This window comes from Legionella navarrensis (genome assembly GCF_052527415.1).
In genome coordinates this window covers 57,672-107,076 of record NZ_JBNVZR010000010.1, presented here as the reverse complement: position 1 = coordinate 107,076, position 49,405 = coordinate 57,672, and the positions used below count along the sequence as shown (strand labels likewise).

Below are 49,405 nucleotides of genomic sequence, written 5' to 3'. Positions count from 1 at the left end.
AAGTAAATGCTGCAATATGGCAGCAAGACAGAAATCTGTCGATTTAAAAAGTGAAAGCTATTGCTGGCGTAGCTCAGTTGGTAGAGCAACTGACTTGTAATCAGTAGGTCCTGGGTTCGATTCCTAGTGCCAGCACCATTAAATTAAGTCCTCGTAGTATATCGTACTTGACATTAGTCTTTTCCTGAAAGAAAATGACGTTCTTTTTGGAGGGGTTCCCGAGCGGTCAAAGGGATCAGACTGTAAATCTGACGGCTCTGCCTTCGAAGGTTCGAATCCTTCCCCCTCCACCAGATAGAAAAGAAGTAATACAAGCGGGTGTAGTTCAATGGTAGAACTTCAGCCTTCCAAGCTGATAGCGTGGGTTCGATTCCCACCACCCGCTCCAAATATGCTTTTAGTGATGATTGCACATTTAGTTTGTAGCTTAAGGCCCACATAGCTCAGGTGGTAGAGCACTTCCTTGGTAAGGAAGAGGTCGTTGGTTCGAGTCCAGTTGTGGGCACCATAACATTATCAACTTTTTAAGGGGAGATTTTTCGATGGCTAAGGAAAAATTTGAACGGAAAAAACCACATATCAATGTGGGCACCATCGGTCACGTAGACCATGGCAAAACAACATTAACAGCTGCCATTACCACAATTATGGCTAAACTGCATGGTGGTACAGCGAAGGCATACGACCAGATTGACGCGGCTCCAGAAGAGCGTGAGCGTGGTATTACTATTTCAACAGCACACGTAGAGTATGAGTCTCAGAACCGTCACTACGCACACGTTGACTGCCCAGGCCATGCTGACTACGTCAAGAACATGATTACCGGTGCTGCACAGATGGACGGCGCTATTCTGGTAGTATCTGCAGCGGATGGCCCAATGCCACAGACTCGCGAGCACATTCTGCTGTCACGTCAGGTCGGTGTACCTTACATCGTTGTATTCCTGAACAAAGCGGACATGGTAGACGATGCCGAGCTGCTGGAACTGGTTGAGATGGAAGTTCGTGACCTGCTGAGTTCATATGATTTTCCTGGCGATGACATTCCTATCGTTGTTGGTTCAGCACTGAAAGCGCTTGAGGGTGACACCAGTGATATAGGTGTACCAGCCATTGAGAAGCTCGTTGCTACTATGGACAGTTACTTCCCAGAGCCTGTCCGTAACATTGACAAGCCATTCCTGCTGCCGATTGAAGACGTATTCTCAATCTCTGGACGCGGAACTGTGGTAACCGGTCGTGTTGAATCAGGTATTGTTAAAGTTGGTGAAGAAGTTGAAATCGTTGGTATACGTGATACTGTCAAGACAACCTGCACGGGTGTTGAGATGTTCCGTAAACTGCTTGACGAAGGTCGTGCTGGAGATAACGTAGGTGTTCTGCTGCGTGGAACCAAGCGTGACGAAGTTGAGCGTGGTCAGGTACTTGCAAAACCAGGTACGATCAAGCCACATACCAAGTTTGAAGCAGAAGTATACGTTCTGTCCAAAGACGAAGGTGGCCGTCATACACCGTTCTTTAATGGTTATCGCCCACAGTTTTACTTCAGAACAACAGACGTAACCGGTTCCTGTGATTTACCGGAAGGTATTGAAATGGTTATGCCTGGTGATAACGTACAGCTTATTGTCAATCTGCATTCGCCTATTGCGATGGATGAAGGTTTGCGATTCGCGATTCGTGAAGGTGGTCGCACCGTAGGTGCTGGTGTTGTTGCCAAGATCATCGAGTAATAAAAAATTGTTATGAGGCAAAAGCCTCATAACAATATGTGTTAAGTCAAGGCCAGTAGCTCAATTGGCAGAGCGGCGGTCTCCAAAACCGCAGGTTGGGGGTTCGATTCCCTCCTGGCCTGCCAACAACCAGAACGATATGAAAAATTCAATAAATAAGGCTCTAAATTTAAAGGATGTTAGTTTGTGGTTTGGCATTATATGTGTCACAGCCGCTGCTTTTCTATTTACCTATGGGTTTAATTTTTCATCGCCAGTAAAGGTGATAATCTGGATTGTATGGCTGGTATTAAGTGGCTTGCTCGGATTTTTTACTAATCAGGGGCAGCAAGTATTCGCTTTTGGTAATGAAGCAAAAATTGAACTGCAAAAAGTAGTTTGGCCTACGCGGCAGGAAACAATTCAAACAACATCGATTGTTATGATCATGGTTACTGTTACAGGTTTCATTCTTTGGGCTATTGATTCCGGAATGATGTGGGTGATCGCTAAAATAACACATTTGGGTTGATACGACGTGGAAGAGCAAAAAGTTAAGCAATGGTACGTAGTTCATGCCTACTCAGGCTATGAAAATTTTGTCATGCGCGAAATTACAGCTCGTGCAAAACACCACGACATGGAAGATAAAATTGGTGAAGTAGTGGTTCCCTCAGAAGAAGTTGTTGAAATGAGAGCGGGACAAAAAAGAAAGAGCACACGTAAATTTTTCCCTGGATACGTTCTGGTCAATATGATCATGGACGACAAAACATGGCATATGATCCGCAAGATCCCGAGAGTACTGGGATTTATTGGTGGTACAAGCCAGACACCTACCCCTATTTCCGATAAAGAAGCACGAGCTATCCTCCAACGCGTTGAAGATGGTGTAACCAAACCAAGACCAAAAATATTGTTTGAGCCTGGTGAAGTTGTGCGCGTTAAGGAAGGCCCCTTTGTCGACTTCAATGGTGTGGTCGAAGAAGTTAATTATGAAAAGAGTCGACTACGGGTTGCTGTCCTGATATTTGGACGCTCTACTCCTGTCGAGCTCGAATTCAGTCAAGTAGAAAAATCGTAGTTTTGTTTAAACGGGGAGCTGTCAAAAATATGTGGATAACAAATCGCATATTATTTGAGGCGCTATACCCATAAGGAGTCAAAATGGCTAAGAAAATAGAAGCATATATCAAATTGCAAATCCCTGCAAAAAAGGCGAATCCCAGTCCTCCAGTTGGTCCTGCCTTAGGTCAGCGTGGCGTAAATATCATGGAGTTCTGCAAGGCATTTAACGCAGCAACGCAAAATATGGAAGAAGGCCTGCCAACCCCCGTTGTAATTACTGTGTACAGTGATAAGAGCTTTACCTTTATCACCAAAACCCCACCAGCTTCAGTACTGCTGAAAAAAGCCGCTGGTCTGCAAAGCGGTAGCAGCAATCCCAATACTAAAATTGTTGCTACTCTGGATCGCTCTAAGCTCGAAGAAATTGCGAAATTAAAAGAGCCAGATCTTACAGCAGCAGATTTAGATGCAGCTGTGCGTACGATTGCTGGAACAGCACGTAGCATGGGTATTAAAGTTGAAGGTTTGGTCGAAGCGCAATAAGGGGTTATCATGGCTATTAGCAAAAAACAAAAGAAAATACGTGAAATCGTTAAGCCCAACACATTTTACAATGTGCTGGAAGCAGTAGAACTGCTGAAACAGTTTGCCAGCAAAAAATTCATTGAAAGTATCGACATCAGCGTAAATCTTGGTGTGGATCCACGAAAATCAGATCAGGTTGTCCGTACTTCCACCAACCTGCCTAAAGGTACCGGTAAAACTGTTCGAGTTGCCGTATTTGCACAAGGCGACAACGCGGTTAAGGCTAAAAATGCCGGCGCTGATATTGTTGGTTTTGAAGATCTTGCGGAACAGATTAAAAAGGGCGAGATGGATTTCGACGTTGTCATTGCAACACCAGATGCCATGAGAATCGTTGGACAGTTAGGCCAGGTTCTTGGTCCAAGAGGTTTGATGCCTAATCCTAAGGTTGGAACAGTTACAACAAACGTTGAAGCGGCTGTTAATGATGCTAAATCAGGCCAGGTTCGCTACCGTACAGATAAAAACGGTATCATTCACTGTACTGTTGGTAAAATCAATTTTTCTGCAGAAGATATTCTTGAGAACGTTGCGGCGTTGATGGTAGATCTTCGTAAAGCGAAACCACAATCATCTAAAGGCGTATATTTCAAGAAAGTCACTTTGTCATCTACAATGGGTGCTGGTTTGACTATTGATATTGCATCAATACCTGTGTAAGATATATGACCTTTTATTAACGCTTTCACGGCATAGACATGGTTCGATGCTGTCGAAGACCGCAGGTGCTGAAAAGCTTAATTTCCTGCGCAGACGGTGAACCGGCTCCGATGTCAAGATCTGAGACGGCCACCAAAACTGTCAAATCAGTATCGCTGATTTGAACAACCCAGGAGGTCATTAACGTGACGGTAACTTTAGCTGCAAAAAAAGCCGTAGTGGAAGAAGTAACAGCCGTTGCTTCCAAAGCAATATCGGCAGTAGTTGCTGATTATCGTGGTTTGACTGTAAATCAAATGACTCAATTACGCAGTCAGGCGAGAAAATCCGGTGTTTATTTACGAGTTGTGCGTAATACGCTCACACGTAGAGCATTCGAAAACACCCAGTTTTCAGGTCTGAGTGATAAATTGGTAGGTCCATTATTTGTTGCACTATCCTTAGATGCACCAAGTGATGCAGCTCGTCTGCTTAAGGACTTTGTCAAGTCATTTGATAAGCTTGAAATCAAAGCATTATCTGTTGGTGGACAGGTGTATGGTGCTGAACAACTTGATATGGTTGCCAGCCTGCCGACACGTGATGAAGCCATCGCGAAATTGATGTACGTGATGAAAGCGCCAGTTGAGAAATTTGTTCGAACACTTGCAGAGCCACATGCCAAACTGGTACGTACTATTGCTGCTGTTAAAGATCAAAAACAACAAACCGCATAATCAAACCATATATATATAACTTAGGAGCTAGTAATGGCTGTTTCAAAAAATGAGATCCTCGATACAATTTCTAACATGAGTGTTATGGAAGTTGTTGAGCTGATCGAAGCAATGGAAGAAAAATTCAACGTATCTGCTGCCGCTGCCGCGGTTGCTGTAGCTGCACCTGCTGCCGCTGCTGCCGTTGAAGAAAAGACAGAGTTTGATGTTGTAATGACAAGCTTTGGCGCTAACAAAGTTGGCGTAATTAAAGTCATTCGCACAATCACAGGCCTTGGCTTGAAAGAAGCGAAAGACCTCGTTGAAGGCGCTCCTTCTACTGTTAAAGAAGGTGTTTCCAAAGACGAAGCTGCCAGCATCAAGAAAGAGCTGGAAGAAGCAGGCGCTGCTGTCGAAGTTAAGTAATACTGAAGTAAACGTTTCAAGATACCCGGCCATGGCTACATGGCTGGGTTTATGTGTTTGATATCACCAATAATTTACAGAGGAACTACCATGGCCATTGCAGAAGCTAACCCTCAACACTATTCACATGCTGAGAAAAAACGATTTCGCAAAAGCTTCGGTAGGCAGGTCGATAAAATGGCCATTCCCAATCTGCTGGATATTCAGATAAAATCCTATGCAGATTTTTTAACACCCGATTCAAAAGCTAACGTAAACCAGAATACAGGGCTGCATGCTGCCTTTTCATCTGTATTCCCCATTCACAGTTTTTCAGGTAACGCCTACCTTGAGTATGTCAGCTACAAGCTTGGCGAGCCGGCCTTTGACGTGCGTGAGTGTAAACTACGGGGCTTAACCTACTCAGCTCCATTACGCGTAAAAATTAGACTTGTAATTCTTGATAAAGATGCAGCAGGTGAACCCAAACCCATAAAAGACATCAGGGAGCAAGACGTATTTATGGGTGAACTGCCCTTGATGACCGATGTAGGAACATTTGTTGTAAACGGTACTGAGCGTGTTGTTGTATCACAGCTCCACCGTTCGCCTGGTGTTATTTTCGAACATGACCGCGGTAAAACGCATTCATCAGGTAAATTGCTTTATTCCGCACGAATTATACCCTACCGTGGATCCTGGCTGGATTTTGAATTCGATCCCAAGGATTGCGTATTTGTTCGTATCGACAGACGCCGTAAGCTTCCTGTCAGTATTTTACTCCGATCACTTGGTTATGAAACCGAAGACATTCTTTCAGAGTTTTTTGAATCAACTCATTGTACCCTTAAGAACGGTGAGTTTCATATTAACCTGATACCAGCGCGTCTTCGTGGTGAAATTGCCTCATTTGATATTGCATCTCCTGAGACAGGCGAGCTGATTGTAGAGCAGGGCCGACGTATCACAGCACGTCATATCAAGGTCATGGAAAAAAACAACATGCAGGATCTTGTGGTACCACGTGACTACCTGATTGGCAAAACCCTGGCAAAACACGTGATTGACACGTCAACCGGTGAGATGCTGGCACAGGCCAACGAAGAAGTATCTGCCGATTTGCTTGATAAAATGTCTGAAAATGGCGTTTTGTCCTTTGAACTCATTTATACCAACGATCTGGATCACGGTTCTTATATATCCGATACATTAAAAATCGACCCAACTGCCAGCCAGCTGGAGGCGCTTGTAGAAATATATCGTATGATGCGCCCTGGTGAGCCACCTACGCGTGAAGCAGCAGAAGCTCTGTTTAAGAACCTGTTTTTTGCAGATGATCGCTATGATCTGTCAGCTGTAGGTCGTATGAAATTCAACCGACGTGTTGGGCGTAAAGAAGACACAGGTTCGGGAACGCTGACAAAAGACGATATTTTAGCTGTCATTAAAACCTTAATTGATATCCGTAATGGTATTGGCATCGTCGATGATATCGACCACCTCGGTAACCGACGTGTTCGAAGTGTTGGCGAGATGACAGAGAACCAGTTCCGTGTAGGACTTGTTCGCGTCGAACGCGCCGTGAAAGAGCGTCTGAGCCTTGTTGAATCGGAAAATCTGATGCCGCAGGATCTGATTAACGCTAAGCCTGTTTCAGCAGCAATCAAGGAATTTTTTGGTTCCAGCCAGCTGTCTCAGTTTATGGATCAGGTTAACCCCCTGTCCGGCGTTACACACAAACGACGCGTTTCAGCACTCGGCCCAGGTGGTCTGACCCGTGAGAGAGCAGGCTTTGAAGTTCGCGACGTTCATACAACCCACTATGGGCGAGTATGTCCAATTGAAACGCCTGAGGGACCAAACATTGGTCTGATCAACTCCTTATCCGTATACGCAAGAACTAACGAATATGGCTTCATTGAAACACCCTGTCGCAAAGTAATAAACGGACGTGTAACAGATGAGATTGAATATCTGTCTGCTATTGAGGAAGTTGATCAATACATTGCACAGTCAAGTGTGGCTGTAGATGAGCAGGGTAATATTACTGCTGATTTGGTTCCCTGCCGCCATCAAAATGAATTTTCGCTGACTACACCAGACAAAATTAATTACATGGATGTTTCGCCAAAACAGATCGTGTCGGTAGCGGCTTCATTGATTCCGTTCCTTGAGCATGACGATGCTAACCGCGCCTTGATGGGATCGAACATGCAACGTCAGGCAGTACCTACGCTGCGCTCTGAGAAACCTCTCGTTGGAACAGGTATGGAGCGAACTGTTGCCTCTGATTCGGGTGTGTCAGTTGTTGCGAAACGTGGTGGTATTATTGATCTCGTGGATGCATCACGTATTGTTGTTCGTGTGAATGATGATGAAACAACGGCGGGCGAGGCTGGTGTTGATATTTACAACCTCACCAAGTATTTCCGTTCGAATCAGGATACCTGTATCAATCAGCGGCCGATTGTATCCACAGGGGATAGAATTCAGCGTGGCGATGTTCTCGCTGACGGTCCATGCACCGATATGGGTGAGCTGGCTCTCGGTCAAAACCTTCTCGTCGCATTTATGCCCTGGAATGGATATAACTTTGAAGATTCGATCCTTATATCCGAGCGAATCGTTCAGGAAGATCGTTTTACCACGATCCATATCGAAGAGCTGACCTGTATAGCCCGTGATACGAAACTGGGTACAGAAGAAATTACATCGGATATTCCCAATGTTGGGGAGTCGGCACTCGCTAGTCTCGATCAGTCCGGTGTTGTATACATTGGTGCCGAAGTCAATGCGGGTGATATTCTGGTCGGAAAGGTTACACCTAAAGGTGAAACACAGTTAACACCGGAAGAAAAACTTCTCAGAGCTATCTTTGGCGAGAAGGCATCCGACGTTAAAGATTCCTCTCTGCGTGTTCCATCAGGAATGAACGGTACTGTTATTGACGTTCAGGTCTTCACTCGAGACGGTCTTGATAAAGACGAGCGTGCCAAAAGTATTGAAGAAGAGCATTTGGCCCGCGTACGCAAGGACTTAATTGACGAGCGACGAATTCGCGAAGAAGATATTTACCACCGTGTCAGCAATCTGGTTCTTGGAAAAATTGCTAATGGCGGACCATCTGGTTTGAAATCAGGTACAAAGATTACTCAGGAGTACCTCGATTCTGTTGGACGTGAAAAATGGTTTGAAATTCGCATTGAAGACGACAGCGTCAGTCAGCATGTAGAGCAGCTTGCGAGACAGCTGGAACTGCTTGGCAAGGAAATGGAAAAGCGTTTCAACGATAACCGTAAGAAAATAATCCAGGGCGACGATCTGGCTCCTGGCGTGTTGAAGATAGTAAAAGTCTACCTTGCTGTTAAACGTCGCATACAGCCAGGTGATAAAATGGCAGGACGTCACGGTAACAAAGGGGTTATCTCTATTGTAGTTCCAGTTGAAGACATGCCCTACATGGAAGATGGCACGGCAGTTGATATCGTATTGAATCCATTGGGCGTACCATCGCGTATGAACATTGGACAGGTTCTTGAGACCCACCTTGGTCTCGCTGCGAAAGGCCTGGGTCATCGTATTGCTAACCTGCTTGACAGTAAGAGCTCTACTGCTGAGCTACGCGGATTCCTGGATAAGGTTTATAACCATGATGGTGCTAAACGTGTCGAGCTTGACCAGCTGGATGACAACGAAATCGCTTTACTGGCTGACAATCTTCGTGCCGGTGTCCCAATGGCAACCCCGGTATTTGACGGCGCCTCTGAGTCTGAGATCAAATCAATGCTTGAACTGGCTGGACTGAGACGTGATGGTAAAACCATGCTGACAGACGGTCGCACAGGTCGCGGCTTTGATAACCCTGTGACTGTTGGTTATATGTACATGTTAAAACTTAACCATTTGGTTGATGACAAAATGCATGCCCGTTCTACCGGCTCCTACAGCCTGGTTACACAACAGCCACTGGGTGGTAAAGCTCAGTTTGGTGGGCAGCGTTTTGGTGAGATGGAAGTGTGGGCTCTGGAAGCATACGGAGCTGCCTATACATTACAGGAAATGTTAACAGTCAAATCAGATGATGTCGGGGGAAGAACGAAAATATATAAAAACATAGTCGATGGTGATCATCGTATGGATCCGGGGATGCCGGAATCATTCAATGTTCTGCTGAAAGAAATCAGGGCATTGGGTATCGATATCGAACTGGATCACGACTAAAAACATGACGATGTATTCTGACTATAATTTTTTGGAGGCATAGACTTGACTACTCCCATACGCAAACCACCGGTAATGAGTGATTTACTTGGCATGCTTAAACAACAAGGTCAGACAGAAGAATTTGACCGAATTAAAATTGCATTGGCCTCACCGGATTTAATTAGATCATGGTCTTATGGTGAAGTTAAAAAGCCTGAGACAATTAACTATCGAACGTTCAAACCTGAACGTGATGGTTTGTTCTGCGCTAAAACATTCGGTCCTGTTAAAGACTACGAATGCCTTTGCGGAAAATACAAACGATTGAAACATCGTGGCGTTATTTGCGAAAAGTGCGGTGTTGAGCTGGCGCTCGCCAAAGTTCGACGTGAGCGTATGGGGCACATTGAGCTTGCCAGTCCAGTTGCTCACATATGGTTCCTCAAATCACTGCCATCCCGTATTGGTCTGTTGCTGGATATGACACTGCGTGATATTGAGCGTGTTCTGTATTTTGAAGCATTTGTCGTTGTTGATCCTGGTATGACCGAGCTTGAGCGTGGACAATTGCTCAATGATGAAGTCTATCTGGAAGCGATGGAGCAGTATGGTGATGAATTCGATGCCCGTATGGGTGCCGAAGCCATTCGTGATCTGTTGCGACAAATTGATCTCGAAGATGAGATCCGCTCATTAAGAGAAGAGTTGCCAACGACCAACTCAGAAACAAAGATTAAGAAAATTACAAAACGATTGAAACTGATCGAGGCTTTTTACGAATCTGGAAACAAGCCAGAGTGGATGATCATGGACGTATTGCCCGTTCTTCCACCCGACCTCCGTCCTCTGGTTCCTCTCGATGGCGGCCGATTCGCTACCTCCGATCTAAACGATTTGTATCGTCGTGTGATCAATCGAAACAACCGACTGAAACGACTGTTGGATCTTAACGCGCCAGACATCATTGTCCGAAACGAAAAACGCATGTTGCAGGAATCGGTTGATGCCTTATTGGATAATGGTCGACGTGGTCGTGCTATTACCGGTACCAATAAACGCCCTCTGAAATCCCTGGCTGATATGATTAAGGGTAAGCAGGGTCGTTTCCGTCAAAACCTGCTCGGAAAGCGTGTGGATTATTCAGGTCGTTCGGTTATCGTAGTTGGCCCTACGTTGAAACTGCATCAGTGCGGTCTGCCGAAAAAGATGGCGCTTGAATTATTCAAACCCTTCATTTTCAGCAAACTGGAATTCCGTGGTCTCGCTACTACCATCAAAGCAGCCAAAAAAATGGTCGAGCGTGAAGAGCCTGTGGTCTGGGATATACTTGAAGACGTAATTCGCGAGCATCCCATTCTTCTTAACCGGGCGCCCACGCTGCATAGATTAGGTATTCAGGCATTTGAGCCGGTTCTGATTGAAGGCAAGGCAATTCAGCTTCATCCGCTGGTATGTACAGCATATAACGCGGACTTCGACGGTGACCAGATGGCTGTGCATATTCCACTGACGCTTGAAGCTCAGCTGGAAGCGCGCTCATTAATGATGTCTACCAACAATATACTCTCACCAGCCAGTGGTGAGCCTATTATTGTTCCCAGCCAGGACGTTGTACTCGGTCTGTATTATCTGACGCGTGAACGCATAAACGCACCTGGTGAGGGCAAATGCTTTGCAAGCCCACAGGAAGCTCAGAACTTCTACGAAGCAGATTTGATTGATATTCATGCGAAAGTCAAAATTCGTATGCAGACGTATGACGAGAACGGCGAAGCTGGTAAAAAAGAACTGATAGAAACAACGGTTGGTCGAGCCATTATGTCCGAGATACTTCCCAAAGGAATGCCTTTCTCGCAAATCAACCGTCCTATGACTAAAAAGGCCATCTCAAAGGTACTTGATACCTGTTACCGAAAATTTGGCCTCAAGGAAACGGTAATTTTCGCTGACCAGCTGATGTATATGGGCTTTAAATATGCGTCGCGCGGTGGTGCTTCAATTGGTATTGAAGACATGGAAATACCAGAAGATAAAGCACTAATCATTGAGCAGGCTGATAATGAAGTTCGCGAAATAGAATCGCAGTTCCGCTCAGGTCTGGTTACCAATGGCGAACGCTACAATAAAGTAATCGATATCTGGTCGCGCACAAACGAAATGGTCGCCAAATCGATGATGACAAGAATCGCTACCGAAGAAGTAGTCGATCGTGATGGTAAAACAGTAAGACAACCGTCGTTCAACCCAATCTTCATGATGGCTGACTCCGGCGCGCGGGGCTCCGCTGCCCAGATTCGTCAGCTGGCAGGTATGCGTGGATTGATGGCTGCTCCAGACGGTTCCATTATTGAGACGCCCATTACAGCGAACTTCCGTGAAGGACTGAACGTATTCCAGTACTTTATTTCTACTCACGGAGCTCGTAAAGGTCTGGCCGATACCGCGTTGAAAACAGCGAACTCAGGGTACCTGACACGACGTCTGGTGGATGTTGCTCAGGACGTAGTTATTACTGAAGACGATTGTGGAACAGATAAAGGTATCCTCATGCAGCCTCTTATTGAGGGTGGTGATATCGTTGAGCCTTTGCATGAGCGTGTACTGGGTCGTGTTGTTGCAACCGATGTATTCATACCTAATCAGGACGAGCCGCTGGTCAAGGCAGGAACTCTGCTTGATGAGGCATTGGTTGAAACACTCGAGAAGCACAGCGTAGATCAAGTACTGGTACGTTCACCTATTGAATGTAAGACACGTTTTGGTCTGTGCGCTAAATGCTATGGTCGTGATCTGGCGAGAGGTCATCTGGTTAATACGGGTGAAGCTGTTGGAATCATCGCTGCTCAGTCTATTGGTGAGCCTGGTACTCAGCTGACGATGAGAACCTTCCATATCGGTGGTGCGGCATCGCGGGCAACAGCTGCCAACAACATTCAGATTAAAAACAAGGGTGTTATTCGTCTGCATAATATTAAGACGGTAAAACATGAAAACGGAAACCTTGTAGCAGTATCCCGTTCCGGTGAAGTGTGCATTATCGATGATTTCGGACGCGAGCGCGAACGCTATAAGCTTCCTTATGGTGCTGTTCTGACGGTACAGGACAACGTGGTTGCGGAAGCAGGCCAGGTTATCGCAAGCTGGGATCCGCATACGCACCCCGTTATCTCGGAAGTGACCGGTAAACTGAAGTTTATCGATTTAATTGAAGGTTTGACCATGAATCGTCAGACCGATGAGCTAACAGGTCTGAGTAATATTGTGGTGATCGACGCCAAACAGCGCAGTGCTATTGGACGAGATATGCGCCCGATGGTTAAGCTGATATCCGATGACGGGGAAGACATATTCCTCGCAGGAACCAACGTACCAGCTCAATACTACCTGCCAGTGGACGCTATTATTAACTTTGAAGATGGCAATCTGGTTGGAATTGGTGACGTTATTGCGCGTATACCACAAGAGCGTTCAAAAACAAGAGACATCACCGGGGGTCTGCCTCGTGTGGCTGACCTGTTCGAGGCGCGAAAGCCAAAAGATGCTGCGGTTATGGCCGAAGTGTCTGGTATTGTTAATTTTGGCAAGGAAACAAAGGGTAAACGACGACTGATCATTACCGAATCCGAGAATCAGGCGCATGAAGAGCTTATACCTAAATGGCGACATATTTCTGTATTCGAAGGCGAGCATGTTGAGCGTGGTGAGTTAATTGCTGAAGGCCCACTGAACCCGCATGATATACTGCGACTGCTGGGTGTGGGTGCCCTGGCGAACTATATTGTTAACGAAGTACAGGACGTATACCGTTTACAAGGTGTAAAGATTAACGATAAACACATCGAAACAATCGTACGTCAGATGCTCAGAAAACGTGTTATTACCTACGCAGGAGATTCTAAGTTCCTCGTCGGTGAGCAGGTTGAGGAAAGCATGATGCTGCAGGAAAACGATAAGCTGGCAGCGGAAAATAAAGAGCTTGCCCGAGGCACGCCCATTCTCCTTGGTATTACCAAGGCGTCCCTGGCAACAGAGTCCTTTATTTCAGCGGCATCCTTCCAGGAAACAACACGCGTGTTGACGGAAGCTGCAGTCAGCGGGAAGGTAGATGATTTACGTGGACTGAAAGAAAACGTAATGGTGGGAAGACTGATTCCAGCTGGAACTGGCTATACCTACCATCAAAAGAGAAAAGCCAGACGTGCAAAGGCTCTTGCAGCTGGTGAACAAAGTACGCATACGGTAACAGCTCTGGACGTTGAGCATGCATTAAGTGAAGCACTTAATGCTGACAATCAGGAGCAATAGCCAGGATCTGAATAGGGCAGGGCAGATTTGAACTTGACAAGTCTGCTCTACCTATAATAGAATCCGGCCTCCTTATGCATTCGAAATTAATATAAAAGTAAAGTTCGGAGTTAAGAATAAATGGCTACGATTAACCAGCTAGTAAGAAAGCCCAGAGTGGACGCTAAGAAAAAAAGTAACGTCCCGGCGCTTGAGTCTTGTCCGCAACGACGAGGCGTGTGTACCCGTGTGTATACAACAACACCTAAAAAGCCTAACTCAGCTATGCGTAAGGTCGCGCGTGTTCGCCTGACAAATGGTTTTGAAGTGTCTTCCTATATTGGTGGGGAAGGGCATAATCTTCAGGAGCACTCCGTGGTTTTGATTCGTGGTGGTCGTGTAAAAGACTTGCCAGGGGTTCGATATCATACGGTTCGTGGTAGTTTGGATACCTCAGGTGTCAGTGATCGTAAACAAGGTCGCTCCAAGTACGGTACCAAAAAGCCGAAAGACAAGAAATAATCTGAATTGTAGGAAGCTGACATGCCAAGAAGAAGAGAAGTACCCAAACGCGAAATATTACCTGATCCAAAACATCACAGTGAACTGTTAGCTAAGTTCATTAACGTGTTGATGGTAAGCGGTAAGAAATCAACTGCCGAAAAAATTATTTACGGCGCGCTTTCCGTAATGGCTGAGCGAATCAAAAAAAATCGCAAGGCTGAAGATGAGGAAGGCGAGTCTGGCTCGACATCAGGTTCAAGTGCTCTGCGTCAATTTGAACAGGCTCTTGATAACGTTCGACCAACTCTTGAAGTTCGCTCACGTCGTGTAGGCGGCGCAACTTACCAGGTACCCGTCGAAGTCAGAACTGATCGCAGTATTGCCCTCGGCATGCGCTGGATCGTTCAGGCAGCACGTTCGCGTGGCGAAAAGGGTATGATGCTGCGTTTAGCGGGTGAATTGATGGATGCTTTTGAAAACAAAGGCGCTGCGACTAAAAAACGTGAAGATACCCATAAAATGGCCAAAGCCAACCAGGCGTTTGCTCATTTTAGATGGAATTAACGGAGAGATAAGTCGTGTCGGCCACTGCTTTGGAACAATACAGAAATATTGGAATCGCTGCACATGTGGATGCTGGGAAAACCACCACCACAGAGCGCGTCCTCTATTATACTGGTATGTCGCATAAGATTGGTGAAGTACACGACGGTGCTGCAACAATGGACTGGATGGTTCAGGAACAGGAACGCGGAATAACAATTACTTCAGCGGCTACCACCTGTTACTGGGAAGGGATGAATAAACAGTATTCCCGTCATCGTATTAACATTATCGACACACCTGGGCACGTAGACTTCATGATTGAAGTTGAGCGCTCCCTTCGCGTACTTGATGGCGCGGTTGTTGTTTTCGATGCTGTTTCTGGTGTTGAGCCCCAATCTGAAACCGTCTGGAGACAGGCAGACAAATACGGTGTTCCAAGGATCGTTTTTGTAAATAAAATGGATCGTATGGGTGCCAACTTCATACGTGTTGTTGAACAGATACAAAAACGTCTTGGCTCAAATCCGGTTGTGATGCAGCTGCCCATCGGCTCAGAGGACGATTTTAAGGGTGTCGTAGACCTCATTAAAATGAAAGCTATCCACTGGGATGAAGATGACAAGGGTATGACTTTTGAGTACCGCGATATACCAGCCGACATGCTGGCAGACTGCGAAAAATACCTGGCAAAAATTAACGAGGCCGCTGCAGAAGCTTCTGAAGAGTTGATGGAAAAATATCTGGAAGGTGAAGCTCTCACAGAGTCTGAGATCAAAACTGCTTTGCGAGCTCTTTCGGTAACAAATAAAGTTGTTCCCGTCTTTTGTGGCTCTGCCTTTAAGAACAAAGGTGTTCAGGCAGTTCTTGACGGTGTTATCGATTATCTGCCCTCACCACTGGATATTCCAGCCATCAGAGGAACAGATGAGCAGGGAAATGAAATATTCCGCTCTACCTCCTACGATGAACCATTTGCAGCACTTGCATTTAAAATTGCAACGGATCCTTTTGTAGGAACACTGAATTATTTCCGTGTTTACTCCGGAGTATTGAAGTGCGGAGATTCTGTCTATAACTCCGTAAAAGGTAAAAAAGAGCGTATTGGTCGACTGCTGCAAATGCATGCGAACTCACGCGAAGAGATTAAGGAAGTTCGCGCTGGCGACATCGCTGCCGCGGTTGGTTTAAAAACGGTAACAACCGGTGATACCCTGTGTGACATGAATAACATTGTTATTCTCGAACGTATGGATTTTCCAGACCCGGTTATTGCTGTCGCAGTAGAGCCCAGAACCCTTGCTGACCAGGAAAAAATGGGTATAGCACTGGGTAAACTGGCTCAGGAAGATCCTTCTTTCCGCGTACATACAGACGAGGAAACAGGACAGACAATCATCCAGGGTATGGGTGAGTTGCATCTGGAAATCATTGTTGACCGCATGAAACGCGAATTCAGCGTGGAAGCCAACGTAGGTAAGCCACAGGTTGCTTATCGCGAGACGCTTAAAAAAGCGGTTGAACAGGAAGGCAAATTCGTCCGTCAGTCAGGTGGTCGTGGTCAGTATGGTCATGTATGGCTGAAAATCGAGCCTCAAGAGCCCGGTAAAGGCTACGAATTTGTCAATGCGATTGTTGGTGGTGTGATTCCCAAGGAATACATTCCAGCAGTCGATAAAGGTGTTCAGGAACAACTTCAAAACGGTGTTATTGCCGGTTTCCCGGTAGTAGATGTTAAAGTGACGTTGTTTGATGGTTCCTTCCACGAAGTGGATTCAAGTGAAATGGCATTTAAAATTGCCGGCTCACAGTGCTTTAAGCAAGGCGCGTTGAAAGCTAAGCCCGTTTTGCTGGAGCCGATTATGAATGTGGAAGTTGTCACCCCAGAGGATTATATGGGTGATGTAATGGGTGACTTGAACCGCCGAAGAGGAATGGTTCAAGGTATGGAAGACACTCCAGCTGGGAAAATTATACGTGCTGAAGTACCACTTGCTGAAATGTTTGGCTATGCTACCGACGTTCGTTCAGCAACACAGGGAAGGGCAACTTATACTATGGAGTTTTCCAGGTATGCTGAGGCTCCAACCAATATTGCTGAAGCAATTATCAAGAAACAATAAAAGTTAATGAGGTATTGAAAATGGCTAAGGAAAAATTTGAACGTAAAAAGCCACATATCAACGTGGGAACAATTGGACACGTGGATCATGGTAAAACGACACTGACTGCTGCAATAACCACAATTATGGCTAAACTGCATGGTGGTACAGCGAAGGCATACGACCAGATTGACGCGGCTCCAGAAGAGCGTGAGCGTGGTATTACTATTTCAACAGCACACGTAGAGTATGAGTCTCAGAACCGTCACTACGCACACGTTGACTGCCCAGGCCATGCTGACTACGTCAAGAACATGATTACCGGTGCTGCACAGATGGACGGCGCTATTCTGGTAGTATCTGCAGCGGATGGCCCAATGCCACAGACTCGCGAGCACATTCTGCTGTCACGTCAGGTCGGTGTACCTTACATCGTTGTATTCCTGAACAAAGCGGACATGGTAGACGATGCCGAGCTGCTGGAACTGGTTGAGATGGAAGTTCGTGACCTGCTGAGTTCATATGATTTTCCTGGCGATGACATTCCTATCGTTGTTGGTTCAGCACTGAAAGCGCTTGAGGGTGACACCAGTGATATAGGTGTACCAGCCATTGAGAAGCTCGTTGCTACTATGGACAGTTACTTCCCAGAGCCTGTCCGTAACATTGACAAGCCATTCCTGCTGCCGATTGAAGACGTATTCTCAATCTCTGGACGCGGAACTGTGGTAACCGGTCGTGTTGAATCAGGTATTGTTAAAGTTGGTGAAGAAGTTGAAATCGTTGGTATACGTGATACTGTCAAGACAACCTGCACGGGTGTTGAGATGTTCCGTAAACTGCTTGACGAAGGTCGTGCTGGAGATAACGTAGGTGTTCTGCTGCGTGGAACCAAGCGTGACGAAGTTGAGCGTGGTCAGGTACTTGCAAAACCAGGTACGATCAAGCCACATACCAAGTTTGAAGCAGAAGTATACGTTCTGTCCAAAGACGAAGGTGGCCGTCATACACCGTTCTTTAATGGTTATCGCCCACAGTTTTACTTCAGAACAACAGACGTAACCGGTTCCTGTGATTTACCGGAAGGTATTGAAATGGTTATGCCTGGTGATAACGTACAGCTTATTGTCAATCTGCATTCGCCTATTGCGATGGATGAAGGTTTGCGATTCGCGATTCGTGAAGGTGGTCGCACCGTAGGTGCTGGTGTTGTTGCAAAAATTATTGAGTGAGTAAAATGAGTAACAATCAAAATATTAAAATTCGTCTTAAATCCTTTGATCATCGTCTGATTGATACATCAACACGTGAGATCGTTGAAACGGCGAAGAGAACGGGCGCCCAGATACGTGGGCCCATACCACTTCCGATTAAAAAGGAAAAATTCACTGTATTGACATCACCGCATGTTAACAAAGATGCGAGAGATCAGTATGAATTGCGGACTCACAAGCGCCTGGTTGTCATTGTGCATCCAACTGAAAAAACAGTGGATGCCTTAATGAAACTGGATCTGGCTGCAGGGGTTGATGTTCAGATTAGTCTTGACGATGAATAGTCGATTCAAGACAAAGGATACTAACGAGGTATTACAATGACAATAGGGTTGATTGGCAGAAAAGTAGGTATGACGCGCGTCTTTACAGAGGAAGGCGCTTCCGTACCAGTATCTGTAGTTGAAGTAATCCCCAATCGGATTTCTCAACTGAAATCTATCGAGACTGATGGGTATGTGGCGGTTCAATTGACTGGCGGTGAAAAGAAATCCAGTCATGTTAACAAGCCTCTCGCAGGCCATTTTGCTAAAGCTCAAATTGAAGCTGGTGACATGATTCAAGAGTTCACCGTTCCTTCAATTGATGGTTACTCTAATGGACAGGTACTGTCTGTCAGTGATGTTTTTCAGAATGGACAGTTTGTTGACGTAGTCGGCACATCAAAGGGTAAGGGGTTTGCTGGTACAGTAAAACGTCACAACTTTAGAACACAGGATGCTACACACGGTAACTCACGTTCACACCGTGTTCCTGGTTCTATCGGACAAAATCAGACTCCAGGCCGAGTATTTAAAGGCAAGAAAATGGCTGGTCATCTGGGTAATGTGCGTTGTACAACCCAAAGTCTTGAGCTGGTCAGAGTAGATGCTGAGCGTAATTTGTTGTTGATCAAAGGTGCTATTCCCGGACATCCTGGTGCAAGGGTAACAATTTTACCTGCGGTCAAGATTAAGGTGAGGGGAGAATAATGGAACTTGTAACAAAAGATACCAACACTTCCTTAAATGTTAGTGAACATGTATTTGATTATAATTATAATGAAGGACTTATTCATCAGGCTGTTGTAACCTTTATGAATAATGCCCGATCTGGTAACAGTGCACAGAAAACCCGCTCTGAAGTTCGTGGTGGTGGAAAGAAGCCATGGAATCAAAAAGGTACAGGTCGAGCTCGTGCAGGTACCATCAGAAGCCCAATCTGGCGTTCGGGTGGTGTCACATTTGCTTCTAAGAAACGTGACTATAGCCAAAAAATTAATAAAAAAATGTACAAACGCGCTTTGCGTAGTATAATCTCCGAACTCATACGAAATGACAACCTCGTTGTGGTCAATGATTTTCAATGTGCATCGCACAAAACGAAAGATTTCATTGCTAAAATGAACGAGTTAAACATAAGTAACGCGCTTATCGTCATGAATGAAATTGGTGAACAGGAATATCTGGGTTCAAGAAATTTAATTGACTTTGATATTTGTGATGTTGCATCACTTGATCCTGTTGGATTACTTCGTTTTGAAAAAGTTCTTATGACCAGCGAAGCAGTTAAAAGTCTTGAGGAGTTGTTACAATGAATGCCGAACGTTTATTAATGGTTCTTCGTGAGCCACACACTTCCGAGAAATCAACGGTTTTAGCTGAAAAGTTTAAGCAGTTTACCTTTAAGGTTTTGTGTACAGCTACTAAGCCTGAAATAAAACAGGCAGTTGAACAGATGTTTAACGTCAAAGTGAAAAATGTGTCCGTGGTAAACGTCATGGGTAAAAGAAAGCGTTTCAAGCAATTGAATGGAAAACGTAATGACTGGAAAAAAGCGTTCGTTTCGTTGCATGAAGGTTATGACATTGACTTCACCGTGGCAGAATAAGGCAGAATCAAGATGGCACTATTAAAATCAAAACCAACCTCACCTGGTAAACGAGGTGAGTTGAAGGTTGTTCATCATAATATTCATAAAGGACAACCTCATGCACCACTGGTAGAGAAGCTGAAGAAAACTGGTGGACGAAATAATCAGGGTAGAATTACCGTACGTCACATAGGTGGTGGCGTCCGTTGTAAGTACCGGATTATTGACTTTAAAAGAAACAAAGATGGTATTGAGGCACGTGTTGAACGGATTGAATACGATCCAAATCGTTCAGCCCTGATTGCATTAATCGTTTACAAAGACGGTGAACGGCGTTACATTATCGCTCCATCTGGTTTGGAAGTTGGTCACGTAGTAGTAAGTGGTGAAGAATCGAGCATCAGTGTAGGAAATTGTCTGCCTTTGCGAAACATACCGGTAGGTACAACCATTCACTGTGTTGAGATGAAAGCTGGTAAAGGTGCGCAAATGCTGCGTAGCGCTGGATGCAGTGGTCAGCTCGTAGCTAAAGAAGGTGCATATGCAACCTTAAAATTACGCTCAGGCGAAATGCGCAAAATTCTTGCCAGTTGCCGTGCCGTAATTGGTGAAGTCAGTAACAGCGAACATAGTTTACGTTCCCTGGGTAAAGCTGGTGCTACACGCTGGCGCGGTGTTAGACCTACAGTTCGTGGTGTTGCGATGAACCCCGTTGATCACCCTCATGGTGGTGGTGAAGGTAGAACGTCTGGTGGACGTCATCCAGTTACACCTTGGGGCGTTCCTACTAAGGGATACAAAACTCGTAACAACAAGCGCACTGACAAATTTATTGTCAGAGGACGTAAGAAGAAATAATCAGTTAAGAGGATATTAAGGTGGCACGTTCCATAAGAAAAGGTCCATTTATTGATCTGCATTTACTTAACAAAGTAACTGATGCGGTAAAAGCCAAGTCAAAAAAACCAATTAAAACCTGGTCCCGACGCTCGACAATTATTCCTGAAATGATTGAGCTGACTATTGCAGTTCACAATGGCAAAGATCATGTTCCAGTATTTATTACTGATAACATGGTTGGTCATAAGTTGGGTGAGTTTGCGATGACTCGAACATTTAAAGGCCATTCTGGCGACAGAAAAGCCAAAGGTAAGTAAGAGGCGATGATGGAAGTTACAGCAAAATTAAAAAATGCTCCCCTGTCGGCACAAAAAGGTCGGCTGGTTGCAGATATGATTCGTCGTATGCCGGTTTCACGAGCACTTGACGTTTTACGTTACACACCTAAAAAAGGTGCTGGTCTGATGCTGAAACTGTTGGAATCTGCGGTAGCTAATGCCGAGAACAACAACGGTGCTGATATTGACGAGCTGAAAGTCGGTGTGGTTTTTGTGGATGAGGCAGCTACTCTGAAGCGAGTCAGCCCAAGAGCCAAGGGTCGTGCAAATCGTATTTGTAAACGAACCTGCCACATGACAATCATTGTTTCTGACGGGGAATAATTATGGGACAGAAAGTACACCCAATTGGTATTCGTTTGGGCATCACTAAAGACTGGAATTCTAAATGGTACGCCAGTAAAAATTATGCCAAATTATTGAACGAAGATATTAACTTAAGAAAAGATCTTAAGAAAAAATTAATGTCCTCTGCTGTAAGCCGCATCCAGATCGAAAGACCTGCGAATAATGCTGTTGTTACAATTCATACAGCACGTCCTGGCGTTCTGATTGGTAAAAAAGGTGGCGGTATTGAAGGTTTGCGTAGCGAAATTGCAGCAAAACTTGGTGTTCCTGTTCACTTGAACATTGAAGAAGTCAAAAAGCCAGAATTGGATGCAACTCTCGTTGGTGAAAGCATCGCTCAGCAGTTAGAGCAACGCGTTATGTTCCGACGTGCTATGAAGCGCGCTGTTCAGACAGCGCTTAAAGCAGGCGCCAAAGGTATTAAAATATGCGTTAGTGGTCGTTTGGGTGGTGCTGAAATCGCCCGAAGTGAATGGTACCGTGAAGGCCGTGTTCCCTTACACACGTTCCGGGCTGACGTTGATTATGGAACCGCTGAAGCTAAGACAACCTATGGTATTATTGGTGTCAAGGTATGGATTTTTAAAGGGGAAATTCTCCCGCAAAAAAACCGTAACGCTGAAAGCAGTAAATGAGTGAGGATTTTTGATCATGTTACAGCCTAATCGTACTAAGTACAGAAAACAAATGAAAGGCCGAAACCGAGGCCTTGCTCAAAGAGGAAGCAATATCAGCTTTGGTGAATTCGGTTTGAAAGCAGTAGAGCGCGGACGTTTGACAGCTCGTCAAATTGAAGCAGCACGTAGAGCCATGACCCGTCACATTAAGCGTGGCGGAAAGATCTGGATTCGTGTGTTTCCTGACAAGCCTATTACACAAAAACCTTTAGAAGTCAGACAGGGTAAAGGTAAGGGAAGTGTAGAATATTGGGTAGCTCAAATTCAGCCTGGTAAGGTATTGTTTGAGATGGAAGGAGTTACAAGAGAGTTGGCCATTGAAGCCTTTGATCTTGCAAAAGCCAAGCTGCCTTTCAAAGTGATGTTTGAAGAAAGGAAGATAATGTAATGAAAAAGATTAGTGAACTACGAAAATTAAGTGCCGAAGAACTCAATACTGAACTCTTATCACTTAGAAAGTTACAGTTCAAATTGAGAATGAAAAAGGCCAATGGCACGCTTGATAAGCATCACGAAGTTACACAGATTAGAAGAGCCGTTGCCAGAGTTAAAACAATTATGACTGAAAAGGTTGGAACGACTCATGTTGAATAGTGAAACGAACGCCAGAACCATGGTGGGCAAAATTGTAAGTGATAAAATGAACAAAACAATTGTTGTTCTCGTTGAACGAACCGTAAAACATCCTAAATACGGCAAGATTATGAAACGCAGAACAAAATTACATGCCCATGATGAAAAAGAGATTGGTCAGATTGGCAATACAGTCAAAATCCGTGAAACTCGTCCAATATCCAAAACAAAATGTTGGGTGCTGGAAGAAGTTATTTCCTAAATCACTGCGATAGACTTTTAAAATACCATAAGGGCTGATATAATCAGCAACCTTTTTCTGGTCGTATTTAGAGCTGGAGATTAAAATGATACAAATGCAGACGGTGCTCGAAGTTGCCGATAACAGCGGAGCACGCAAAGTGATGTGTATCAAAGTGCTTGGTGGATCCCATAGACGTTACGCGCGTGTTGGTGATGTTATAAAAGTCAGCATTAAAGATGCAATACCACGTAGTAAAGTTAAAAAAGGTGCCGTGATGAAGGCAGTCGTTGTGCGAACCGCGCAGGGTGTGCGACGTGACGATGGCTCACTGATTCGTTTTGATGGTAATGCGGCTGTTCTGTTAAATAATCAGAATGAGCCTATTGGTACCCGTATATTTGGGCCTGTAACACGTGAGCTTAGAGAGCGATTCATGAAAATCATCTCTCTTGCTGCTGAAGTTCTGTAAGAGGTAATTATTATGAAGCGCATTCGTAAAGGCGATACGGTTATCGTGACTGCAGGTAAAAGTAAGGGACACATGGGCAAGGTATTGCGCGTATTCCCTGATTCGGTAATCGTTGAAGGTGCCAACCTGATAAAGAAGCACGTTAAACCTAACCCACAGTTAGATCAAAAGGGTGGCATTTTAACCCTTGAGGCCCCTCTGAATGTCTCAAACGTAGCAATGTACAACCCAACATCCAGGAAAGCGGATAAAGTAGGGTTCAGATTCATTGAGAAGGATGGTAACAAGCATAAAGTCAGATATTTCAAATCTAACAATGAAGTTATTGACTTAGTATAATTAGGTGACTGTAATGGCTAGATTGAAAAAATATTATCACGACGAAGTTGTAGCAATGATGATGAAAAAATTCGGCTACAAAAGCGTGATGGAAGTACCAAGAGTCCTTAAAATCACCTTGAATATGGGTGTTGGCGAAGCTGTTGGTGATAAAAAAGTAATGAACCATGCCCTTGAAGATATGACTTTAATCGCTGGCCAAAAACCAGTTGTTACCAAAGCCAAAAAATCTCTTGCTGGTTTCAAAATCCGCGAAGGTTGGCCAATTGGCTGCAAAGTTACATTACGAAAACAACGGATGTATGAATTTCTGGACCGTCTGATTACAATTACACTACCTCGTGTACGTGATTTTCGTGGGCTGAACCCCAAGTCATTTGATGGTACTGGCAACTACAGCATGGGTCTGCATGAGCAAATCGTGTTTCCAGAAATTGATTATGATAAAACGGATGGTATTCGTGGCTTAGATATCTGTATTACCACGAGTGCTAAAACCAATGAAGAGGCAAAAGCGTTGCTTGAAGCATTTAATTTGCCTTTGAAAGATAGAGAAAAACATTAAAGAAGGGTGCAATTGTGGCTAAAAGATCAATGCTCGAACGACATAATAAACGTTCCCGGCTAGTTGAGAAATATAGACAAAGACGAGAAGAATTAAAAGTTGTTATCAAGTCATCCAATGATTTTGATACCATTATGGAAGCTCAGGCAAAATTAGCTAAGCTGCCACTTAATTCAAACCCTGTTCGAAACAGCACACGATGTCAGCAATGCGGACGTCCACATGCTGTTTATCGTAAATTTGGACTGTGCCGAATTTGTTTGCGGCAACAATTAATGACTGGCAATGTTACCGGTGGACGTAAATCCAGTTGGTAATCAATTATTCTATGGAGAAAACGCGTGAGTATGCATGATCCTGTAGCTGATATGTTGACTAGAATTCGAAATGGTCAGCAGGCTAAACATCAGAGCGTTACACTCAACTCATCCAGGTTGAAAGAAGATATCGCTCGAGTACTGAAAGAAGAAGGTTATATCCTCGATTACAGTATTGAATCATTGGAAAATAATCTGAAAAAAATGACAATAGCATTAAAATACTACCACGGTAGACCCGTTATTGATCGCATTGCGCGCATCAGCCGTCCAGGTTTACGAGTATATAAATCTTCTAAGGATCTTCCTTCAATACCTGGTTTCGGTGTGGCAATTATGTCTACATCCAAAGGGGTAATGACACATGTTGCGGCTAAAAACAACAGTGTTGGCGGCGAAGTTCTTTGTGAAGTTGCTTAATTGTAGCGAGGTTTAATATGTCAAGAGTAGCAAAGGCACCTGTTTTATTGCCCGCTGGCGTTGAGCTGACTTTATCTGACGAATGTATGGTTGTTAAGGGCCCTAAAGGTCAATTAAGCCAGGCGTTCAGCAAGTTGGTGAGCATTTCCCGAGACACCGATGCCGACAATAAAATTATTTTCGCACCCGCGTCGAATGATCCTGCAGGCTGGGCTCAGGCTGGAACAGCAAGAGCACTTCTCAGCAACATGGTAAAAGGTGTAACCGAAGGTTTCGCCGTTACGCTGGAATTGGTTGGTGTAGGTTACCGTGCCCAGTCTTCTGGGAATGTTGTTAACCTTTCTTTGGGTTTTTCACACCCCGTTGAATACACTTTACCCCAAGGTGTGGCAGTAGAGACACCCAATAACACAACAATTATTGTTCGTGGTATTGATAAACAGCTACTGGGTCAAGTTGCTTCCGAGATTCGTGCATTCAGGCCGCCAGAGCCCTATAAAGGCAAAGGTGTTAAATATGCCGGTGAACAGATTGCTCGTAAAGAAGCTAAAAAGAAATAGGGTCTAATTATGATTAATAAAGAGCTGAAACGGAAAAGACGTGGTTTAAAAGCCAAGGCTATTCAACGTCGATTATCCGATCCACGTCCGCGTCTGGTTGTGAGCAGAAGTTGCAATCATATTTACGGACAGGTTATTGTTCGCAGCGAGATGGGTGATGTCGTTCTGGTATCCTCATCTACCGTAGATAAAGAATTAAGATCTACTTTAAGCGGCTCAAAAGTCGAGCAGGCACGTCAGGTGGGCAAGCTTTTAGGTGAGCGAGCCAAAGTGAAACAAATCACTGATATAGCATTTGACCGTGCTGGTTATAAATTTCACGGCCGTGTCAAAGCCCTGGCAGATGGTGCTCGCGAAGCTGGTTTGAATTTTTAAGGAACGGTAATGGCATTTGAAGACACAAAAGTGAGTGACGGTTACCAGGAAAAACTGGTTTCAGTTACAAGAACAGCAAAAGTTGTTAAGGGCGGTCGTGTATTCGGTTTTGCAGTTTTAGTCGTCGTTGGTGACGGTAAAGGTAAAGTCGGTTATGGTCGCGGTAAAGCCCGTGAAGTTCCAGTAGCTATCCAAAAGGCAATGGAACAGGCTAAAAAGAATATGACGTACATCCCTCTGGCGGGTACTACCATTCATCACGAAATTACGTGGAACTACGGTGCTTCAAAAGTCTTTATGAAACCCGCTAGTGAAGGTACCGGAATTATTGCCGGTGGTGCAATGCGTGCCGTACTGGAAGTTTTAGGCGTACATAATATTCTGGCTAAGAGTATTGGTTCAACCAATCCAAGCAATATTGTCCGTGCAACCATTGGTGCACTCACCAACATTGGTACGCCCGATTATGTTGCTGCAAAGCGTGGTAAAACCGTTGAACAGATTATGGCGGATCAATCATGAGTAAAAACGTTAAAATTACCCTGGTTAAAAGTCCAATTGGAAGAAAACCCAAACACGTTATGATTGTTAAGCAATTAGGCTTGGGTAAAATGAACAGTTCTGTAGTTCATGTTGATAATGCATCAATTCGTGGACTGATTAACATGGTGGGATACATGTTGCAAGTTGAGGAGTGTGCCTGATGAATTTAAATACGCTGTCTCCGGATCCTGGTTCACGCCCTTCGCGACGAAGAGTTGGACGTGGAATTGGTTCTGGCCTGGGTAAAACCAGTGGTAAAGGACATAAAGGTCAGAAAGCTCGTGCTGGTGGCTTCCACAAAATTAACTTCGAAGGCGGACAAATGCCTATTCAGCGAAGACTGCCTAAAATGGGCTTTAAGTCTCGCGTGAATAAATTTGTTGACGAAGTTAATTTGTCTGAACTGGCTAAATTGAATGTTGATGTGATTGATTTGGAAGTGTTGCGCGCTAAGGGCGTAATTAACAAATTTATCCGTGACGTCAAAATTATTCTTTCTGGCGAAATCACCACAGCAATTAAAGTAAAGGGATTGCGTGTAACCAAAGGTGCTCGCGCAGCGATTGAACAATCTGGTGGAAGCATAGAAGAATAATATGACTAACCGAAAAGTATCTGGTGGCCAATCCAAAGGTGGATTGGCTGAGTTGAAAGCAAGAATTATCTTTGTGATTATTGGTATTCTTGTTTACAGACTCGGAGCTCACATTCCAGTCCCCGGTCTGGATCCCCAAAAATTAGCTAATTTTTTTGGCGAGCAGCAAAATACCATTTTTGGCTTGTTTAATATGTTCTCGGGTGGCGCGTTATCCCGTGTTACCGTGTTTGCTATCGGAATCATGCCTTATATTTCGGCCTCAATTATCATACAGCTTTTTTCGGTAGTTTCACCTAAACTTGAACAGTTGAAAAAAGAGGGTGAATCGGGCAGAAGAAAAATAAATCAATATACCCGTTACCTTACCCTGGTTCTTGGTATATTTCAGTCTTTAGGTATGGCCAGATGGCTTGCCGGACAGCATATCGCTCTCAACCCGGATTTCTTTTTCTACTTTACCTGTGTTGTTACTCTGGTGACAGGCACTATGTTCCTGATGTGGCTGGGTGAGCAAATCACTGAGAAGGGCGTTGGCAATGGTATTTCACTGATCATCTTCTCTGGGATTGTATCCAGTATGCCTACAGCGCTGGCATCCGTTTTCCAGCAGGTGAAAGAAGGGCAGATGCAGGCTTTGACCTTGATTCTGGTCGCTGTAATTGTGGTTTTAGTAACAGGTTTTGTGGTTTTCATGGAGCGAGGCCAACGGCGTATTCGTGTTAACTATGCCCAGCGTACCCACGGACGAAAAGTTTATGCAGCTCAAACCAGTCATTTACCACTGAAGATCAATATGTCGGGTGTTATTCCCCCCATATTTGCTTCAAGCATTATTTTACTGCCCGCAACACTTGCACAGTTCTTTGCAAAGGGTAAAGGCATGGAATGGTTATCTGATATAGGAATGGCACTGTCTCCTGGTCAACCTTTATATTTGATTGTGTATGCAGCTGCGATCCTGTTCTTTGCTTTCTTCTATGCTGCACTTGTCTTTAATCCTAAAGACACTGCCGAGAATCTGAAGAAATCAGGAGCATACATTCCTGGTATCAGGCCTGGTGAACAAACAACCCGTTATATCGATTCTGTAATGACCAGATTGACATTAATTGGTGCTCTTTATCTTGTGCTTGTGTGTTTGTTACCACAAATTTTAATGTATACCTGGCATGTGCCTTTTTATTTTGGCGGAACTTCACTTTTGATTATTGTTGTTGTGATTATGGACTTTGTAGCACAGGTTCAGGCGCATCTTATGACACAACAATATGACTCACTGATGAAAAAGGCCAATTTTAAAGGGACCAAATTACCTGGTCTTTTATGATTATTATCGGAGTTACGAATGAAAGTTAGAGCATCAGTAAAACGCCTTTGCAGAAACTGCAAGATTATTAAACGTAATGGTACCATTCGTGTAATCTGCAAAGAAGCAAGGCATAAACAGCGTCAAGGGTAATCCTTGCTTGATTTTGTTTCAATTAAATAGTATTCTTCTGTCCCTTTCTGGCAGAGCAAAAAATAACGTACGGAGAGATTAATGGCTCGTATTGCAGGTGTAAATATACCGGATAATAAACATATCGTAATTGCATTGACATCAATTTACGGAATCGGAAGAACGACATCAATCAAATTATGTAATGCTATCGGCGTTGATACAGCAACTAAAGTTTCTCAGGTTTCTGAAGAAAAACTGGAAGCATTACGTACCGAAATAGCCAAAATGACGGTAGAAGGTGATTTGCGTCGTGTCGTTACGATGAATATTAAACGCCTGATGGACTTGGGTTGCTATCGCGGTCTACGCCATAGACGCGGACTTCCTTTGCGTGGTCAACGGACCAAAACAAATGCTCGTACACGTAAAGGTCGTCGTAAGGGCGTTTCTAAATAATAAATGTAGGATAGAGAGATGGCTATAGCTAAAGCAAAACAGCAAAAAACGAGAAAAAAGATCAAACGTGTTGTATCGGATGGTATTGTTCACGTTCATGCTTCTTTCAATAATACGATTGTAACCTTTACTGATCGTCAAGGTAACGCCCTGTGCTGGGCTACATCTGGCGGATCCGGCTTCAGAGGATCACGTAAAAGTACACCTTATGCTGCTCAGATAGCAACCGAACGTGCGGCTGTTGTAGCAAAAGAATATGGTATGAAATCCGTTGCGGTATTTGTCCATGGTCCTGGACCCGGACGTGAATCCACAATTCGTGAACTTATTTCACAGGATTTCAAAATTGTAGAAATTACCGATGTGACAGGCATACCCCATAATGGTTGTAAGCCACCTAAAAAACGTCGCGTTTAAGATTCAGGAGTAATTAATGGCTAGGTACCTTGGTCCCAAATGTAAATTGTCGCGTAGAGAAGGCTTTGACCTTGATCTGAAAAGTGGTGTGCGTGATCATAAATCAAAATGCAAGTCTGAAAAACAACCTGGACAGCATGGTGATAAAAAGCCAAGATTGAATGATTACGGTGTTCAGTTACGTGAGAAACAAAAAATCAGACGTTATTATGGCGTGCTTGAAAAGCAATTCCGTAACTACTACAAAAAAGCAGCAAGCCAAAAAGGTTCTACAGGTGAAAACCTTTTGATTCTGCTCGAGCGCCGTCTTGACAACGTAGTTTACAGAATGGGATTCGCCAGCACGCGTGCTGAAGCCAGACAATTGGTTACTCACAAAGGTATCGTTGTTAACGACGAAGTTGTAAACATTCCATCTTATCTTGTAAGCCCTGGTGATGTTGTATCGGTAAGACAAAAGGCAAAAGAACAAGGCCGCGTTAAAGCCGCTGTTGCCCTGTCTGAGCAACGTAGCTCCTGCGACTGGTTAACTGTAGACACTAACATGTTAAAAGGTTCGTTTGCGTCAGCTCCAACTTTAAGTGACCTGCCATCTGTCTTTAACGTGAATTTGGTTGTTGAACATTACTCTAAGTAAGCTCGGAGACTTGCCAAATGTATATGCATACAGAAATAAATGAAATGCTGACTCCATCTGTACTGAAGGTACAAAGTGAATCAAACAATCACTCCAGAATCGTTCTGGAGCCGTTGGAGCGTGGGTATGGACATACGCTCGGAAATGCACTCAGGCGTATCCTGTTATCTTCCATGCCAGGATGGGCTATTACCGAAGTTACGATTGATGGCGTGCTGCATGAATACAGCACCATTGAAGGTATGCATGAAGACGTTGTCGATCTGCTTTTGAATTTAAAGCAGGTCGCTATTCGTATCGCGTCTGGTACTGAAGCTATGCTCTCTTTGAACGTTACTGGCCCCTGTGTTGTAACAGCTGGTGATATTCAACTTGCAATGGGACAGGAAATTGTCAACCCGGATCTGGTTATTGCTACGCTGAACGAAAACGGCAAGCTGAACATGACTATGAAGGTTGAGAAAGGTGTCGGTTTCCACTCAACAGATACTTACACATCTGTTTTTGAAGAAGAACAGACCAGCAAATCTGTTGGAAAGCTTAAACTCGATAACAGCTTCTCTCCTGTTGTTAAAGTGGCCTATTTTGTTGACAGTGCGCGTGTTGAAAACCGTACTGACCTTGACAAGCTGACCATCGATCTGCAAACCAATGGTACGCTGGATCCTGAGGAAGCTATTCGTATATCTGCAACTATTCTGCAACGCCAATTGCACGCTTTTGTTGATATGAAATTCGAAGAGTCAAGAATTGATAATAAAGAGCGTAACGATTTTGATCCTGTACTGCTACGCCCAGTTGACGATCTGGAGCTTACCGTACGTTCTGCAAATTGTTTGAAAGCAGAAAATATTTATTATATTGGTGATCTGGTTCAGAAATCTGAAAATGAATTGTTAAAAACACCCAATCTTGGAAAAAAATCCCTGACTGAAATTAAAGACGTTTTAGCGTCTCGTTCTTTGTCTTTGGGAATGAAACTTGAGAATTGGCCGCCAGCAAATCTTGGCGATTAATATTAGGAGTCTTAAAAATGCGTCATCGTAATTCTGGTCGTAGCTTCAGCCGTACCAGCAGTCACCGAAAAGCTATGTTCTCTAACATGTGTTGTTCGCTTATTGAACACGAGCAAATCAAGACTACGTTAGCTAAAGCTAAAGAGCTGAGAGGTTACATTGAGCCTTTGATTACTGTCAGCAAAAAAGATTCAGTCGCATCACGCCGTCATGTGTTTGATCGTCTGCGTTCTAAAACTGCTGTTGGTAAATTATTCACTATCCTGGGTCCAAGATTCGTAGAAAGACCTGGCGGCTATGTCCGTGTTCTGAAATGTGGTTTCAGAGCTGGCGATAACGCCCCTATGGCAATTGTTCAGCTGATGGATCGTCCTGAAGTTGACAGTTCTGATGACGAATAGCTCCCCCTTTTCAAATCAAACCTGGTTTCCGGGTTTGATTTGAAACCCTCTGCTACTTACTACCTCTTCTATTATTATCATCTGAAACCTTTTTTTCTTGCTTATTACTTACCTTTATCATCTGATAGTAAGGTATTGTGAATATACGTATTGAATATTAATGCGGCAGTTGAGCGCCGATCGATTTAACGACGCACATAAATTTAAGCAATAATTGAGAAATCAGAATTTCTTTAACGCAGCAGTATAGTCCCTCCATCTTTTTTTAATTTCCCTCGTATCAATCTGTTAGATAAATTTTTCGTGTGTAACTCTCAGGGTCACGCCGCGGTGCGACGCCGTATCGGGAATGGTCGAGTCCATTTCATTTGTTGACAATTGCTCTCCATCAGCCTACGTACCGCGCTAAAGCGCGGTACGTAGGGGTTTATATTTCGTGTGGATCTCTCAGGAACGAGTCGCGGGGCGTAGGGATCTGAATTGTCAACACGCTCCAGGATTATTGTGGTTAAGATTGATTCATAGTCTAGCCCGTCAACATTTTTTTAAAAACTCATTTTGCCTCTGCTATAAAGTTCATAGCTCTAGGCTTGTGAACCTCTTTTTTATTGTAGTGATGACCATGGCGTCCCGGATTTCGGATGCACCTAATCCGGGTTATGTTTCCGTCTTATTAAATTCTCCTGGCCGACTTAACAATGTTGTTAAGTTCGGAGTGGCTTAAATTACTTTGCAAATAGTGGCTGCGTGCCTGCATGCGGTTTTCGTGAATAATCTCCTGTCTGACTGCTTCCATATTCCCGGAAAAAACCTGCGCTATCGTTTGGTACTCAAGCCTGTGCAGTAACCTTTGAGCCAGCCTGTAATTGATCTCTCGATTAATTGCTCTTGATTTTGAGAAAAATATAAAACCATGCGCAAAATTAATCCTGTCAGGTTGCCCATGCTTTTTATGTGTTGCAATACGGTTAATGTAACTTTGCAGAAGCAGCCTATAGTACCCCTTTGCATGTTCTTCATGGGACTGAACTGGCAAGGCTGGAGGAGGGTGCTGCCTGTTTTCGCCAGCCTGCCCCCGGACGTTATTTTGCGGAACTGCAGGCATGATGGCTGTTTGCATGGTCTGAATTTGCTGAATTCTCAGCGATAGTAACTGAATATCGTTCCTGGTTTCCTGCGCATGAGCTTCTGCGCTGATTTCTCTGTTGACTCTGTCATGAGCGTCCTGCACAAGCCTCAGGCGGGCAGAAATCATATCACTGGAAACAGGGAATGATTCAATAACTTCAAGGAGTTTTGAGCGTTGATTCTTTTACCGTGGGTGGGCATAGCGGATTATCAAGTGCGCTTTTCACTTGAGTGATAACACTATCCTGATGTTCAAGCTCAACTATTATACTTCGTGTTTCGTTGTAATATTCTTCCTGAAACTTCTCATTATCGAATTCACCTTGCGGCGAAAAGGTGTATAAGCAAAGACTCAGGTATTTTATCCTATTGTCAATAAGTTGTTTTGCACGTTCAGATATTGGCGGCGTATTTTTAAGATTCTCAAGCAGTTCAACGGTGTTATCGACTATTGCCTTAAACAGCCGGCACTGCTCCCTTTCCTTGAAGTAGCTGAAATATTTTTCCTGAAGTATCTGGAATTTTTCTTTAAATTCGCGATTGGCATGTTGATAACCGTATCGGCGCGCATCGTTATGCAGTGCTATAAGTGTCGAGATGATTTCATCCATTAAAACCGTATGCTGCGCACTCTCATAGTAAGTGCCAGAGCTGGTTGAAAGCTTGATACATGCCTGCATATTATGCAATTTATTCACGTTATCAGCATACTCCTCCTTGATTTCCGGAAGCGTATCCAATTCGGATTGTATTTTTTTAGTTGAGGTGTGGATGTCCTCTTCATGGCTGCCCCATATACCCAGCCAAATTTTCCACTCCGCTTTGATATCCTCTAGGGCCTTGGCAAGGGCTTGTTCTTCATCAATGTCTTGTAACATGGCGATGCGTTCTCTATATTGTTTGAAGATCTGTCCAATGTTCTGTGAAAACATTGCTATTCTGTTGCGTCTACAGGTCAGTTAATACTCATCCATGCTATAATTTACTCAGTATACTTTGTCTGAGGATTTCAGGAATACCGTAAAAAATACGGTATTGCCAACTACCCCAGTACCCTGTGTTATAGTCGTAACAAACACCGTGTTAAGGATTTTAACAATATGCCTTATCTTATTTATGCGCGTGACTTTGATGGCATGGACTCACAAAGAGAGCAAATACGTGAAGCTCACCGTGAGCATTTACGAAGTATAGGAGAAAAGCTTCTTGCTTCGGGGGCTTTACTTGATGATGATGGTATAACCGTCATTGGTGGTATCAGTTTAATTGATACGGAAGATCGCGCCGAAGCTGAGAAGTTCGCGTATGAAGATCCCTACGGAAAAGCGGGTATACGTAAGGAAACATTGATTTTAAAATGGCGACAAAGATGGTGGAACGGCAATTTTATGAACTGTTGACTCTCAAAAAGTCAAACATCGCGTTTTATGAGAATTAAATAAAGCCGATCCATAATAACATGCTGCTATTATTTAGACTGCCTGCTCATAATTCATGACAGACGAGCAGTTCGTGATATAACATGCCCTCTGAGGGTGTTATTATGCATCTGTAAACGACTACTTTATCAAGGAGCCTGTCAATAATGGATACAATTTTTAATTGGCTTCCCACCTTACTGGGAATGGAAATGACTCAAGCTGAATACATCATTGATTGCCGCAGACATGGATGCCCCGATCAGTCACGTTGGGGTGGATATCTCGATGCCTGCGAAATATCCGGTGATGTCTACGGTCCAATCCGCGCAGCCATGGTGGTGGCTGGGGTGACTCTGCATGTGATAGGGGGATATATAGCCATAGCTTATGCCAAAAGCGAGATTTTAGATAATATTTTAGATAAAATTTTAGCGCGCCATACGGCCGCTGATGTTAATCAACCCGCATGTGCTGGTTAGAGCACCGAAGGATTTAAAACAATAGATGCATTTCCAGTGATGGCTATATTGAATCAATATTCATCACAATTATCCTGATATTTGGTAGGTTGGGCCTTGGCCCAACATGGAATCCAGGCTAATTGTTATGCCAAGGCCCAGCCTGCTCCAATTATTGCTTAAATTTACGTGTACTGTTAAATCATTCGGCTTTCTAGTGCGCCATCAATTTTGTCTCCTGGTGTCGGAACATGGAAGCCACCTGCAGTTATGCAGGTCAAAATCTCAATTTCAGGCGACAAGATACCATATGCCTGATACTGCTGTTTTGGAGGGGGATGAGTTTTATTTTTAATTCGACATCGAGGATAAACACCAGTGTATCGCCTATATTGGCGAGTGTTCCCTGCCGGGCGCCCTTTCCATCATAAAAAAAAATCACAGTTCATATTTTCTTCAAATAAAGTCACAGATTGATCGTTTTATTATCAATGCCGGGGATAAGGTCTATAATTGAATAAACAGTAAAAAAATAAACGGTACATTATGGTTAACCCCTATGAAGTTGCCCTCGAAGACTTTCCAAAAAGTGAAATATGGCGTTTGCAGACCGATGGATGGCAATCGACGCTGGGTCCTCGCAACTTTCGTCCCGCATTCTATCAGGGCATGGATGAGGGTTTCCGGTTTATCTCGGAACATTATAGCGCTGAAATAACGCCTGAATTATTAGAGGCGATTTATCATAAAGTTAATGGAAGCGAACGTGATTACCAGCAAGATACTATTTTACAAAAAGGCTATTGCGAACGCGCTAACAGTTTCGAGCTGGTATTGCCTTTGCCAGGACTCGAGCACCACGCCAGCGTTTCCGAGTTGGGAATGGATGAGCTCGCCAGGGTGCTGCAGGAATGTGAAATGAATAAAGGCGCGCGTAATTTTCCCCAATTGGAAATTGAGGTTATCCGAGCCATTGGTGGTTTCTCGTATTATCATCCATCCGACTTCGAAAATATTGATGCCTTCAAAAATGAAATGCTCAGGCTATTGCGGCTGGCGGGTGCCTGCAAGGCTAAATATGAAGGTGAAAAAACGCCCTTACGCGAGATGGTTAAAATTCAGCTGCTGTCCAATACCGCAACCCGGGCTGAGATACTGGGTTTTGTGGCTAATGACATTAGCCGATATTATCATGATCTGGCATTGGCCAATGCTGTAGACAATCCTGAGCAGCGAAAGGCCTTCGTCGTTATGGCCATTAATGGCCTCGTGAGAAAATTACTGCAATCGCATTATTTTCCTGACGCGAATGGACGCACATTTGTATTTGTTTTAGCGAATCTGCTTCTTTTGCAAAATGGGCTTGGTTTAAAAATTACTGAAAATCCGGTTCGCTTTGCTGCCTACTCATCTTATGAGCTGCTGGTTGAAACGATGGCTGATATGGAGCATTTCAATAGTTACAAAATAACCATTGCAAAAAACTATATATGCCAGTTAACGGCTGATGTAATAAATTCCAGGCCAGATGACGTTTCCGGGCAAATTCTTTTCCACCTTAACCCCCGACCTCTGATAGCCCTTGCTCAACTGGATGAGTTGTATTCGCAGATAAAGACCGGGCATATCAGGGTGCCGAAAGGGTACGGCAGCGGTTCCTATCTGTCAGGTATTTTTAGTCGTCACGGAGAAAACAGTAAGGCCAGACATATTGTGAAAAACATCATTAAAGAGCTGTATTTTCAGACACTTCGAAGAACCATTCTGAATGAGACCTCGCTGTCAGAATCAGAGCGTATCGGTTATGGCTCACTCAAAGAAAAGCCGGAAGATATTTTGAAACAGATAGCTGACAGACATTTTATTGCAGGATATATTGACTTGGCAGCAAGAAATGAAATGATTGAAACATGTTTTGCTGAGCAAAGCACTCATGAACCTGCTGGGGTTGGCCCTGCCAGCAGTTCGTCATGAGCGTGTACAACATAAACATATAGTGCGTCATCAGTTCCTCGAGCAGGTACATGAGGGATGTTGGCAGCCCCAATGCCGTGCGTCTGCCTCGATCAGGACATCTGGCTCAGGGCAAAAAGAGGCGTTTACTTTCTGGTGCTGCACATGGCGTTGCGCTTTATTATTTGACGTTGCAAACGCTCCTTACCATTGCTTTGTCAACTTTAAATTATTTTCCTTGCAAATGAGAATGATTATCATTTATATTTGATTTGTGTTAACAATGAAACAGAGGTGTGTGATGGCATTGGCCTACAGCGGCTTTGACGAGATGAGTCATCAACTGCGTTTTATGCTGTTTGAAATAGGGCTTGGATTATCTCAGGCATCCGTGGAGCGTTATATAAACCAGGCTCATCGCTCTAGTCTGCAACGTCTGCAGCAGGCTGCTCTCGATGAAAATTTAATAGACAGACCGATTGCCAGTCATCATGTGCACGACTATATCGATCAGTTGCAGCAACGGCTCAAACTGGCTTCAAAGCATATTTTTTCCCGCTGGGAGCGTTTGCAGGACGAGCTGAATGAGTCTATTGCGAACGAGGCCATGGCTCTGGCATGGCGAGAGCGCTGGCAATCCGATTTAGCGGGCCAGGCGCGTGGTGCTTTTCGTTTTTGGGACTGGTTATTGCATCATCATTCGACGGCCGAATTACTCCTGTTTCTTGAACAGTGGGGCTCCGCAGGGCATCCTACTCACCCTAATTTTCGTGCCAAAATGGGTTTTAATCGACGTGAAGTACTACAGTATTCACCCGAGTTTCAGGCACGGGTAAGCGTTCACTGGTGTGCATTACGAAAGAGCTGCGCGCAGGCCACAGGCGCTTACAGCGAGGTCATGAGCTCGCATTTTCCCGAGCACCATGCAAAATGGAAGAATACGCTCCTGTTTCAGCATTTGAATCCAGATGAGTATATCCCTGTGCCGATTCATCCCTGGCAGTGGCGTAATCAATTGCAAAAAAACCTGTCGGACTTGATAGGACAGAAGGATGCGGTGCTGGCTCCTCATCACCAGACGCTGCGGCCCAGTATGTCCTTCCGAACCATGATCCCGGAAGACTCTCTTGCCTGTCACATTAAGCTGGCTACGGCTATCCACACAACATCGGCAACGCGCACGGTGTCTCCCGCATCCGTTCACAATGGTCCAAGCCTGAGTCAATGGGTGCAGAGCCTGCTCAAGGAAAATAATCACTTTGATGGCCGGTTTTTTCTGGCTGCTGATTTAGCTGGCGCTCATTTGGCTGATTCGTCCAGCCCCTTGGCCAGGCAAAAACAGATGGCCGTTATTCTAAGGGAAAATCCATTACGATTCCTTGGCCCCAGGCAAAGCCTGGTTCCACTGGCGGCCTTGTTTGTGGCACCACCCTTATCAGGCAAACCCTTGCTGTTTGATATTATCAATGCCAGCCAGCATGATCCGGTGTGGTATTTCAGTCGATACTGTCACATTGTGATCAACGCGCAGCTTGAGCTGATGCTGCAATATGGGCTGGCGTTCGAAGCGCATCAGCAAAATACCCTGGTTGTGTTTGAAGATCATCTGCCACATGCCTTGGTTATACGTGATTTAGGAGGTATCTGTCTGAGTCAGCATGCTGCCTGGCAGAACCGAAATCGGCCCGTGCTGCACCCTGATTCCACGATAGGCTCTGATCGTCTTATGGATCTTGGCAATACGTTTGTTCATGGCAATCTGGCCAGTAATATTGAGTACTGGATAACAGCCATGAGCCTGTATTATCCATTGCCGGCGCGCGATCTATGGCTGATTGTATACCAGAGTCTGGACCATGCGTTTCAAAGGCTGAAATCCCGGGTCGACCCATTGGCGTGGGCCCGTTTGCGGGAACAGATATTAGCGCAGCCCTGGCAGCGGAAATGTTTATTATCCATGCGATTAAGTGCGCATGGTAAAATGGACGAGCGCATGGCCCGTGTAAATCCCTTGAGTGTCTTTCATGACTAAATCGCTGCAAAATCTTATTTTGTGCAGTCAGTTTTTCATGATGCTGGCTCTGGAAATGGGTAATCCCTACCTGCCCCTGTTGATTGCCGGGCAGGGGGATATTCCTTCGTCTTCCGTTGCCTGGTACAGTGCTCTGGCCTTTGTTTTGCCTATGATAGCCAACATCGTCATGACGCCCCTGTGGGGAAAGCTTGCGGATTCACTGGGCTATAAAGCCATGCTGATGCGGGCGACCTGGGCTTTGGTGCTGACTCAGTTTCTGATGCTGTTGATTCACGGAACCATGGAGATTTTGCTGGTGCGCGTTATACAGGGAGGATTTGCCGGTTTTTTGGCCGCCATGCAGACCTATTGTCTGGCGCTGGACAGCTGGGACAACAAAGGACGCCAGCTGGCGCGACTGCAGACCGCAAAGGCCATGGCCAGCAGTCTGGCTGGCCTGGCTGGTGGTTTGCTGCTGATGTTGGCGCAATTTCAGCTACTATACGCAGTGGCAGCCGGTATCAGTCTGCTTACGGCGCTGATTATGCAGCGCTGTCTGCCTGCTGTTCAGACGGTTCAGTCTGGTACGGGAAAATACAAAGGTAGCCTGGATCGGATGGTTTACCTGCTCGGCAGCCTGATTGCGCTGACTCAGTTAATAAAATTTTTTACCGAGCCCGTATATTCTCTGGCTATGAGTCAGATAGCGCCCGGTCAGCCTTTACTGGTGGGCGTTCTCTACTCCAGCCCGGCTCTGGGACTGCTGCTTGCTTCCGGCTGGTGCGGACGACAGTTTGACCGTTGCCGTCAGGAGCCGCTGCGCATCCGATATTATTTAGCAGGTTACTCTGTATTGGGTCTGTTATTGATGTTGATTCAGGCATCAAGCACCCAGTTGCCCCTCTTATTCGTAACGAGACTGGTTTGGGGCATGGTGCTGGCGGCCTTGCTCCCGGCATTCATTTGTTTAATCAGTGATCGCTGCGCACGTCAGGGGTATGCGATAGCCGTCGCTAATTCCTTTGCCAAAACCGGCAACGTATCCGGTCTGGTTTTAGGAGGGTGGATGGGTGTGTGGATGCCAATGCACCAAATGTTTCTGTTATTGGCCGGGGCCTATACGTTGATGATGTTGATGGGCTGGTGCTGTGATTTTATCCAGACGCGGACTTTGCCGAAATCCTCTGCGATGTCGGTGTAAAGGATGAATAAACGCTCCTGGCTTCTTATCATACTCACCTGGTTTCTCGGAAACGCAGGGATATATTTTATCTCTCCGGCCTTGCCCGCGCTCTCAGCCCATTTTCACTGCTCTCCCCGGGTGGCGCAACTGACGATCAGTCTGTTTCTGGTGGGTAAGGCATTCAGTATGCTGTTGTGGGGTGGCCTGGCCGATCGTCTGGGACGACGTCGGATTTTTATCTTTGGGATTATGTTGTTCACCGTCAGCAGTGTCATTGCTGCCGTGAGCGTCAATATAATCCTGTTACTGACAGCCCGTGTGCTGCAGGGAATTGCAGTGGGTGCCACGCTGTTGACAGGGCGGGTGATGGTTAATGACACTCAGGATGAACAACAGGCCATTCGTCAGTTTGGATTTTTGTTTTCTCTGGCCGGGGCGCTGATTTGCTTTTTACCCTTGCTGGGTAGTGGTATTAACAGGCAGGGTGGCTGGGTTATGGCATTCTGGGTGATGGCAGCCTATGGATTTTTTTTGTTGCTGCTTTGCCGTCCTCTGGTGGAAACTGGGAAAATCGGCCGTGACAACCTGAATATGCTTGCCAGTGCAGGTCGGGTTTTCGCGAATGCGCTGTATGTGCGTTATCTGCTGATCTCGGCATTAATGATGGCCGGTGAGTCGGCATTTAATACCAGCTCATCGTTCATCTTAATGAGTAATGCTCACTTGGGGCTGACCGCCTACGGGGGTATTAAAACCGCCATGGCAATTGCTCATGTGCTGGGTACGTTGACCTGTGCTCTGTTGACCCGTTTTTTGTGCAGTACCAGGCTGGTGGAGCTGGGCCTTTATTTTTTTGCCGCCGCCGCCGCGGGTATGTGTCTGAGTCATGAGTTGCATTTAAGTATCGGCCCTGGCTTTATTCTACCCATGATGCTGTATTATTTTGGTACCGGTTTTATCGTAGCGTCTGCCACAGCGGCCGCAGTACGTCCTTTTCCAAAACACATGGCCATGGCCTTGGCCGTTTCTCTGTTTTGCCAGTTTGCTGTGTCGGCTCTGGCCAGTTTTATTACCAGCCTGCTGGCGATTGAGCGCGCAGAACATTTTATGATTATAATTTCCATAATCAGCGCCATGGCGATTGTTATCTGGTTTCGTGTCCGATACGAGGGTTTGCTGCTTGCAGAGTAGTGAGCATTCAAAGGTAAAAAATGACATCCAAAACAGCCTTATGCGCCCGGACGCGCTTGCCCTGGCCATCTCAGGGCTGATTGACAGCCGGCTGGTGCTTTCAGGTATGATGGCGAAGCTTATTTGTCTTGTGGGTCAGAAGGGTACAAAAACTGTTGCCTGACAGACAGGCCAACCGATGTCACGCAGAGGTTTTAATATTTCGCCACGATGGGAGAAACATGATGCATTGCCCCGATTTTATTGTTCTTTATGTCTGCGATGTGGCGGTAAGCACGGAATTCTACCGGAATCTGCTCGGCAGACAGGAGGATGAGTTGTTCGCTGATTTTGCCATGTTCAGGCTGGATACCGGGATTAAGCTCGCACTGTGGGCAAAACAGGAGGTTGAACCGCGCGCCGATGTTACCGGCGGTGGGGCGGAGTTGTGCTTTGCGGCCACCGATGCGATGGAGGTGCAGGCTATGTACGAAGACTGGGCAAAACGTGGGCTGGTGATGGCTCAAAAACCGGTAAACACGCATTTTGGCTATACGTTTGTTGCGCTCGATCCGGATCAGCATAGACTCCGGGTTTATTCTCCCAAAGCGGATAGATGTTCCTGAGATCGATTGCCCGAGAGAGGAAAAATTGCAGCAGTTGATGGTGTCGGTTCTTTGAGCAAAGAGCCATGGTTATCTATCTGGGCTGTCAATTGAGCAGTTAAGACTCTTGCCAACAGACCTGATATCAAGTGGACTTCTTTTTATGATGAGGCAACATTAGCCAGTTAATCTAATGATTTCATTCGTATGAAAACTGCGCTCAGGCTGCCCATAGAGCAATGCCAGCACGCTCTGTCGTGCTTTAGAGAAAAGTACATTATAATGATCTATGGGCATTTGCAATTAATACGTATAAAAGTAAAAAACCCGCTTGTCAGCGGGTTATAACAACATCATTAACAATATTTATAACGGCGACATTTTAAAACGGGATATCATCATCCAGTTCGTCAAAGGCGTCCTGAGCCGATTGTGCGGCCGCAGGTGCTGAGGGCGCCTTGCGGGGAGCCTGCTGCTGGGGAGGCATCTGCATGCTGTCGTCGTAGGAGCCTGAGCTGCCGCCTTTGCTGTCGAGCATTTGAATGTCATTGGCTACGATTTCTGTTGTGTAGCGATCCTGGCCCTGCTGGTCCTGCCATTTGCGTGTGCGCAGACTGCCTTCCACGTACAGCTTGGAGCCTTTGCGGACGTATTCGCCAGCAATTTCACCGAGGCGGTTAAAGCAGACAACGCGGTGCCATTCGGTGCGTTCCTGTTTGTCGCCGGTCTGTTTGTCTTTCCAGGTTTCGCTGGTTGCGATAGATAAGGTGGTTACGGCGTTACCATTGGGCAGGTAGCGTACATCGGGATCGACGCCTACGTTACCAACCAGGATAACCTTGTTAATTCCACGAGCCATTATTTTCTCCTGAGTGCGATAGTTAGAGCGGATATTATACACCGCTCATGCTGAATATTTGAAGGCTTATGCTTTCTTTGTCACCTTCATGCGACGGGCAATCATAAACCACAGAGCGCCGAGCAGGGCATTTACCAGAAATAAGCCTGTAATTGCGGCGTATTGAAACAGCAGTCCGGCGAGCAGGCCACCTGTAAAAATGCCCAGAAACTGAAAGCTGGAATACACGCCCATGGCTGTACCTTTATTACCCGGATTGGCCTGCTTGGAAATAAGGGATGGCAGATTGGCTTCCAGGATGTTGAATGCAACAAAATATAACAGCAGCAGGGCGCAGAGAGCGTACCAGCTGGGATAAAAGAAGGCGAGCAGACCCTGTGCCAGGCAGGTCGTCAGTACCGCCGTCAGAAAAACCGGTTTCACTTTCTGTTTTTTCTCGGCCAGAATAATAGCCGGAACCATCAGTAAAAAAGCCACGATCATGAGAGGCAGGTAAAAATGCCACTGCTGCATCAGTCGTCCCTGCTCCTGTTGCTGCAGCAGGAGCAGGGGAACGACAAAAAATGTGGACGTAAGAATGGCGTGTTGCAGGAAAATTCCAATGTTCAGGCGTTGTAGATGGGGATTAAAAAAGACGGATTTTAATAATTCGGTTTTGGTTTCGCTGTCGGCATAGCGCAGCGACACGCTGGGTGTTGGTATGATCACGTGTAACAGCAACAGGCCGCATAAAGCCAGAGCTGCGGTAAAGAAAAAGATGCCGGGCAGGCCGAACTGATGTGTAATGGCCGGGCTTAATACCATGGCCAGACTGAACGATACGCCAATGGTTACGCCAATCACGGCCATTGCCTTGGTACGTTCTGCTTCAGTGGTGAGATCGGCAAGCAGGGCAATCAACACGCTGCCGACAGCTCCGGTTCCCTGAAGGATGCGTGCGAAAATCATCCCATAGATGGAATGAGTGACGGCACCCAGCAGACTGCCGGCAGCGAAGAGCAGCAGACCAAGCGTGATCATGGCTTTTCGCCCGTAGCGATCTGACAGCAGGCCGAAAGGCATTTGCAGAATACCCTGACTCAGGCCATAGCTGCCAAGTGCTATGCCCATTAATGTTGGCGTTGCTCCGTCAAGATGGCGGGCAAAGGCTGTAAAAACCGGGATGAGCATAAATAATCCCAGCATGCGGAAAGAAAAAATGGCAGCGATTGGAAAAACGCTTTTTGACCAGGGATATTTCATATGGAATGGATGCTACAGTGACATGAATGTCTCGAATAGTACAAAGTTGAACGTGACTAAACAAGTCGTTATTGAAATTGACCGCAATTTTAATTGATTGACAGTTTCGCCTATTCGCTGTAATTTAGTGCAATTTTTATACTTAAGACAGGCGATGAGCATGATTTTCCGTGACAAAGTAGCATTAATTACCGGTGGCGCGCGTGGCATTGGTCGCGCAACCGCTTTGAAACTGGCCCAGTCTGGCTGTGACATTGCCATTGTGTATTATAACAGTTCGGATGAGGCGCAGGTTCTGGTGAAGGAAATAGAGCAGCTGGGGCGCAGAGCGGTCGCGTTTCAGGCGAATGTTGCCGACCATGCCTCTGTGAAAGATATGTTTGTTCAGTTCCGCGATTCTTTTGACCACCTTGATTTTCTGATCAGCAACGCGGCCAGCGGGGTGTTGAAGCCGGCTCTGAAGATGTCCACCAAGCACTGGCGCTGGTGTCTTGAAACCAATGCTCTGGCCTTGAATCATCTGGTCAGCGAAGCCTGTGACATGATGCCACGTGGTGGACGCGTGATTGCCCTGTCCAGCCTGGGCGCTGAACGCGCTATTCCCAATTACGCCTTTATCGGCGCGTCAAAAGCCGCTCTTGAAGCGCTGGTGCGCTCACTCAGCCTGGAAATGGCACCCAGAGGTGTTACCGTCAATACGGTTTCAGCCGGCGTGGTTGATACTGACGCGCTCAAACACTTCCCTAATCGCGAGCATCTGCTGGAAGAATATCAGGCACATGCACTGGCTGATCGCCCATTGGTACCAGACGACGTGGCCAATGCTGTTTATCTTCTGTGTCGCCCGGAGGCAGACATGATCAACGCACACACGCTGTTTGTGGATGCGGGATACAGTCGGGTTGGTTAAGGAGCCGGGCCTGATAAAAAAGCCTGGCCGTAGCTCAGTCTTGAAAAGTTGTGATATAATCCCGCACTTTGTGGCGTATTATCTGAATTAGTTTTGAGGATGGAACATGAATGTAGAGAATGTTTACCCTAAAGTGAGGGAAATTATTGCGGATGTTTTGGTGATTGATGAAGAGGAAATCTCTCAGGACAGCCGTCTGATCGCCGATCTGGGTGCCGAGTCCATTGATTTTCTCGACCTGGTTTTCCAGCTGGAAAAAGAATTCAGCATCAAAATTCCACGCGGACAGCTGGAAAAAAACGCACGTGGCGACCTCGCAGAAGATGAGTTTGAAAAAGGCGGCGTATTGACTCCCAAAGGTATGCAGGCGCTGAAAAACTACCTCAGCGAAGTGCCGGAAAGCCATTTCAAGGCGAATCTGAAAGTGAACGAAATCCCCATGCTGTTTACCGTTGAAACCTTCTGCAAACTGATCGTGAATGCTGTAAACGAAAAAAACGCTGCTGAAACTGTTGGCTGATGCGTTTTTTATTCGTTGACCGAATTCTTCAGCTCGAGCCCGGCGAACGGGTTCGGGGCCTGAAGCATGTAACCCTCGACGATCCGTTCCTCTACCCAGACGAACAGGGTCGCCTCGTTTTTGCGCCCTCACTTATTGGTGAGTCGCTGGGGCAGCTGGCAGCCTGGAATGTGATGGCCGTTAATGATTTCAGCCAGAGACCGGTAGCCGGTGTGGTGGCCAGTGCGTCTCTGCATCGCCCGGTGTATGCCGGCGATACGCTCTTGCTGGAATCGTTCATCGATAATCTGGACGACAGCGCCGTTCAATACCACAGCGTAGCACGTGTGGGCGAGGACGTGGTGTTTACTGTTGACGGGGCCCTGGGGCCACTGCTGCCCATGTCGCAGTTTATTTCAGATGACGAGGTTCGCCGCCAGTTCGCAGAAATCAATCGTCCCGGTGACTGGGAGCAGGCCTGTCAGCTCGTGGCAAACCAGAGTATTCCTAAGTGGAACGAAACGAGAGTTCTGGTTCCGATGCAGTTTGATCGCATTCTGGAATCCGAGCCAGGCGTATCTCTGGTTGCTGAAAAGCGGGTCACGCGCAGCGCCCCCTGGTTTCCCGATCATTTTCCGTACAATCCCGTCCTGCCCATGACGGTGCTGCTGGAATGCAAAATGAATCTGGCCCGGGTTTTTCTGGCGCGCTCCTCTTTTGCCGGTACTTACGAGGTAAGCGAGCTGCGCAAAATGAAAATGAACGTGTTTGTTCACCCCGGCGATGTGATTCGCACGTACCTTACTCTGCACAGACAGGATGAGCAGGAACTGATTTTACGATATCGCAGCGAAGTTGAAGGCAAACGGGTTTGTGTGTTAGACGTTGTGATGACCGCGAAAGGTAGATAATTATGAGTAAAAGACGAGTTGCCATTACTGGATTGGGTGCTGTCTCTCCCATTGGTAATGATGTGCAGTCCACCTGGAACAATTTACTGGCAGGTCAATCCGGAATTGCTGATATCCAGCAGTTTGACGCTCACGCTTTTCCCACCCGGATTGCGGCTGAAGTCAAGAATTTTCGCCCCACCGTAAAAGCCAACGGACGACATGGGCGCTTTGCGCTGTCGTTTACCGAATACGCTCTTGAAGCTGCGCATCAGGCTTTTCAGGATGCCGGTATTCTACCTGAGCGTCATAACGCCGATCGCTGGGGGGTGGTGGCTGGCAGCGGTATGATGACTGCTGAATTTGAGTATCTGCGCCGTTTTCAGAAAGCCGCGGCACCCGGGGGGGAGATAGACTGGAATCGCCTGCAGACCCAGGCTTCGGAATTCTGCTCGCTGACCGACTTTGGCAAAACCACCTCTAACTCAGGCCTTTCTCTGCTCATCCAGCAGTTTGGCATCCAGGGCTATGCTACGTCAGTACACACCGCCTGTGCTTCGGGTGGGCAGGCCCTCGGTCTGGCCTTGCAGGTGATTCGCCGTGGCGAAGCCGATTATATGCTGGCGGGTGGTTTCGACTCCATGATTAACCCACTTGGCTTATCCAGTTTTTGTCTGCTGGGCGCCTTGTCTACCTATAACGATACACCGGAATCGGCCAGCCGGCCGTTCGATAAAACCCGTAACGGTTTTGTCCTTGGTGAAGGGGCGGCTTTTTTGATTTTAGAAGAATGGGAAAAAGCGCACGCCCGCGGCGCGCGAATTTACGCCGAGCTGGCTGGTGAAGGCAATTCACTCAGCTCTTACCGTATTACCGATTCGCATCCCAACGGCGATGGTGCCATGCAGGCCATCGAACGAGCCCTGAAAGACGCAGGCGTGCAGGCACGCGATGTTGACTACATCAACGCGCACGGCACCTCAACCAAAATGAATGACCTGAGTGAAACCAATGCCATCAAAGCGGTGTTTGGGGAGCAGGCCAGACATCTGCCTGCCAGTTCGACGAAAAGCCAGACCGGTCATTTGATTGCTGCGGCTGGTGCTCTGGAGGCCGTGTTGTCGGTGTTATCGATTGAACATGCGCGGATTCCTCCGACCGCTAACTTAACGACAGCGGATCCGGATTGCGATCTGGATTATGTGGTCGATGGGCCACGAGAAAAGTCGCTGGGTCTGGTGTTATCGAATTCGTTTGGTTTTGGTGGTTCCAACAGTTGCCTGTTGTTCAAGCACCCTGAGTTTGGAGAGTCACACAAATGAGTGCTAATCATCGCGTTTTTATTACCGGCCTGAGTGCACTGACATCCTGCGGAAAAACCGCTGATGACACCTGGCAGGCTTTGCTCAACGGCGAAAGCGGTATCGAAGAAATCCGTCAATGGGATCTGTCCGCCTGGCCTGCGCGGCTCGGGGGGGAGCTTAAAGATTTCCAGCCGGCCAGAATGCTGCCAGATCGCAAACTGTTAAAAGTCATTTCACGTCAGGATGTGATGGGAATAAACGCATCGGTCCAGGCTGTAGAGCACAGCGGCATGATTGCATGGCGTGATGGCCTGTCCTGCCATAAGGATTTTAATGAAAATACCGCCATTTACGTGGGCTCTCCCGGCAATAAATATTATCAGCAATACGATTTTCTTCCCCTTGTTGCCAAAACTGATGGGGACATGACTCAGTTTGCCGGTCAGTTGTTTGACGAGGTACACCCCATGTGGCTGCTGCGTATTTTGCCTAATAACGTACTGGCTTATACGGGTATGACTTATGGCTTCAAGGGGCCTAACCATAACGTGGCCAATCATGCGGTTGGTGGTGCTCAGGCCATTCTGGAAGCCTGGCACGCCATAAAAAGCGGGCAGGCCGAGCGTGCGGTTGTGGTTGCCTATGACGTGGGCGTCGAGCCACAGGCGCTGTTTTACTACGATCGACTGGGTGTTATCAGCCCGCGTCATCTGAAGCCCTTTGACAAGGAGCATGACGGGACCCTGCTGGCCGAAGGTGCGGCAGCTCTGGTGCTGGAAAGTGAAGCCAGCGCCCGCGCCCGCGATGCGGTCTGTTACGCTGAAGTAGTGGGTGGCCTGTCAGCCAGCGAAGCATCGGGTCTGTTTTCACTGGATGCGGAAGGTGGTCCACTGGCCCGTCTGATTCAGCGAACCCTGGATGAGGCGCAATTACAGCCGGCTGATATTGCCATGATTACGGCACACGGCAATGGCAATAAAAAATCAGATGACAGCGAAGCCCGGGCTATTAGCAGCGTGTTTTCTGCGAATTCGGTTCCTGTGACAGCGTTTAAGTGGTCGATGGGCCATACCTTATGTGCTTCCGGCGTCTTGGATACGGTGCTGACAACCTGCGCGCTGCGTGAGAAGACGGTGCCGGGTATCGCCGCGCTGGATCAGCAGGCATCGGCCTGCCAGGATCTGAATCTGTCTCGCGAGCATCGCCCCATGACAGAAAAAGGCCAGTATGCCATGGTCATTAACCGCGGATTTGCCAGTATGAATGCCTGCCTTGTGATCAAATCCTGTGACTGAGCTGACTGACCAGATTGAGGCGTTGCCGGTTTCCATGGCCGGTCGTTTTATACATCGTTTTATGCCATGGCGCCGCAAGGTGATTATGAGTAATATCAATCAGGTGTTTGGTGACAGACTGAGTCTGCGTCAAAAAACACACCTGGCCAAATCCTTTTATTCCCATTTGGCCACCTCAATTAAGGAAGCGTTTCAGCTGCGCTTTTTGAGCGAAAAAGCCTTGTGCAGGCGGGTAGAGGTTCGAGGGCATCAGCGAATGCTGGATGTGGTCGCTGAGAACAAAGGCGTGTTGGTTTTGACCGGACATGTTGGCAATTGGGAGTTTGCACCCATTGGCGGTATTCTGAATTTCCGGCAGTTCAAAGGGCAATTCCATTTTATCCGCCGCACCCTTGGCAGCAAAACCATAGAGCGCATCCTCTTTAACCGATATTATCAGGCCGGCCTGAATGTGATTCCTAAAAAAAACTCATTGCAACAGGTATGCGATGCGCTTGATCAAAATCATGCAGTGGTTTTTGTGCTGGATCAACATGCGTCCCTGGCGAATCGTGATGGCATTGCGGTGGAGTTTTTTGGCAGAAAAGCTGGAACTTATCGCAGCCTGGCCAGCTTTGCCCGTCATACTCAGGTTCCCGTTGTCCCGGCCTCGGGTTATCGGCTTCCGGATGGTCGTCATGTCCTTGAGTTTCATGAACCGATTCTCTGGCAGGAAGCAGACACAACTCAGGACGCGATCTACCGAAACACCCTCGCATACAATCAGGCGCTGGAAAAAATTATCCTTGCTCATCCTGAGCAGTGGATGTGGTTGCACAAGCGCTGGAAACTTAAAGATTTATGATATCGAGCAGCCGCCAGCTTCGGGCTCATCCAGCAGCCAGTCTGCTGTGTACTCCGAAAGCGGGTCATCGCTGCGACCGGGTTCAGGCTGGCTCCGTGTGGCAGATGCCTGAATCTGGGTGGGCTGATAGATGACCACAGGGTAACTCTGAGCGGGCTGCTCATCAAAAA

The 49,405-nt window shown here is 46.1% G+C and carries 59 protein-coding genes and 5 tRNA genes (1 of these 64 running past the window's edge); 59 read left to right on the top strand and 5 right to left on the bottom strand.

Features of this window, described 5'->3' with window-relative positions:
* Positions 1–62: 62 nt before the first annotated feature.
* The 46 genes from ACQUTA_RS07800 to rplQ all read left to right on the top strand — a co-directional run bounded on the left by ACQUTA_RS07800 (position 63) and on the right by rplQ (position 31,460).
* A tRNA-Thr gene (locus tag ACQUTA_RS07800) sits at positions 63–138 on the top strand.
* Between the two features lie 70 nt (positions 139–208).
* A tRNA-Tyr gene (locus ACQUTA_RS07795) sits at positions 209–293 on the top strand.
* A gap of 21 nt (positions 294–314) precedes the next feature.
* Positions 315–388, top strand: a tRNA-Gly gene (locus ACQUTA_RS07790).
* A 44-nt stretch (positions 389–432) separates the two neighbouring features.
* Positions 433–508: transfer RNA gene (locus tag ACQUTA_RS07785), tRNA-Thr, on the top strand.
* Between the two features lie 34 nt (positions 509–542).
* Positions 543–1,733: an elongation factor Tu gene (gene tuf / locus ACQUTA_RS07780; RefSeq protein ID WP_444987652.1), complete on the top strand. Its 1,191-nt coding sequence runs from the start codon at positions 543–545 to the stop codon at positions 1,731–1,733.
* 49 nt (positions 1,734–1,782) lie between these two features.
* Positions 1,783–1,858, top strand: a tRNA-Trp gene (locus tag ACQUTA_RS07775).
* Positions 1,859–1,872: 14 nt separating this feature from the next.
* Positions 1,873–2,244, top strand: a complete 372-nt coding sequence (secE, locus tag ACQUTA_RS07770; RefSeq protein WP_444987663.1) for a preprotein translocase subunit SecE — start codon at positions 1,873–1,875, stop codon at positions 2,242–2,244.
* A 6-nt stretch (positions 2,245–2,250) separates the two neighbouring features.
* Positions 2,251–2,796 (top strand): transcription termination/antitermination protein NusG, encoded by a 546-nt coding sequence (gene nusG / locus ACQUTA_RS07765; RefSeq protein WP_444987662.1) that lies wholly within the window; start codon positions 2,251–2,253, stop codon positions 2,794–2,796.
* Positions 2,797–2,879: 83 nt separating this feature from the next.
* Positions 2,880–3,323 carry a 50S ribosomal protein L11 gene (gene rplK, locus ACQUTA_RS07760; RefSeq protein ID WP_444987660.1) on the top strand — a complete coding sequence of 148 codons (444 nt, stop codon included), beginning with the start codon at positions 2,880–2,882 and terminating at the stop codon, positions 3,321–3,323.
* Positions 3,324–3,332: 9 nt separating this feature from the next.
* Positions 3,333–4,025 (top strand): 50S ribosomal protein L1, encoded by a 693-nt coding sequence (gene rplA, locus ACQUTA_RS07755; protein WP_444987659.1) that lies wholly within the window; start codon positions 3,333–3,335, stop codon positions 4,023–4,025.
* Positions 4,026–4,210: 185 nt separating this feature from the next.
* The gene (gene rplJ / locus ACQUTA_RS07750) at positions 4,211–4,741 is read left to right on the top strand and encodes a 50S ribosomal protein L10 (protein WP_444987658.1); all 531 of its coding nucleotides are present in this window, start codon (positions 4,211–4,213) and stop codon (positions 4,739–4,741) included.
* A gap of 33 nt (positions 4,742–4,774) precedes the next feature.
* Positions 4,775–5,146 (top strand): 50S ribosomal protein L7/L12, encoded by a 372-nt coding sequence (gene rplL, locus ACQUTA_RS07745; RefSeq protein WP_444987657.1) that lies wholly within the window; start codon positions 4,775–4,777, stop codon positions 5,144–5,146.
* Positions 5,147–5,236: 90 nt separating this feature from the next.
* On the top strand, positions 5,237–9,346 hold the full coding sequence (gene rpoB, locus ACQUTA_RS07740) for a DNA-directed RNA polymerase subunit beta (RefSeq protein WP_444987656.1): 4,110 nt from the start codon (positions 5,237–5,239) through the stop codon (positions 9,344–9,346).
* 75 nt (positions 9,347–9,421) lie between these two features.
* Positions 9,422–13,633 (top strand): DNA-directed RNA polymerase subunit beta', encoded by a 4,212-nt coding sequence (gene rpoC / locus ACQUTA_RS07735; RefSeq protein ID WP_444987671.1) that lies wholly within the window; start codon positions 9,422–9,424, stop codon positions 13,631–13,633.
* Between the two features lie 120 nt (positions 13,634–13,753).
* A complete protein-coding gene (rpsL, locus tag ACQUTA_RS07730) occupies positions 13,754–14,134 on the top strand; it encodes a 30S ribosomal protein S12 (RefSeq protein ID WP_444987655.1) in 381 nt (126 codons plus the stop codon).
* Positions 14,135–14,155: 21 nt separating this feature from the next.
* A complete protein-coding gene (gene rpsG / locus ACQUTA_RS07725; RefSeq protein WP_444987654.1) occupies positions 14,156–14,680 on the top strand; it encodes a 30S ribosomal protein S7 in 525 nt (174 codons plus the stop codon).
* 14 nt (positions 14,681–14,694) lie between these two features.
* Positions 14,695–16,782: an elongation factor G gene (fusA, locus tag ACQUTA_RS07720; RefSeq protein WP_444987653.1), complete on the top strand. Its 2,088-nt coding sequence runs from the start codon at positions 14,695–14,697 to the stop codon at positions 16,780–16,782.
* 20 nt (positions 16,783–16,802) lie between these two features.
* Positions 16,803–17,993, top strand: a complete 1,191-nt coding sequence (gene tuf / locus ACQUTA_RS07715; protein ID WP_444987652.1) for an elongation factor Tu — start codon at positions 16,803–16,805, stop codon at positions 17,991–17,993.
* 5 nt (positions 17,994–17,998) lie between these two features.
* A complete protein-coding gene (gene rpsJ, locus ACQUTA_RS07710; RefSeq protein ID WP_444987651.1) occupies positions 17,999–18,319 on the top strand; it encodes a 30S ribosomal protein S10 in 321 nt (106 codons plus the stop codon).
* A 36-nt stretch (positions 18,320–18,355) separates the two neighbouring features.
* Positions 18,356–19,006 carry a 50S ribosomal protein L3 gene (gene rplC / locus ACQUTA_RS07705; protein ID WP_444987650.1) on the top strand — a complete coding sequence of 217 codons (651 nt, stop codon included), beginning with the start codon at positions 18,356–18,358 and terminating at the stop codon, positions 19,004–19,006.
* A complete protein-coding gene (rplD, locus tag ACQUTA_RS07700) occupies positions 19,006–19,611 on the top strand; it encodes a 50S ribosomal protein L4 (RefSeq protein WP_444987649.1) in 606 nt (201 codons plus the stop codon). The genes rplC and rplD overlap by 1 nt, the downstream gene beginning before the upstream one ends.
* Entirely contained in the window at positions 19,608–19,904 is a 297-nt protein-coding gene (gene rplW / locus ACQUTA_RS07695; RefSeq protein WP_444987648.1) for a 50S ribosomal protein L23, read from the top strand. Before rplD ends, rplW begins: the two co-directional genes overlap by 4 nt.
* A gap of 12 nt (positions 19,905–19,916) precedes the next feature.
* Positions 19,917–20,744 carry a 50S ribosomal protein L2 gene (gene rplB / locus ACQUTA_RS07690; protein WP_444987647.1) on the top strand — a complete coding sequence of 276 codons (828 nt, stop codon included), beginning with the start codon at positions 19,917–19,919 and terminating at the stop codon, positions 20,742–20,744.
* Positions 20,745–20,764: 20 nt separating this feature from the next.
* Entirely contained in the window at positions 20,765–21,043 is a 279-nt protein-coding gene (gene rpsS / locus ACQUTA_RS07685) for a 30S ribosomal protein S19 (protein ID WP_444987646.1), read from the top strand.
* Between the two features lie 9 nt (positions 21,044–21,052).
* Positions 21,053–21,388 (top strand): 50S ribosomal protein L22, encoded by a 336-nt coding sequence (rplV, locus tag ACQUTA_RS07680; RefSeq protein ID WP_444987670.1) that lies wholly within the window; start codon positions 21,053–21,055, stop codon positions 21,386–21,388.
* Positions 21,389–21,390: 2 nt separating this feature from the next.
* The gene (rpsC, locus tag ACQUTA_RS07675; RefSeq protein ID WP_444987645.1) at positions 21,391–22,047 is read left to right on the top strand and encodes a 30S ribosomal protein S3; all 657 of its coding nucleotides are present in this window, start codon (positions 21,391–21,393) and stop codon (positions 22,045–22,047) included.
* Between the two features lie 16 nt (positions 22,048–22,063).
* Positions 22,064–22,477 carry a 50S ribosomal protein L16 gene (rplP, locus tag ACQUTA_RS07670; RefSeq protein ID WP_444987644.1) on the top strand — a complete coding sequence of 138 codons (414 nt, stop codon included), beginning with the start codon at positions 22,064–22,066 and terminating at the stop codon, positions 22,475–22,477.
* Complete coding sequence (rpmC, locus tag ACQUTA_RS07665) at positions 22,477–22,683, top strand: 50S ribosomal protein L29 (RefSeq protein WP_444987643.1); 207 nt, start codon at positions 22,477–22,479, stop codon at positions 22,681–22,683. The genes rplP and rpmC overlap by 1 nt, the downstream gene beginning before the upstream one ends.
* Complete coding sequence (gene rpsQ, locus ACQUTA_RS07660) at positions 22,673–22,924, top strand: 30S ribosomal protein S17 (protein WP_444987642.1); 252 nt, start codon at positions 22,673–22,675, stop codon at positions 22,922–22,924. The genes rpmC and rpsQ overlap by 11 nt, the downstream gene beginning before the upstream one ends.
* 85 nt (positions 22,925–23,009) lie before the next feature.
* Positions 23,010–23,375, top strand: coding sequence for a 50S ribosomal protein L14 (gene rplN / locus ACQUTA_RS07655; RefSeq protein ID WP_006872243.1), 366 nt, complete (start codon positions 23,010–23,012; stop codon positions 23,373–23,375).
* Between the two features lie 12 nt (positions 23,376–23,387).
* Positions 23,388–23,714 (top strand): 50S ribosomal protein L24, encoded by a 327-nt coding sequence (rplX, locus tag ACQUTA_RS07650; protein WP_444987641.1) that lies wholly within the window; start codon positions 23,388–23,390, stop codon positions 23,712–23,714.
* Positions 23,715–23,727: 13 nt separating this feature from the next.
* Positions 23,728–24,279 carry a 50S ribosomal protein L5 gene (rplE, locus tag ACQUTA_RS07645; protein ID WP_444987640.1) on the top strand — a complete coding sequence of 184 codons (552 nt, stop codon included), beginning with the start codon at positions 23,728–23,730 and terminating at the stop codon, positions 24,277–24,279.
* 14 nt (positions 24,280–24,293) lie between these two features.
* Entirely contained in the window at positions 24,294–24,596 is a 303-nt protein-coding gene (gene rpsN / locus ACQUTA_RS07640) for a 30S ribosomal protein S14 (RefSeq protein ID WP_444987639.1), read from the top strand.
* Positions 24,597–24,626: 30 nt separating this feature from the next.
* Complete coding sequence (rpsH, locus tag ACQUTA_RS07635; protein WP_444987669.1) at positions 24,627–25,016, top strand: 30S ribosomal protein S8; 390 nt, start codon at positions 24,627–24,629, stop codon at positions 25,014–25,016.
* Between the two features lie 17 nt (positions 25,017–25,033).
* Positions 25,034–25,576 carry a 50S ribosomal protein L6 gene (gene rplF / locus ACQUTA_RS07630; RefSeq protein ID WP_444987638.1) on the top strand — a complete coding sequence of 181 codons (543 nt, stop codon included), beginning with the start codon at positions 25,034–25,036 and terminating at the stop codon, positions 25,574–25,576.
* A 12-nt stretch (positions 25,577–25,588) separates the two neighbouring features.
* Entirely contained in the window at positions 25,589–25,951 is a 363-nt protein-coding gene (rplR, locus tag ACQUTA_RS07625; protein ID WP_444987668.1) for a 50S ribosomal protein L18, read from the top strand.
* Between the two features lie 9 nt (positions 25,952–25,960).
* Positions 25,961–26,473, top strand: a complete 513-nt coding sequence (gene rpsE, locus ACQUTA_RS07620) for a 30S ribosomal protein S5 (protein WP_444987637.1) — start codon at positions 25,961–25,963, stop codon at positions 26,471–26,473.
* Positions 26,470–26,655: a 50S ribosomal protein L30 gene (gene rpmD, locus ACQUTA_RS07615; RefSeq protein WP_444987636.1), complete on the top strand. Its 186-nt coding sequence runs from the start codon at positions 26,470–26,472 to the stop codon at positions 26,653–26,655. Before rpsE ends, rpmD begins: the two co-directional genes overlap by 4 nt.
* A complete protein-coding gene (gene rplO, locus ACQUTA_RS07610) occupies positions 26,655–27,089 on the top strand; it encodes a 50S ribosomal protein L15 (protein ID WP_444987635.1) in 435 nt (144 codons plus the stop codon). The genes rpmD and rplO overlap by 1 nt, the downstream gene beginning before the upstream one ends.
* A gap of 1 nt (position 27,090) precedes the next feature.
* Entirely contained in the window at positions 27,091–28,419 is a 1,329-nt protein-coding gene (secY, locus tag ACQUTA_RS07605) for a preprotein translocase subunit SecY (RefSeq protein WP_444987634.1), read from the top strand.
* 18 nt (positions 28,420–28,437) lie between these two features.
* A complete protein-coding gene (gene rpmJ, locus ACQUTA_RS07600) occupies positions 28,438–28,551 on the top strand; it encodes a 50S ribosomal protein L36 (RefSeq protein WP_444987633.1) in 114 nt (37 codons plus the stop codon).
* An 81-nt stretch (positions 28,552–28,632) separates the two neighbouring features.
* The gene (rpsM, locus tag ACQUTA_RS07595) at positions 28,633–28,989 is read left to right on the top strand and encodes a 30S ribosomal protein S13 (RefSeq protein ID WP_444987632.1); all 357 of its coding nucleotides are present in this window, start codon (positions 28,633–28,635) and stop codon (positions 28,987–28,989) included.
* An 18-nt stretch (positions 28,990–29,007) separates the two neighbouring features.
* Positions 29,008–29,406 (top strand): 30S ribosomal protein S11, encoded by a 399-nt coding sequence (rpsK, locus tag ACQUTA_RS07590; protein WP_444987631.1) that lies wholly within the window; start codon positions 29,008–29,010, stop codon positions 29,404–29,406.
* Between the two features lie 16 nt (positions 29,407–29,422).
* Positions 29,423–30,043: a 30S ribosomal protein S4 gene (gene rpsD / locus ACQUTA_RS07585; RefSeq protein WP_444987630.1), complete on the top strand. Its 621-nt coding sequence runs from the start codon at positions 29,423–29,425 to the stop codon at positions 30,041–30,043.
* A gap of 23 nt (positions 30,044–30,066) precedes the next feature.
* Complete coding sequence (locus ACQUTA_RS07580) at positions 30,067–31,059, top strand: DNA-directed RNA polymerase subunit alpha (protein ID WP_444987666.1); 993 nt, start codon at positions 30,067–30,069, stop codon at positions 31,057–31,059.
* 17 nt (positions 31,060–31,076) lie between these two features.
* Entirely contained in the window at positions 31,077–31,460 is a 384-nt protein-coding gene (rplQ, locus tag ACQUTA_RS07575) for a 50S ribosomal protein L17 (protein ID WP_444987629.1), read from the top strand.
* A 673-nt stretch (positions 31,461–32,133) separates the two neighbouring features.
* Here rplQ and ACQUTA_RS07570 read toward each other — a convergent pair.
* Together ACQUTA_RS07570 and ACQUTA_RS07565 are read right to left on the bottom strand one after the other, a co-directional pair.
* The gene (locus ACQUTA_RS07570) at positions 32,134–32,715 is read right to left on the bottom strand and encodes a hypothetical protein (protein WP_444987628.1); all 582 of its coding nucleotides are present in this window, start codon (positions 32,713–32,715) and stop codon (positions 32,134–32,136) included.
* 31 nt (positions 32,716–32,746) lie between these two features.
* On the bottom strand, positions 32,747–33,520 hold the full coding sequence (locus tag ACQUTA_RS07565; RefSeq protein ID WP_444987627.1) for a hypothetical protein: 774 nt from the start codon (positions 33,518–33,520) through the stop codon (positions 32,747–32,749).
* A gap of 168 nt (positions 33,521–33,688) precedes the next feature.
* Here ACQUTA_RS07565 and ACQUTA_RS07560 point away from each other — a divergent pair, with 168 nt between their 5' ends.
* The 7 genes from ACQUTA_RS07560 (at position 33,689) to ACQUTA_RS07530 (ending at position 41,413) form a co-directional block, all read left to right on the top strand.
* Positions 33,689–33,988: a YciI family protein gene (locus ACQUTA_RS07560; protein ID WP_444987626.1), complete on the top strand. Its 300-nt coding sequence runs from the start codon at positions 33,689–33,691 to the stop codon at positions 33,986–33,988.
* A gap of 185 nt (positions 33,989–34,173) precedes the next feature.
* Positions 34,174–34,488 carry a hypothetical protein gene (locus tag ACQUTA_RS07555; protein WP_444987625.1) on the top strand — a complete coding sequence of 105 codons (315 nt, stop codon included), beginning with the start codon at positions 34,174–34,176 and terminating at the stop codon, positions 34,486–34,488.
* A gap of 525 nt (positions 34,489–35,013) precedes the next feature.
* On the top strand, positions 35,014–36,441 hold the full coding sequence (locus ACQUTA_RS07550) for a hypothetical protein (protein ID WP_444987624.1): 1,428 nt from the start codon (positions 35,014–35,016) through the stop codon (positions 36,439–36,441).
* Positions 36,442–36,721: 280 nt separating this feature from the next.
* The gene (locus ACQUTA_RS07545; protein WP_444987623.1) at positions 36,722–38,452 is read left to right on the top strand and encodes an IucA/IucC family protein; all 1,731 of its coding nucleotides are present in this window, start codon (positions 36,722–36,724) and stop codon (positions 38,450–38,452) included.
* The gene (locus tag ACQUTA_RS07540) at positions 38,445–39,635 is read left to right on the top strand and encodes an MFS transporter (RefSeq protein WP_444987622.1); all 1,191 of its coding nucleotides are present in this window, start codon (positions 38,445–38,447) and stop codon (positions 39,633–39,635) included. Before ACQUTA_RS07545 ends, ACQUTA_RS07540 begins: the two co-directional genes overlap by 8 nt.
* 3 nt (positions 39,636–39,638) lie before the next feature.
* A complete protein-coding gene (locus tag ACQUTA_RS07535) occupies positions 39,639–40,808 on the top strand; it encodes an MFS transporter (RefSeq protein ID WP_444987621.1) in 1,170 nt (389 codons plus the stop codon).
* Positions 40,809–41,029: 221 nt separating this feature from the next.
* The gene (locus ACQUTA_RS07530) at positions 41,030–41,413 is read left to right on the top strand and encodes a VOC family protein (protein ID WP_444987620.1); all 384 of its coding nucleotides are present in this window, start codon (positions 41,030–41,032) and stop codon (positions 41,411–41,413) included.
* 361 nt (positions 41,414–41,774) lie between these two features.
* Here ACQUTA_RS07530 and ssb read toward each other — a convergent pair whose 3' ends face one another.
* Positions 41,775–42,251 carry a single-stranded DNA-binding protein gene (ssb, locus tag ACQUTA_RS07525; protein ID WP_444987619.1) on the bottom strand — a complete coding sequence of 159 codons (477 nt, stop codon included), beginning with the start codon at positions 42,249–42,251 and terminating at the stop codon, positions 41,775–41,777.
* A 66-nt stretch (positions 42,252–42,317) separates the two neighbouring features.
* On the bottom strand, positions 42,318–43,493 hold the full coding sequence (locus tag ACQUTA_RS07520; protein WP_444987618.1) for an MFS transporter: 1,176 nt from the start codon (positions 43,491–43,493) through the stop codon (positions 42,318–42,320).
* Positions 43,494–43,647: 154 nt separating this feature from the next.
* Between ACQUTA_RS07520 and fabL the strand changes: the two genes are divergently transcribed.
* From fabL to ACQUTA_RS07490, 6 genes are all read left to right on the top strand, one after another.
* Positions 43,648–44,403, top strand: a complete 756-nt coding sequence (gene fabL, locus ACQUTA_RS07515; RefSeq protein ID WP_444987617.1) for an enoyl-[acyl-carrier-protein] reductase FabL — start codon at positions 43,648–43,650, stop codon at positions 44,401–44,403.
* Between the two features lie 106 nt (positions 44,404–44,509).
* On the top strand, positions 44,510–44,923 hold the full coding sequence (locus tag ACQUTA_RS07510; protein WP_444987616.1) for an acyl carrier protein: 414 nt from the start codon (positions 44,510–44,512) through the stop codon (positions 44,921–44,923).
* Positions 44,923–45,813, top strand: a complete 891-nt coding sequence (locus tag ACQUTA_RS07505) for an ApeI family dehydratase (protein ID WP_444987614.1) — start codon at positions 44,923–44,925, stop codon at positions 45,811–45,813. The genes ACQUTA_RS07510 and ACQUTA_RS07505 overlap by 1 nt, the downstream gene beginning before the upstream one ends.
* A 2-nt stretch (positions 45,814–45,815) precedes the next feature.
* Positions 45,816–47,114, top strand: a complete 1,299-nt coding sequence (locus tag ACQUTA_RS07500; protein WP_444987613.1) for a beta-ketoacyl-[acyl-carrier-protein] synthase family protein — start codon at positions 45,816–45,818, stop codon at positions 47,112–47,114.
* On the top strand, positions 47,111–48,391 hold the full coding sequence (locus tag ACQUTA_RS07495; protein ID WP_444987612.1) for a beta-ketoacyl-[acyl-carrier-protein] synthase family protein: 1,281 nt from the start codon (positions 47,111–47,113) through the stop codon (positions 48,389–48,391). The genes ACQUTA_RS07500 and ACQUTA_RS07495 overlap by 4 nt, the downstream gene beginning before the upstream one ends.
* A 34-nt stretch (positions 48,392–48,425) precedes the next feature.
* On the top strand, positions 48,426–49,235 hold the full coding sequence (locus ACQUTA_RS07490; RefSeq protein WP_444987665.1) for a lysophospholipid acyltransferase family protein: 810 nt from the start codon (positions 48,426–48,428) through the stop codon (positions 49,233–49,235).
* Here the strand turns inward: ACQUTA_RS07490 and ACQUTA_RS07485 are convergent.
* A protein-coding gene (locus tag ACQUTA_RS07485) for a hypothetical protein (protein WP_444987611.1) crosses the window boundary here: on the bottom strand, positions 49,230–49,405 show its 3' portion. It continues 49 nt past the right edge of the window; 176 of the gene's 225 nt are visible here — the last part of the coding sequence; the start codon falls outside the window, past its right edge — the gene reads right to left on this strand; its stop codon occupies positions 49,230–49,232. The two genes, ACQUTA_RS07490 and ACQUTA_RS07485, sit on opposite strands and share 6 nt — an antisense overlap.

Bases quoted from the DNA above. Each gene is read 5' to 3' on its own strand.
- rplK (WP_444987660.1), top strand. From the start codon at position 2,880: ATGGCTAAGAAAATAGAAGCATATATCAAATTGCAAATCCCTGCAAAA.
- secE (WP_444987663.1), top strand. From the start codon at position 1,873: ATGAAAAATTCAATAAATAAGGCTCTAAATTTAAAGGATGTTAGTTTG.
- rplD (WP_444987649.1), top strand. From the start codon at position 19,006: ATGGAACTTGTAACAAAAGATACCAACACTTCCTTAAATGTTAGTGAA.
- rpsH (WP_444987669.1), top strand. From the start codon at position 24,627: ATGCATGATCCTGTAGCTGATATGTTGACTAGAATTCGAAATGGTCAG.
- rplW (WP_444987648.1), top strand. From the start codon at position 19,608: ATGAATGCCGAACGTTTATTAATGGTTCTTCGTGAGCCACACACTTCC.
- rpsL (WP_444987655.1), top strand. From the start codon at position 13,754: ATGGCTACGATTAACCAGCTAGTAAGAAAGCCCAGAGTGGACGCTAAG.
- rpsG (WP_444987654.1), top strand. From the start codon at position 14,156: ATGCCAAGAAGAAGAGAAGTACCCAAACGCGAAATATTACCTGATCCA.
- rpsC (WP_444987645.1), top strand. From the start codon at position 21,391: ATGGGACAGAAAGTACACCCAATTGGTATTCGTTTGGGCATCACTAAA.
- rplE (WP_444987640.1), top strand. From the start codon at position 23,728: ATGGCTAGATTGAAAAAATATTATCACGACGAAGTTGTAGCAATGATG.
- rpsD (WP_444987630.1), top strand. From the start codon at position 29,423: ATGGCTAGGTACCTTGGTCCCAAATGTAAATTGTCGCGTAGAGAAGGC.
- ACQUTA_RS07505 (WP_444987614.1), top strand. From the start codon at position 44,923: ATGCGTTTTTTATTCGTTGACCGAATTCTTCAGCTCGAGCCCGGCGAA.
- ACQUTA_RS07545 (WP_444987623.1), top strand. From the start codon at position 36,722: ATGGCATTGGCCTACAGCGGCTTTGACGAGATGAGTCATCAACTGCGT.
- ACQUTA_RS07520 (WP_444987618.1), bottom strand. From the start codon at position 43,493: ATGAAATATCCCTGGTCAAAAAGCGTTTTTCCAATCGCTGCCATTTTT.
- tuf (WP_444987652.1), top strand. From the start codon at position 16,803: ATGGCTAAGGAAAAATTTGAACGTAAAAAGCCACATATCAACGTGGGA.
- ACQUTA_RS07535 (WP_444987621.1), top strand. From the start codon at position 39,639: ATGAATAAACGCTCCTGGCTTCTTATCATACTCACCTGGTTTCTCGGA.
- rplF (WP_444987638.1), top strand. From the start codon at position 25,034: ATGTCAAGAGTAGCAAAGGCACCTGTTTTATTGCCCGCTGGCGTTGAG.
- ACQUTA_RS07580 (WP_444987666.1), top strand. From the start codon at position 30,067: ATGCATACAGAAATAAATGAAATGCTGACTCCATCTGTACTGAAGGTA.
- rpsE (WP_444987637.1), top strand. From the start codon at position 25,961: ATGGCATTTGAAGACACAAAAGTGAGTGACGGTTACCAGGAAAAACTG.
- ACQUTA_RS07510 (WP_444987616.1), top strand. From the start codon at position 44,510: ATGAATGTAGAGAATGTTTACCCTAAAGTGAGGGAAATTATTGCGGAT.
- ACQUTA_RS07570 (WP_444987628.1), bottom strand. From the start codon at position 32,715: ATGATTTCTGCCCGCCTGAGGCTTGTGCAGGACGCTCATGACAGAGTC.
- rpmD (WP_444987636.1), top strand. From the start codon at position 26,470: ATGAGTAAAAACGTTAAAATTACCCTGGTTAAAAGTCCAATTGGAAGA.
- rplC (WP_444987650.1), top strand. From the start codon at position 18,356: ATGACAATAGGGTTGATTGGCAGAAAAGTAGGTATGACGCGCGTCTTT.
- rpoC (WP_444987671.1), top strand. From the start codon at position 9,422: ATGAGTGATTTACTTGGCATGCTTAAACAACAAGGTCAGACAGAAGAA.
- tuf (WP_444987652.1), top strand. From the start codon at position 543: ATGGCTAAGGAAAAATTTGAACGGAAAAAACCACATATCAATGTGGGC.
- rpmC (WP_444987643.1), top strand. From the start codon at position 22,477: ATGAAAAAGATTAGTGAACTACGAAAATTAAGTGCCGAAGAACTCAAT.
- ssb (WP_444987619.1), bottom strand. From the start codon at position 42,251: ATGGCTCGTGGAATTAACAAGGTTATCCTGGTTGGTAACGTAGGCGTC.
- ACQUTA_RS07490 (WP_444987665.1), top strand. From the start codon at position 48,426: ATGGCCGGTCGTTTTATACATCGTTTTATGCCATGGCGCCGCAAGGTG.
- rplP (WP_444987644.1), top strand. From the start codon at position 22,064: ATGTTACAGCCTAATCGTACTAAGTACAGAAAACAAATGAAAGGCCGA.
- secY (WP_444987634.1), top strand. From the start codon at position 27,091: ATGACTAACCGAAAAGTATCTGGTGGCCAATCCAAAGGTGGATTGGCT.
- rplN (WP_006872243.1), top strand. From the start codon at position 23,010: ATGATACAAATGCAGACGGTGCTCGAAGTTGCCGATAACAGCGGAGCA.
- ACQUTA_RS07565 (WP_444987627.1), bottom strand. From the start codon at position 33,520: ATGTTTTCACAGAACATTGGACAGATCTTCAAACAATATAGAGAACGC.
- rpoB (WP_444987656.1), top strand. From the start codon at position 5,237: ATGGCCATTGCAGAAGCTAACCCTCAACACTATTCACATGCTGAGAAA.
- rplV (WP_444987670.1), top strand. From the start codon at position 21,053: ATGGAAGTTACAGCAAAATTAAAAAATGCTCCCCTGTCGGCACAAAAA.
- rpsJ (WP_444987651.1), top strand. From the start codon at position 17,999: ATGAGTAACAATCAAAATATTAAAATTCGTCTTAAATCCTTTGATCAT.
- ACQUTA_RS07540 (WP_444987622.1), top strand. From the start codon at position 38,445: ATGACTAAATCGCTGCAAAATCTTATTTTGTGCAGTCAGTTTTTCATG.
- rplB (WP_444987647.1), top strand. From the start codon at position 19,917: ATGGCACTATTAAAATCAAAACCAACCTCACCTGGTAAACGAGGTGAG.
- rplX (WP_444987641.1), top strand. From the start codon at position 23,388: ATGAAGCGCATTCGTAAAGGCGATACGGTTATCGTGACTGCAGGTAAA.
- rplA (WP_444987659.1), top strand. From the start codon at position 3,333: ATGGCTATTAGCAAAAAACAAAAGAAAATACGTGAAATCGTTAAGCCC.
- ACQUTA_RS07495 (WP_444987612.1), top strand. From the start codon at position 47,111: ATGAGTGCTAATCATCGCGTTTTTATTACCGGCCTGAGTGCACTGACA.
- ACQUTA_RS07550 (WP_444987624.1), top strand. From the start codon at position 35,014: ATGGTTAACCCCTATGAAGTTGCCCTCGAAGACTTTCCAAAAAGTGAA.
- rpsK (WP_444987631.1), top strand. From the start codon at position 29,008: ATGGCTATAGCTAAAGCAAAACAGCAAAAAACGAGAAAAAAGATCAAA.
- rpsQ (WP_444987642.1), top strand. From the start codon at position 22,673: ATGTTGAATAGTGAAACGAACGCCAGAACCATGGTGGGCAAAATTGTA.
- rplO (WP_444987635.1), top strand. From the start codon at position 26,655: ATGAATTTAAATACGCTGTCTCCGGATCCTGGTTCACGCCCTTCGCGA.
- ACQUTA_RS07500 (WP_444987613.1), top strand. From the start codon at position 45,816: ATGAGTAAAAGACGAGTTGCCATTACTGGATTGGGTGCTGTCTCTCCC.
- fabL (WP_444987617.1), top strand. From the start codon at position 43,648: ATGAGCATGATTTTCCGTGACAAAGTAGCATTAATTACCGGTGGCGCG.
- ACQUTA_RS07560 (WP_444987626.1), top strand. From the start codon at position 33,689: ATGCCTTATCTTATTTATGCGCGTGACTTTGATGGCATGGACTCACAA.
- ACQUTA_RS07530 (WP_444987620.1), top strand. From the start codon at position 41,030: ATGATGCATTGCCCCGATTTTATTGTTCTTTATGTCTGCGATGTGGCG.
- rplL (WP_444987657.1), top strand. From the start codon at position 4,775: ATGGCTGTTTCAAAAAATGAGATCCTCGATACAATTTCTAACATGAGT.
- ACQUTA_RS07555 (WP_444987625.1), top strand. From the start codon at position 34,174: ATGGATACAATTTTTAATTGGCTTCCCACCTTACTGGGAATGGAAATG.
- rpmJ (WP_444987633.1), top strand. From the start codon at position 28,438: ATGAAAGTTAGAGCATCAGTAAAACGCCTTTGCAGAAACTGCAAGATT.
- rplQ (WP_444987629.1), top strand. From the start codon at position 31,077: ATGCGTCATCGTAATTCTGGTCGTAGCTTCAGCCGTACCAGCAGTCAC.
- rpsM (WP_444987632.1), top strand. From the start codon at position 28,633: ATGGCTCGTATTGCAGGTGTAAATATACCGGATAATAAACATATCGTA.